The 57,671-nt window shown below is 59.8% G+C and carries 48 protein-coding genes (2 of these 48 only partly in view); 30 read left to right on the top strand and 18 right to left on the bottom strand.

Going from position 1 to position 57,671, the window contains the following annotated elements; all coding sequences use genetic code 11:
- Both argS and ADG881_RS07565 read right to left on the bottom strand, forming a co-directional pair.
- Positions 1-1,074, bottom strand: partial view of an arginine--tRNA ligase gene (gene argS, locus ADG881_RS07570; RefSeq protein WP_007150687.1) — the 5' portion only. It extends 681 nt beyond the left edge of the window; only the first 1,074 of its 1,755 coding nucleotides appear in the window; its start codon is at positions 1,072-1,074; its stop codon lies beyond the left edge, outside the window.
- 128 nt (positions 1,075-1,202) lie between these two features.
- The gene (locus tag ADG881_RS07565) at positions 1,203-3,377 is read right to left on the bottom strand and encodes a primosomal protein N' (protein WP_007150102.1); all 2,175 of its coding nucleotides are present in this window, start codon (positions 3,375-3,377) and stop codon (positions 1,203-1,205) included.
- Positions 3,378-3,514: 137 nt separating this feature from the next.
- On the opposite strand from ADG881_RS07565, the gene rpmE reads away from it, so the two are divergent.
- Both rpmE and ADG881_RS07555 read left to right on the top strand, forming a co-directional pair.
- A complete protein-coding gene (rpmE, locus tag ADG881_RS07560; RefSeq protein ID WP_007149307.1) occupies positions 3,515-3,733 on the top strand; it encodes a 50S ribosomal protein L31 in 219 nt (72 codons plus the stop codon).
- Positions 3,734-3,840: 107 nt separating this feature from the next.
- Positions 3,841-5,115: a malic enzyme-like NAD(P)-binding protein gene (locus ADG881_RS07555; protein ID WP_007149844.1), complete on the top strand. Its 1,275-nt coding sequence runs from the start codon at positions 3,841-3,843 to the stop codon at positions 5,113-5,115.
- A gap of 111 nt (positions 5,116-5,226) precedes the next feature.
- Here the strand turns inward: ADG881_RS07555 and ADG881_RS07550 are convergent, their stop codons facing one another.
- Positions 5,227-7,794: a penicillin-binding protein 1A gene (locus ADG881_RS07550; protein WP_007149215.1), complete on the bottom strand. Its 2,568-nt coding sequence runs from the start codon at positions 7,792-7,794 to the stop codon at positions 5,227-5,229.
- Positions 7,795-7,993: 199 nt separating this feature from the next.
- On the opposite strand from ADG881_RS07550, the gene ADG881_RS07545 reads away from it, so the two are divergent.
- The 12 genes from ADG881_RS07545 (at position 7,994) to ADG881_RS07490 (ending at position 24,448) form a co-directional block, all read left to right on the top strand.
- Positions 7,994-9,061: a pilus assembly protein PilM gene (locus ADG881_RS07545; protein WP_007148723.1), complete on the top strand. Its 1,068-nt coding sequence runs from the start codon at positions 7,994-7,996 to the stop codon at positions 9,059-9,061.
- Positions 9,058-9,627, top strand: coding sequence for a PilN domain-containing protein (locus ADG881_RS07540; RefSeq protein WP_007148595.1), 570 nt, complete (start codon positions 9,058-9,060; stop codon positions 9,625-9,627). The genes ADG881_RS07545 and ADG881_RS07540 overlap by 4 nt, the downstream gene beginning before the upstream one ends.
- Entirely contained in the window at positions 9,624-10,301 is a 678-nt protein-coding gene (locus ADG881_RS07535; protein ID WP_007150479.1) for a type 4a pilus biogenesis protein PilO, read from the top strand. The genes ADG881_RS07540 and ADG881_RS07535 overlap by 4 nt, the downstream gene beginning before the upstream one ends.
- 14 nt (positions 10,302-10,315) lie before the next feature.
- A complete protein-coding gene (locus tag ADG881_RS07530; RefSeq protein WP_039926419.1) occupies positions 10,316-10,843 on the top strand; it encodes a pilus assembly protein PilP in 528 nt (175 codons plus the stop codon).
- A 107-nt stretch (positions 10,844-10,950) separates the two neighbouring features.
- On the top strand, positions 10,951-13,032 hold the full coding sequence (gene pilQ, locus ADG881_RS07525) for a type IV pilus secretin PilQ family protein (RefSeq protein WP_007149872.1): 2,082 nt from the start codon (positions 10,951-10,953) through the stop codon (positions 13,030-13,032).
- Positions 13,029-13,565: a shikimate kinase AroK gene (aroK, locus tag ADG881_RS07520; protein ID WP_007150995.1), complete on the top strand. Its 537-nt coding sequence runs from the start codon at positions 13,029-13,031 to the stop codon at positions 13,563-13,565. The genes pilQ and aroK overlap by 4 nt, the downstream gene beginning before the upstream one ends.
- A 61-nt stretch (positions 13,566-13,626) precedes the next feature.
- On the top strand, positions 13,627-14,706 hold the full coding sequence (aroB, locus tag ADG881_RS07515; RefSeq protein WP_007151270.1) for a 3-dehydroquinate synthase: 1,080 nt from the start codon (positions 13,627-13,629) through the stop codon (positions 14,704-14,706).
- The gene (locus ADG881_RS07510) at positions 14,696-16,249 is read left to right on the top strand and encodes an SPOR domain-containing protein (RefSeq protein ID WP_007149809.1); all 1,554 of its coding nucleotides are present in this window, start codon (positions 14,696-14,698) and stop codon (positions 16,247-16,249) included. The genes aroB and ADG881_RS07510 overlap by 11 nt, the downstream gene beginning before the upstream one ends.
- Positions 16,250-16,392: 143 nt before the next feature.
- On the top strand, positions 16,393-20,856 hold the full coding sequence (gltB, locus tag ADG881_RS07505; protein WP_007148743.1) for a glutamate synthase large subunit: 4,464 nt from the start codon (positions 16,393-16,395) through the stop codon (positions 20,854-20,856).
- 11 nt (positions 20,857-20,867) lie between these two features.
- Positions 20,868-22,289 (top strand): FAD-dependent oxidoreductase, encoded by a 1,422-nt coding sequence (locus ADG881_RS07500; RefSeq protein WP_007149581.1) that lies wholly within the window; start codon positions 20,868-20,870, stop codon positions 22,287-22,289.
- A 161-nt stretch (positions 22,290-22,450) separates the two neighbouring features.
- Entirely contained in the window at positions 22,451-23,512 is a 1,062-nt protein-coding gene (gene hemE, locus ADG881_RS07495; RefSeq protein WP_007148451.1) for a uroporphyrinogen decarboxylase, read from the top strand.
- 156 nt (positions 23,513-23,668) lie between these two features.
- Entirely contained in the window at positions 23,669-24,448 is a 780-nt protein-coding gene (locus tag ADG881_RS07490) for a pilin (protein WP_007150331.1), read from the top strand.
- Positions 24,449-24,794: 346 nt separating this feature from the next.
- Here ADG881_RS07490 and ADG881_RS07485 read toward each other — a convergent pair whose 3' ends face one another.
- The 9 genes from ADG881_RS07485 to ADG881_RS07445 form a co-directional block, all read right to left on the bottom strand.
- The gene (locus ADG881_RS07485; protein WP_007149773.1) at positions 24,795-25,253 is read right to left on the bottom strand and encodes a YiiD C-terminal domain-containing protein; all 459 of its coding nucleotides are present in this window, start codon (positions 25,251-25,253) and stop codon (positions 24,795-24,797) included.
- A gap of 255 nt (positions 25,254-25,508) precedes the next feature.
- Complete coding sequence (locus ADG881_RS07480; protein ID WP_039926417.1) at positions 25,509-25,841, bottom strand: 4a-hydroxytetrahydrobiopterin dehydratase; 333 nt, start codon at positions 25,839-25,841, stop codon at positions 25,509-25,511.
- Positions 25,842-25,918: 77 nt separating this feature from the next.
- Positions 25,919-26,632, bottom strand: coding sequence for a hypothetical protein (locus ADG881_RS07475; RefSeq protein WP_039926415.1), 714 nt, complete (start codon positions 26,630-26,632; stop codon positions 25,919-25,921).
- 71 nt (positions 26,633-26,703) lie between these two features.
- Entirely contained in the window at positions 26,704-27,108 is a 405-nt protein-coding gene (locus ADG881_RS07470; protein ID WP_007151558.1) for a hypothetical protein, read from the bottom strand.
- Positions 27,105-27,926, bottom strand: coding sequence for a fatty acid desaturase (locus ADG881_RS07465; RefSeq protein WP_155132215.1), 822 nt, complete (start codon positions 27,924-27,926; stop codon positions 27,105-27,107). The genes ADG881_RS07470 and ADG881_RS07465 overlap by 4 nt, the downstream gene beginning before the upstream one ends.
- Before the next feature lie 244 nt (positions 27,927-28,170).
- Entirely contained in the window at positions 28,171-29,415 is a 1,245-nt protein-coding gene (locus tag ADG881_RS07460; protein WP_039926413.1) for an acyl-CoA dehydrogenase family protein, read from the bottom strand.
- 94 nt (positions 29,416-29,509) lie between these two features.
- Positions 29,510-30,193, bottom strand: coding sequence for a 2-phosphosulfolactate phosphatase (locus ADG881_RS07455; protein WP_007151499.1), 684 nt, complete (start codon positions 30,191-30,193; stop codon positions 29,510-29,512).
- A gap of 49 nt (positions 30,194-30,242) precedes the next feature.
- Complete coding sequence (locus ADG881_RS07450) at positions 30,243-30,776, bottom strand: hypothetical protein (RefSeq protein ID WP_007150087.1); 534 nt, start codon at positions 30,774-30,776, stop codon at positions 30,243-30,245.
- Between the two features lie 378 nt (positions 30,777-31,154).
- Positions 31,155-31,793 carry a ComF family protein gene (locus ADG881_RS07445; RefSeq protein WP_232211703.1) on the bottom strand — a complete coding sequence of 213 codons (639 nt, stop codon included), beginning with the start codon at positions 31,791-31,793 and terminating at the stop codon, positions 31,155-31,157.
- A 150-nt stretch (positions 31,794-31,943) separates the two neighbouring features.
- On the opposite strand from ADG881_RS07445, the gene bioB reads away from it, so the two are divergent.
- From bioB to ADG881_RS07410, 7 genes are all read left to right on the top strand, one after another.
- A complete protein-coding gene (bioB, locus tag ADG881_RS07440; protein ID WP_007149089.1) occupies positions 31,944-33,095 on the top strand; it encodes a biotin synthase BioB in 1,152 nt (383 codons plus the stop codon).
- A gap of 9 nt (positions 33,096-33,104) precedes the next feature.
- Positions 33,105-34,250 carry an 8-amino-7-oxononanoate synthase gene (gene bioF, locus ADG881_RS07435; protein ID WP_007150234.1) on the top strand — a complete coding sequence of 382 codons (1,146 nt, stop codon included), beginning with the start codon at positions 33,105-33,107 and terminating at the stop codon, positions 34,248-34,250.
- Between the two features lie 63 nt (positions 34,251-34,313).
- On the top strand, positions 34,314-35,126 hold the full coding sequence (gene bioH / locus ADG881_RS07430; RefSeq protein ID WP_007151288.1) for a pimeloyl-ACP methyl ester esterase BioH: 813 nt from the start codon (positions 34,314-34,316) through the stop codon (positions 35,124-35,126).
- Positions 35,092-35,913: a malonyl-ACP O-methyltransferase BioC gene (gene bioC, locus ADG881_RS07425; protein ID WP_050760131.1), complete on the top strand. Its 822-nt coding sequence runs from the start codon at positions 35,092-35,094 to the stop codon at positions 35,911-35,913. Before bioH ends, bioC begins: the two co-directional genes overlap by 35 nt.
- Before the next feature lie 287 nt (positions 35,914-36,200).
- Positions 36,201-36,845: a dethiobiotin synthase gene (gene bioD, locus ADG881_RS07420; protein WP_007149762.1), complete on the top strand. Its 645-nt coding sequence runs from the start codon at positions 36,201-36,203 to the stop codon at positions 36,843-36,845.
- A 186-nt stretch (positions 36,846-37,031) separates the two neighbouring features.
- Positions 37,032-38,759 (top strand): alkaline phosphatase, encoded by a 1,728-nt coding sequence (locus ADG881_RS07415; protein WP_007149814.1) that lies wholly within the window; start codon positions 37,032-37,034, stop codon positions 38,757-38,759.
- Positions 38,756-40,876 carry a metallophosphoesterase gene (locus ADG881_RS07410; protein WP_007150094.1) on the top strand — a complete coding sequence of 707 codons (2,121 nt, stop codon included), beginning with the start codon at positions 38,756-38,758 and terminating at the stop codon, positions 40,874-40,876. The genes ADG881_RS07415 and ADG881_RS07410 overlap by 4 nt, the downstream gene beginning before the upstream one ends.
- 146 nt (positions 40,877-41,022) lie before the next feature.
- Here the strand turns inward: ADG881_RS07410 and ADG881_RS07405 are convergent, their stop codons facing one another.
- The 5 genes from ADG881_RS07405 to rsgA all read right to left on the bottom strand — a co-directional run bounded on the left by ADG881_RS07405 (position 41,023) and on the right by rsgA (position 46,654).
- On the bottom strand, positions 41,023-42,039 hold the full coding sequence (locus ADG881_RS07405; protein ID WP_232211702.1) for a glycosyltransferase family 9 protein: 1,017 nt from the start codon (positions 42,037-42,039) through the stop codon (positions 41,023-41,025).
- Between the two features lie 437 nt (positions 42,040-42,476).
- Positions 42,477-43,622 (bottom strand): alpha/beta fold hydrolase, encoded by a 1,146-nt coding sequence (locus ADG881_RS07400; protein WP_007148887.1) that lies wholly within the window; start codon positions 43,620-43,622, stop codon positions 42,477-42,479.
- A 163-nt stretch (positions 43,623-43,785) separates the two neighbouring features.
- Positions 43,786-44,652, bottom strand: a complete 867-nt coding sequence (gene asd / locus ADG881_RS07395; protein WP_007149205.1) for an archaetidylserine decarboxylase — start codon at positions 44,650-44,652, stop codon at positions 43,786-43,788.
- A gap of 38 nt (positions 44,653-44,690) precedes the next feature.
- A complete protein-coding gene (locus tag ADG881_RS07390; RefSeq protein WP_007151492.1) occupies positions 44,691-45,506 on the bottom strand; it encodes a sulfurtransferase in 816 nt (271 codons plus the stop codon).
- 98 nt (positions 45,507-45,604) lie between these two features.
- Complete coding sequence (gene rsgA / locus ADG881_RS07385; RefSeq protein WP_007149783.1) at positions 45,605-46,654, bottom strand: small ribosomal subunit biogenesis GTPase RsgA; 1,050 nt, start codon at positions 46,652-46,654, stop codon at positions 45,605-45,607.
- A 100-nt stretch (positions 46,655-46,754) separates the two neighbouring features.
- Between rsgA and orn the strand changes: the two genes are divergently transcribed.
- Positions 46,755-47,300 carry an oligoribonuclease gene (gene orn / locus ADG881_RS07380; protein WP_007149150.1) on the top strand — a complete coding sequence of 182 codons (546 nt, stop codon included), beginning with the start codon at positions 46,755-46,757 and terminating at the stop codon, positions 47,298-47,300.
- A 183-nt stretch (positions 47,301-47,483) separates the two neighbouring features.
- Here orn and queG read toward each other — a convergent pair whose 3' ends face one another.
- Entirely contained in the window at positions 47,484-48,539 is a 1,056-nt protein-coding gene (gene queG, locus ADG881_RS07375) for a tRNA epoxyqueuosine(34) reductase QueG (protein ID WP_007150323.1), read from the bottom strand.
- A 99-nt stretch (positions 48,540-48,638) separates the two neighbouring features.
- On the opposite strand from queG, the gene ADG881_RS07370 reads away from it, so the two are divergent.
- The 8 genes from ADG881_RS07370 to hflK all read left to right on the top strand — a co-directional run.
- The gene (locus ADG881_RS07370) at positions 48,639-50,177 is read left to right on the top strand and encodes a bifunctional ADP-dependent NAD(P)H-hydrate dehydratase/NAD(P)H-hydrate epimerase (RefSeq protein ID WP_007151630.1); all 1,539 of its coding nucleotides are present in this window, start codon (positions 48,639-48,641) and stop codon (positions 50,175-50,177) included.
- Positions 50,174-50,602: a tRNA (adenosine(37)-N6)-threonylcarbamoyltransferase complex ATPase subunit type 1 TsaE gene (gene tsaE / locus ADG881_RS07365; protein ID WP_007150034.1), complete on the top strand. Its 429-nt coding sequence runs from the start codon at positions 50,174-50,176 to the stop codon at positions 50,600-50,602. The genes ADG881_RS07370 and tsaE overlap by 4 nt, the downstream gene beginning before the upstream one ends.
- Before the next feature lie 20 nt (positions 50,603-50,622).
- Positions 50,623-51,975, top strand: coding sequence for an N-acetylmuramoyl-L-alanine amidase (locus tag ADG881_RS07360; protein WP_007150228.1), 1,353 nt, complete (start codon positions 50,623-50,625; stop codon positions 51,973-51,975).
- A 101-nt stretch (positions 51,976-52,076) separates the two neighbouring features.
- The gene (mutL, locus tag ADG881_RS07355; RefSeq protein ID WP_007149053.1) at positions 52,077-53,945 is read left to right on the top strand and encodes a DNA mismatch repair endonuclease MutL; all 1,869 of its coding nucleotides are present in this window, start codon (positions 52,077-52,079) and stop codon (positions 53,943-53,945) included.
- A complete protein-coding gene (miaA, locus tag ADG881_RS07350) occupies positions 53,942-54,988 on the top strand; it encodes a tRNA (adenosine(37)-N6)-dimethylallyltransferase MiaA (RefSeq protein WP_007151370.1) in 1,047 nt (348 codons plus the stop codon). Before mutL ends, miaA begins: the two co-directional genes overlap by 4 nt.
- Positions 54,989-55,234: 246 nt before the next feature.
- Entirely contained in the window at positions 55,235-55,516 is a 282-nt protein-coding gene (gene hfq / locus ADG881_RS07345; RefSeq protein WP_007149110.1) for an RNA chaperone Hfq, read from the top strand.
- A 133-nt stretch (positions 55,517-55,649) separates the two neighbouring features.
- Positions 55,650-57,023 (top strand): ribosome rescue GTPase HflX, encoded by a 1,374-nt coding sequence (gene hflX, locus ADG881_RS07340; RefSeq protein WP_007149377.1) that lies wholly within the window; start codon positions 55,650-55,652, stop codon positions 57,021-57,023.
- Between the two features lie 37 nt (positions 57,024-57,060).
- Positions 57,061-57,671, top strand: the 5' portion of a protein-coding gene (gene hflK, locus ADG881_RS07335) for an FtsH protease activity modulator HflK (protein ID WP_007150679.1). 562 nt of this gene lie beyond the right edge of the window; 611 of the gene's 1,173 nt are visible here — the first part of the coding sequence; its start codon is at positions 57,061-57,063; its stop codon lies off the right edge, out of view.

Genomic DNA, 57,671 nt, shown 5'->3' with positions numbered 1-57,671 from the left:
GGTAAACATTTGCTGAAAATGCAGCGCCTGGCGCTGATCGACAAAGTACAGCATGCGATCGGCCTGCAGGGTGCCGGCGCGGTAGCGCAGGGCCGCCAGGTCGCTGGTGGCGTAGAGATAACCGCCGTCGGCTTTGCGCACAATAACGGGCAGAGGTTCGCCTTCCTTGTTCTTGAAGGCGTCCATGAAGACGCATTGGGCGCCCTGGCTTTCACTGAGCAGGCCTTTGCTGTCCAGGTCAGCGACGACCTGGGCCAAATCATCGTTGTAGGCGCTTTCGCCGCGTACGTCTGAAGGGGTCAGGCTGACGCCGAGGCGGTCGTAAATGGCCTGGCAGTGGCTTAGAGACACCTGATTGAATTCTGCCCACAGGCTCAGGCAGTAATCGTCACCGGACTGCAGTTTTACCACCAGGGCGCGGGCGCGGTCGGCGAAGGTGTCGGATTCGTCGAAGCGTTGTTTGGCGGCCCGGTAAAAGGTTTCCAGATTGGCCAGTTCGCGACTCAATTCGCGTTCGCCTTCCTCGGCTTTTTGCTCTTCCAGATAGGCCAGCAGCATGCCGAACTGGGTGCCCCAGTCGCCCACGTGGTTTTGGCGAATCACGGTGTGACCGAGAAACTCCAGGGTGCGCACCACGGCGTCGCCGATGATGGTGGAGCGCAGGTGGCCCACGTGCATTTCTTTGGCCAGGTTGGGCGAGGAGTAGTCCACCACCACAGTCTGGGGCTGCTCTGGCCGGTCAATGCCGAGAAAGTCGTCGGCCAGGGCGGAGTCCAGCAAGCCGGTGAGCCAGTCGTCCGCCTGGAAGAAATTGATAAACCCGGGGCCGGCAATGTCCACCTTGGCCACGGCGCTGTCGCTGGGCAGGGCGGCGATCAGCTTTTCTGCCAGATCGCGGGGCTTCATGCCGGCGGGTTTGGCCAGCATCAGCGCGATGTTGGTGGCAAAGTCGCCGTGGCTCTTGTCCTTGGTGCGGTCGATTTGCACCGGACGCTTGGCGTCAGCGGGCAGGGTGCCGTCGTCGATCAGGGTGTCCAGGGCGCTTTCAATAAGGGGTATCAGGCGTTCTTTCATGACATTCTTTTGTGGAGGGCTCTGGGCCGTTTGACTGGCCGGCGATTGTACGGGAAAAGGCGAAGATACGCAGCAGGCTTCACGCAACACGCATCATGCGGGGCTCCGGCGTGCTGCGTGCGGCGTCGTCACAGCATGTCGATGGGATCCACATCCAGGTGCCAGCGGCACTGGCGGCCCTCGGGGAGTTTGCGGCCCTGCTCCAGGATCAGGTTCAGCGCCTGGTGTAGTGGCGCGCGCTGGGCGCATTGCAGCAGCAGCTGGGTGCGGAAGCGCCCGGCGCGTTTTTCCATGGGGGCAGGGATTGGGCCGAGAATGTGGACGTCGGGCGGCACGGCAATGGTGCTGAGTTGCTGCAGAAAGTTCATGGCGGTGCCCATGGCCATGGCTTCGCAGCGGAACAGGGCCAGGTGACCGTGGGGGGGCAGGCCGGCCATTTGCCGCTCTTCCAACAGGGTGGTGGCCAGTTGCGGATAGTCGCCACTGGCGGCCAGCTGCAGCAGGTGGTGGTCCGGGTGGCGGCTTTGCAGGATGACCCGGCCCTGGCCTTCGCGGCCGCTGCGGCCGGCCACTTGTAGTAATAATTGCGCGGCTTGCTCCGGGCCGCGGAAGTCGGCACTGAGAAAGCCCGCGTCCATATCCAGAATCACTACCAGCGTCAGCTTGGGAAAGTGGTGCCCCTTGGCCAGCATCTGGGTGCCGACCATGACGGCGGGTTCGCCTTTCTGGATCTGCGCCAGATGTGCATCCAGGGCGCCTTTGCGGCGGGTGGCATCCCGGTCGATGCGAATCACCGGCACCGGCAGGGATTGTTCCAGCAGTTCGGTAAGCTTTTCGGTGCCGCTGCCGGCTTCCTGGATGGCGCTGGAGCCGCAGTCCGGGCAGCGGCTGGGGACGCGCTGTTGGTAGCCGCAGTGATGACAGCGCAGGGCGCGGTCGCTGCGATGCCAGGTAAGAAAGCTGTCGCAGCGTTTGCATTCCGCCTGCCAGCCGCAGTCGTGGCAGAGAATCATCGGCGCGTAGCCGCGCCGGTTGATGAACACCAGTCCCTGATTACCGGCCTCCACACATTGTTTCAGTGCCTGCAGCGACAGGGGCAGTAGCGGGTTGCCCGGGGCGGCCAGTCGGGCATCGACGATCTCAATGGGCGGGCGGCTCTGGTCTGTGGCGCGCTGGGATAGCTTGAGCCACTGGAAGCGGCCTTCCCGGGCCAGGTGCAGGGTTTCCAGGGCCGGGGTGGCGCTGCCGAGGATGACCGGGATGTCCAGCTGCTGGGCGCGCCAGGTGGCCAGGTCCCGGGCGTGGTAGCGAAAGCCGTCCTGCTGTTTCAGAGAGCTGTCGTGGGCCTCATCCACAATAATCAGGGCGGGATTGAGCATGGGGGTAAAGATGGCGGAGCGGGTGCCGATGATGATGCGCGCCTGGCCTTCCCGGGCCGCCAGCCAGTTATCCAGCCGTTCCCGGTCGGTGAGCCCGGAGTGCAGGGTGACCACCGGGACGGCGAAGCGCTGCTTGAAGCGTTGTACTGTCTGTGGGGTCAGGCCGATTTCTGGCACCAGCACCATGACTTGCTTGCCGGCGGCCAGCAGTGGCGCCATGGCTTGCAGATAGACTTCCGTTTTGCCACTGCCGGTGATGCCGTCGAGCAGGAAAGGGGTGAAGCCGTCGGCATCCTGAATCGCCTGAATGGCGGCGCGTTGCTCGGCGTTGGCTGCCAGTGGTGCCTGCGCCAGGGTTTCTCGTGCGACCTCCGGGCGGGTGTCCACTTGAATTTGCTCGGCCCAGCCCTTGTCGCGCAGGCTGCTCAGGGCGGACGGGCTTACCTCCAGTGCCGCCAGCATGGCGCTGCTCAGCCCCTGAGGGTGCTCACGCAAAATGCGCAGGGCGTCCCGCTGGCGCGGCGCGCGGCTGACCTGGTCATCGTTGACGTGTTGCCCGCGGTCGGTGATCTGCCAGCGTTTTTCCAGGCTGGCCTGGGCGTCATTGCCCTGGCGCAACAGGGTGGGCAGGGCGTAATTGAGCACTTCGCCCAGCGGATGGTGGTAATAGCGGGCCGCCCGCTCGCAGAGCTGGTAGAGCTCGTCGGGCATTACCGGCTCGTTGTCGAGTACCGCCTGCACGGCCTTGAGTTTCGGGTAGTCGCTGGGGGCATGGCCGTGCACGAGGCCGATCAGGGTGCGTCGCCCGAAGGGGACTTTGACCCGGCTGCCCCGGGGCGGCACCACGGTGCCGTGCAGTGCATAGTCAAAACACCCGGGCAGGGGCACGGGCAGGGCAATTTGCAGGGTGTTTTTCGGTGACACGGAATTTCCTGGAGCCAGCGGCGGCTTTGCGCTTGCGGAATGGGGACAAGCTGTTATGATTCGCCTTCTTTTTCCCAGGCGCAAGCCGTGTGGTGCCTGTCGTAGAGGCCGGTAGCGACACAAAATGGAGCTTAGCAATGAAAGCAGAGATTCATCCCGATTACCAGACAGCGACCTATTCCTGTAGCTGTGGCAACGTTATCGAGTCCCGTTCCACCAAAGGTGGAGCCATGGATTTGGACGTTTGTTCCGCCTGCCATCCTTTCTATACTGGCAAGCAGAAGCAGGCCGACAGCGGTGGTCAGATCGACAAGTTCAAGCAGCGCTTTGGCATGATGCGCAGCAAGAAGGACTGATACGGCGTCTTCACAGCGCCTATTGTAAAAAGCACCCTGCCGGGTGCTTTTTACGTTAAGTACTTGCGTACACACTGTATATCCCAACTAGGGAAGCGGAGACCAGCATGTCCGAGGATTTAAAAGCGGCGGCCCTGGAATACCACGCCAAACCGCGGCCGGGGAAAATCAGCGTCGAGGTGACCAAGCCGGCGGCGACCAGTCGAGACCTGAGCCTGGCGTATAGCCCGGGTGTGGCGGAACCGGTGCGGGAAATCGCCCGGGAGCCGGAGCTGGCCTACCGTTTTACCTCCAAGGGCAATCTGGTGGCAGTGATCAGCGATGGCACCGCGATTCTTGGCCTGGGTAACCTGGGTGCGCTGGCGTCCAAGCCGGTGATGGAGGGCAAGGGGATTCTGTTCAAGCTGTTTGCCGGTATCGATGTGTTCGATATCGAGGTGGATGCGGAAGATTCCCAGGCCTTTATCGATACGGTGATGCGTATCCATCGCACCTTTGGGGGTATCAATCTGGAAGATATCCGCGCGCCGGAATGTTTCGAGATCGAGCGGATCCTCAAAGAGCAGTGTGATGTGCCGGTGTTCCATGATGACCAGCATGGTACCGCCATTGTGGTATGTGCCGGTCTGATCAACGCGCTGGAAATCCAGAGCAAGCGTATCGAAGACATCAAGGTTGTTTGTGTGGGTGCTGGCGCGGCCGGTGTGGCGTCCGTTCGCCTGCTGATCGAAATGGGCGCGCGCAAGGAAAATATCCTGGTGCTGGACCGCAAAGGCGTGATTCACAGCCGTCGCGATGACCTGAACCAGTACAAGGCGGCGCTGGCCAACGATACTGACAAGCGCACCTTGGATGATGCGGTTGAAGACGCAGATGTGTTCATCGGTGTTTCCGGCCCGGACATGCTTACCCCGGAAATGGTCAAGAAAATGGCGCCCAAGCCGATCATTTTCGCGCTGGCCAACCCGGACCCGGAAATTCGCCCGGAAGTGGCCAAGGCAGCGCGTTCGGATGCGATTGTGGCCACCGGTCGTTCGGATTTCCCCAATCAGGTGAATAATGTGCTGTGTTTCCCGTACATGTTCCGCGGGGCCCTGGATGTGCGTTCTACCTCCATCACCGAGGAAATGAAGATCGCCGCAGTGCATGCCATCGCCGAGCTGGTGCGCACCGCGCCCCCGCAGGAGGTGCTGGATGCCTACGGTGGTGAGCCGCTGACCTTTGGTGCGGACTACATTATTCCCAAGCCGAACGATCCGCGCTTGCTGGGCAAGGTGTCTGCGGCTGTGGCCCGGGCGGCGGTGGATTGCGGTGTGGCCCGTAAGGGTTACCCGTCACACTACCCGTTGAACTCGCTGGACGAGATCTTCCCGGAGTTGTAGCAAGAAACGCGAGCCATAAAAAAACCGCCTCTCGGCGGTTTTTTTATGGCTGCAAGCAACATGCAACACGCTTCACGCCTTTCCGTGTTGCATGTTGCGTGATGCGTCTCTTTAAAATATCTGCTCCGGTGCGCTGTGCCCGCCTGGCCCTCTTGCCGGTTCCATGTCGGGGACCTGGCTGCGGATAAAGTACTCGCGAATGGAGTCCGGGTTCTCCGGCCGGGCCTGCAGGCCGCTGTCCGGGTCGATACGCACGGTGGCGATGCCGGAGGGTTGTTCCAGCTGGCGGTTGGGAACGCCTTCCAGTGCCGGACCCATGTAATCCATCCAGATGGGCAGGGCGGCTTTGCCGCCATACTCACCCCAGCCCAGTGAAGCGGGATTGTCGAAGCCGACCCAGACGGTGGCGACCAGGTCTGGCGAGTAGCCGGAAAACCAGGCGTCTACCTGATCGTTGGTGGTCCCGGTCTTGCCGGCCAGGTCCCGGCGGCCCAGGCCGTTAGCCTGGTGGCCGGTGCCGCGGCGCACCACGTCTTGCAGTATGGAGTTCATCAGCCAGGCAATGCGGGCGTCGATTGCGCGCGGGGCCATGACCGGCGGTGGTTGGTGAGGCTGGGGGGGGCTTTCATCGCTATCGGCTGTGTCGACAGGGTCGACTTCGGCCATGTCGGTTTGAGAGTCGTTATCGGTCTGCGGTGGCCGGCAGGGGCTTTCGCAGAAAATCACCTCCGGAGCTTTCCAGAGCACGTCCCCGTTGTCCTTTTCGATCTGCACGATGCTCCAGGGGGCTACCCGGTAGCCGCCGTTGGCAAAGATGCTGTAGGCCGAGGCGATGTCCATGGGGGTCACGCTGGCGCTCCCCAGTGCCAGGGACAGGTCGCGCTGGAATTTGTCCGCCGGCAGGCCGAAGCGCTTCAGGGTGCCCATGGCCTGGCTGATGCCGATCTGGCGCAGGATGCGGATGGAGACCAGGTTCAGCGAGCGGTACAGGGCTTCGCGCATGCGGGTGGGGCCATAAAACTTGCCGCTGGCTCCGGTGGGGCGCCAGGCGGTTTCCAGTTTGTCGTCATCAAAGACCACCGGAGCGTCGTTGATGATGGAGGCCGGAGTGAAACCGTTTTCCATGGCGGAGGTGTAGATGAACGGCTTGAACACGGAGCCGGCCTGGCGCTCGCTCTGTACGGCCCGGTTGAAGTTGGAGGTAGAGAAGCTGTAGCCCCCTTGCAGGGCCACGATGGCGCCGTTGGACGGGTCCAGTGAAATCAGTGCGGACTGGGCCTTGGGCAGTTGGGCCAGGCGCCAGTGGCGCTCGTCGCCACTGCCGGCGGGGCGGACGTAGATGACGTCCCCTTTGCTGAGGACATCGCCGGCCCGGGTGGGCTCCTTGCCTACATATTTGTTGTTGAGTTGGGGGCGGGCCCAGCGAATATCATTCCAGGCAAGCGGGCTGCGCTTGCCGTCCCGGAACAGGATTTCCGCGTCCTTGTCGCCCACGGCGGTAACGATGGCCGGCTGCAGGGGGCCGATGCGGCGCTGGTCCTTGATGCGTTCTGCCCAGGCGGCGACATCCGGGTCAAGACCGGTGATGGTCTTTTCCAGTTCAGCCTCTTCGGCAACGACGGGTTTGTCGGTGCTGTCTTCCGGGGGCTTTTCGCTGTCCGCGTCGGAGGGCGAGGGCAGGGCCGGGGCGTCGCTGATGTCCAGCTGTGCCAGCGGGCCGCGGTAGCCGTGGCGCTCGTCATAACTGTGCAGGCCGTTGCGCAGGGCGTTGACCGCAGCCTGCTGGCGCTTGCTGTCTACCGTGGTGATGATGCGGATGCCGTCGGTGTAGATGTTGGCGTCCACCAATTCCATGGCCTGCAGGCGGGCCATTTCGCCCAGATAGGCGGCGTCCACTTCCGGCGAGGCGGCATGAAAGCGGGCGCTGACCGGGGCGGCCTGGGCCAGCTCGCGCTGCTCGGCGGTGAGGGCGCCGGTCTCTTCCATGCGGTGCAGAATCCAGTTGCGTCGCACCTGGGCACGCTGGGGGTTGGTGATCGGGTTATAGGCGGAAGGGGCTTTCGGTAGCCCGGCAATCATGGCCCATTGGGGCAGGCTGAGTTCGCCCACGGACTTGCCGTAATACACCTGGGAGGCGGCTTCGGCGCCGTAGGCCCGGTGCCCCAGGTAGATCTTGTTTAGGTAAAGCTCAAGGATTTCTTCCTTGCTGAGGACCCGCTCAATCTGGATGGCGAGTACGATTTCGTTGAATTTGCGCAGAAAGCGCTGTTCCCGGTCCAGAAAGAAGTTTCGGGCCACCTGCATGGTGATGGTGGAGCCCCCGGAGCGGATCTCCCGATAACGGGCCAATTCCACAAAGGCGCGCAGCAGGCCTTTCAGGTCCACGCCGTTGTGGCGGAAGAAGCGCTCGTCTTCCGCGGCCAGTACCGCCTGGATCAATGGTTGCGGCAGTTCGTCGTAAGTCACTGGCTGGCGGCGTTTTTCCCCGTATTCTGCGATCAGCTTCATATCGCGACTATAGATGCGCAGGGGGATCTGGTATTCCACCTCGCGAATCTGGCTTGCCGGGGGCAGCTGGGGAGCCAGATAGAGGTAGCAGGCGGCGAGGGCTGTCAGGCCGCCACCGGCGCCGGCAATAAGGAGTAACAGCAGGTATCGGATCCAGGAGGGTAAACGCATGTTTTCGGCAACTACTGGCTGGGATCGGTAGAAAGGCCTAGCCGGCCCGTGAAGTGGGTCATTATATGGCGGAATGCTTGTTGTGATCTAATATCTGTTCTGCTATTACTAACTCCTAAAGTGATTCGACATAAAAAACGTGTAAGTGTATCTTTAGCAAGAAAAAACACTTCAATAATAACCAGACGGGACGACGACAGTGCTGCCTTTCCTCAGAAAAAAGGCCCAGACACTACTGGGGATCGACATCAGCTCCACGGCGGTCAAGCTGCTGGAACTGTCCAAATCAGGGGGCCGCTACAAGGTCGAGAGCTATGGGGTTGAGCCCCTGCCGGCCAATGCGGTTGTCGAGAAAAACATCAGCGACGTGGAGGGTGTGGGCGATGCCATTGCCCGCCTGGTCAGCCGTGCGCGCCCCGGGGTGAAAACCGCGGCGGTAGCGGTGTCCGGTTCCGCGGTGATCACCAAGCTTATCGAAATGGATGCGGATCTGGACGAGGATGCATTGGAAATGCAGCTCAAGTCCGAGGCCGATCAATATATTCCTTACCCTATGGATGAAGTCCGCATGGACTTTCAGGTCGTGGGGCCGGTGGAAAATAACGATGAGCGGGTGGAAGTGCTGGTTGCGGCTTCGCGTACAGAAAACGTGGAGATGCGCACCGATGCACTGGAAATTGGTGGCCTGCAACCGAAAGCCGTGGATGTGGAAGCGTACGCCATGGAGCGGGCTTTCCAGTTGATCCAGGCCGGTTTGCCGAACTCGGATGAGCTGGAAACCGTGGCGGTCTTTGATATCGGCGCCACCATGACCACGCTGAACGTGTTCCATCAAGGGCGCAGTGTGTATACCCGCGAGCAGCTCTTCGGCGGCAAGCAGCTTACCGAGGAAATCCAGCGTCGCTACGGTATCTCCATGGAAGAGGCGGGCCTTGCCAAGAAAACCGGCGAACTGCCCGATGATTACGAAAGCGAAGTGCTTCAGCCTTTCAAGGACGCCATTGTCCAGCAGGTGAACCGCTCCCTGCAGTTTTTCTATGGCTCCACCCAGTTCAATGAAGTGGATTACATCCTGCTGGCAGGGGGCTCTGCCTCGATCGCCGATCTGGGCGATTTGATTCAGGAAAAAGTGGGGGCGGGCTGTTCTGTGGCCAATCCGTTCAGTGACATGGCGCTGGCAAACAAGGTGAGTGCCTCTGCCATTGCCAATGATGCCCCGGCATTGATGATTGCCTGCGGCCTGGCCTTGAGGAGCTTTGACCAATGACAACAACAATTAACCTGTTGCCCTGGCGCGAAGAGCGCCGCAAACAGCGCCAGCAGGAATTCGTCATGATGTTGGTTCTCGCGGCGATTGTGGGGGGGGGCATTTTCTGGATGTGGAAAGGGTATGTGGATCAGCAAATTACCGATCAGCGCGCCCGCAATAGCCATATCCAGACTCGTTCGGCTGAGCTGGATGAAAAGATCAAAGAGATTAAGGACCTGAAATCTCGCCGTGATGAGTTGGTGGCGCGAATGGAGGTTATTCAGAACCTGCAGGGCAACCGGCCGACCATCGTGTATGTGTTTGATGAATTGGTGAAGACGCTGCCGGATGGTGTTTTCTACAACGAAATCAAGCGGGTTGGCGACCTCTATACCATTGATGGCGTGGCCGAAAGCAACAATCGGATTTCCCGTCTGATGCGCAACCTGGGTGACTCATCCTGGTTCCAGAGTGCGAATCTGCAAAATGTGACGGCGCTTGAAGATGGCTCTCAGGCCAACAGCTTCACATTAACCGTCAAGCAGGCCTCTCTGAACAGCAATAAAGAGGGAGAAAAACAATGAAAGCCTCTGAGCTGAAAAATCTGGATCTGGGCGAGTTGATGGATGAACTCAACAGCCTGGATTTTGAGAATGTGGGGGGCTGGCCTACGCCAATAAAAATTGGGGCGGCCATTCTTGTGCTGGTTGTTGTTGTCGTTCTTGGTTATTTCCTGTCGATCAGTGATGCCAATCAGACGCTTGAGCAGCAAAGAAGAGAAGAAGCGACCTTGCTGCAAGGGTATGAAAAGAAAGCGTTTGAGGCCCACAATCTTGATCAGTTTCGTAAGCAGTTGGCAGAAATGGAGCAGACCTTTGGGGCCTTGCTCAAGCAGCTGCCCAAGGATACCGAGGTGCCCGGCTTGCTTGAGGATATTACCCATACGGGTCTGGGGAGTGGGTTGGAGTTTGAAAACATCGAGCTGAGGAATGAAATTGAAAAGGAGTTCTACGCAGAACTTCCAATCAATATTCAGGTGATCGGTGACTACCATGGTTTTGGTTCATTCGTGTCCGGTGTGGCGTCGCTGCCTCGTATTGTGACGCTGCATGATTTTACGGTGACGCGGCCATCGGATAGTAATCAAGAGTTGGCTGCCCTGGGGCTGCTGAGAATGGACATTACGGCCAAGACTTACCGTTATTCCAGTAAGGATGGCGCTGCGGGTGGCGCGAATTCTTCTGGCAAGAATAAATAAGGGGGCGTGAGATAATGAAAAAAATAGTCTTTCTTTCTGTTGCTTGCGTCGCCTTGTTCGGGCTTGCCGGGTGCGGTTCCAGTGCGAATCTGTCAGAACTGGATGCACGTCTCCAGGAAATCAAGGCAAGGCCTCGGGGACGGATTGAGCCGCCACCTGAATTCAAGCCTATTGCTTCTTATTCGTATGCGGCCCACAAGCTTCGCTCTCCATTTAGTCCGCCGCAGGATCAGGAGCTGCTGGTCGTGCCGGATGGTCGAAAGGTAGAGCCGGATATGGGGCGCCCGAAAGAATACCTGGAGCGGTTCTCGCTGGATACGCTGAGAATGGTTGGGACCATTAGCAAGCCTGGTGAGCCGCTCCAGGCGCTTGTTGCTGACCCTTCGGGCGCGGTAACTCGGGTCAAGCCGGGTAGCCATATGGGGAAGAATTTTGGCTTGGTCAAGCAGGTTAATGAAGCCAAGGTGAGTTTGATTGAAATCGTACCGGATGGTCGAGATGGCTGGGTGGAACGCGCCAGTAACGTCTCGATTTCCGAATAATAGTCGCTGGGGACCCAGTTATGAAATGTGCAAAATTGACAATAAAAAAGAGCGCTTCCCGGCGTCTGGCGGGGCTGTTTTCTGTAGGGGTGCTGTCGGTTCTCTCTATGGTCGCAGGCGCAGATACGCTGAAGTCGATCGAAGCAAACTCCCTGTCCGGTGACGGCATGGAAGTGCGCCTGAAGTTTGAAGGGGGGGTGCCGGAAGTAAAGGGATACAGTATTGAGCAGCCTGCTCGAATTGCTCTGGACCTTGTTGGCGCCGATACGGATATCGCTGGCAAGCGGCAAAATCTCGGTTCGGGTAATGCCCGCAGCGTGACTATCGTTGAAGCAAAAGACCGAACACGACTGATTTTTAATCTGGAATCGTTGACCGGGTACTCTACCCGTGCCGAAGGGGATGATCTGGTCGTTCTCCTGGGTAACGATCAGGTGGATAAGCAGAATCAGGCGACCCAAGGAGATGATTACACTGGCGAAGCAGCTGTAACCGGTGTTGATTTTCGGCGTGGTGATAGCGGCGAAGGTCGTGTGATTATCAAGCTGTCAGAGCCTTCTATTCCCGTTGATGTGAAAGAAGAGGGCGGCAAGATTGTGGCCCGATTTGTGGGCGCAGGTGTGCCCAATGAGCTGGTGCGGAAACTGGATGTGACCGATTTTGCGACGCCGGTCAAGATGGTGGAGACCCAGTCAGCCGAGGGTAGCACCATGGTGGTTATTGAGCCGACCGGGGTGTGGGAGTATCTGGCCTACCAGGCGGATAACGAGTTCAGCATTAATGTTAAGCCGGTCAGCAAGGCAGAAGCGGCGAGAAAGAAAAAAGACGCTTTTGAGTACACCGGCGAAAAGTTGTCCCTGAATTTCCAGGATATTGAAGTGCGTTCGGTGCTTCAGCTGATCGCCGATTTTACCGGCTTGAACCTGGTGGCATCTGATACGGTTGATGGCCGTATCACTCTGCGTTTGCAGAATGTGCCCTGGGATCAGGCACTGGAATTGATTCTGAAAACCAAGGGGCTGGATAAGCGCCAGGTGGGTAACGTTCTGTTGGTTGCGCCTGCGGATGAAATTGCGGCCCGTGAGCAGCTGGAGCTGGAAAGCCAGAAGAAAATTGAAGCATTGGCGCCCCTGCGCACCCAGTACATCAATATCAATTATGCCAACGCCTCGGAGCTGAAAGGGTTGATTGCCAATGCTGGCGGTAAAGGTGAGGCGCTGGTTTCCAGTCGTGGCTCTGTGGTTGTCGATCAGCGGACCAATACGCTGATTGTTCAGGATACCCAGGCAAAGCTGGAGGAAATTCGTGAGTTGATTGATCAGCTGGATGTTCCTGTTCAGCAGGTGCTTATCGAAGCCCGCGTTGTTGTAGCAACCAACGACGTAACGGATGAGTTTGGCGTCCGCTGGGGCGGGCTGGGCTTCAATGCGGAGTCCATGCTGCAGGATCAGCGTACCTACGGTGTCTCGGGTCGCCTGCAGTCCTTGCGTAATCTGCATCAGACCAATATTGATGGGGCAGCCTTTGCGGCCAGTCCCGCTATTGACCCCGATGACGTGGATTTCGGTCCTGATGATTATTTATTTGAAGATATCGAGAACGATGACGATTTGATTGTCGATCTGGGGGTGGATTCTGCCAATGCCTCGCGATTTGCAGTCGGCTTCACCTCTCTTGCCTCCGGCCTGATCGAACTTGAACTTTCCGCGCTGGAAGCGGAAGGCCATGGTGAGCTGGTGGCTACTCCGAAGGTGCTGACGGCAGATCAGCAGCCTGCGGTGATCGCATCCGGTCAGCAGGTGCCTTTTGAGGTGGCCACGTCCTCGGGCGCTACGTCCATCGACTTTGTGGAAGCGGAGCTGCGCCTTGAGGTAACACCGCATATCACGCCAGATGGCAATATCATCATGACGCTGAAAGTGAACAATGACTCCTTTAGTTCAGACGGTTCCGCGGCGATCAACACCAACCGGGTGGAAACCTCCGTGCTGGTCAATGATGGCGAGACGGTGGTGCTTGGTGGTATCTTCCAGCAGGAGAAGATCAATTCCGTGACCAAGACGCCTTTCCTGGGTGACTTGCCGTGGATTGGTAACCTGTTCAGGAAGACCGTGAATCGTGATAACAAGCAGGAGCTGCTGATCTTTATTACGCCACGGTTGATGAAGGATGCTTTGGCTAATCGGTGATCAAGACTAATTCTATTGTTCCTTTGATTCTTGTCGGGCCCATGGGTGCAGGTAAAAGCACCCTGGGCCGGCATCTTGCCCAGCTGCTGGATCGCCCGTTTTTCGACTCAGATCGTGTGATTGAGGAGAAGACCGGGGCGGACATTCCCTGGATCTTCGATATGGAAGGTGAAGCGGGATTCCGGCGACGAGAGCAGGATGTTATCGACGAATTGACCCGGGAGTCCGGCATCGTGCTGGCGACCGGGGGCGGGGTTGTGGTGACCCCGGAAAATCGCACCTTTCTCCATGAGCGCGGTTGTGTGGTCTACCTGTGGACGCCGGTAGACATTCAGCTGGCGCGCACCCGCAATGACAAAGGCCGTCCGCTGCTGCAAACGGCAGACCCCAGGGCGCGGCTTGAGACCCTGTTCGCTGAGCGCGACCCGCTCTACCGGCAGGTGGCTCACCATGTCGTCTCGACCGCATCCGGCAACCTGAAAAAGGTCGCCGATGACGTGCTCGCTTGTTTGGACTCTCACCCACAAGGATAATGCAGGCAATTGTCGGGCTGCTGTCGGCCTGTTTTGCTGAATTGTTTTTGTGGGAGCTGTAATGCGCACACTTCAGGTGGCCCTGGCCGAGCGGAGTTACCCTATTCATATCGGGGCCGGCTTGCTGTCGTCTTTCCCTCTGGCCGAGCAGGTGCGCGGCAATCAGGTGATGATCATCACCAATGAAACGATCGCCCCGCTGTATCTGGCGTCGCTGGAAGCGCAATTCTCCGCGACCCAGTGCGATACATTGATTCTCCCCGACGGTGAGAAATACAAAACCCTGGAAACCCTGGAAACGATTTTTGATGCCCTGATGGCCAAGCGTCATTCGCGCACGACCACGTTGATCGCGCTGGGTGGCGGTGTGGTCGGCGACATGGTGGGCTTTGCGGCGGCCTGTTATCAGCGTGGTGTGGATTTTATTCAGGTGCCGACCACGTTGCTGGCACAGGTGGACTCGTCCGTGGGGGGCAAGACGGCGGTAAATCACCCCCGTGGCAAGAACATGATTGGCGCCTTTCATCAGCCGAGACTTGTGCTGATCGATACCGACGTTCTCAGTACTCTGCCGGAGCGGGAGCTGGCTGCCGGTTACGCGGAAGTCGTCAAATATGGCCTGATCCGTGATCCGGATTTCTACCAGTGGCTGGAAACCAATAACAGCAAGCTGTTGTCCAGAGAAGAGTCGGCAATCTCCGAGGCCATCTTCCGTAGCTGCGAGAACAAGGCGCAGGTGGTGGCGGATGATGAAACCGAACAGGGCAATCGTGCCTTGTTGAATCTGGGGCATACCTTCGGGCACGCGATCGAGACGGCGACTGGTTACAGTCAGTGGCTGCATGGCGAAGCGGTAGCCGTGGGTATGCTGATGGCGATCCGGATGTCGGCCGAGCTGGGTTGGGTGCCGGATACGCTGGAGCCGGACGTGGTGGCGCTATTGTCTGCCTGGGGGTTGCCGGTGGCAGTCCCGGCAGAGATGACGCCGGAACAGTTTGTCGATCTGATGGCCATGGACAAGAAGGTTCATAACGGCCAGTTGCGCCTTGTGCTGTTGCGCGCGCTGGGTAAGGCTGTGGTAACAGCCGACTATGATGAAGCGGCATTGCAAAAAACGCTGGAGGCTTTTTGTGGAGCATGATGACGAACGTTTCTATAGCGGGGCCTCGCGAGGGGATTTCCTGGATGCCATGACCGCCCATGCCGGGCTGGGCTCGGTAGTGGCTATAGAGGGCGATACGGGCAGCGGTGTGTCTACTCTGCTCGGGCAGGCAGTGATGGCGCTGCTGGCCGACATGGAAGTGGTTCGCATCGATGGCAGTGAGCCCCATGATGCCAATGTGGTGGTTGATGCGTTGTTGCGTCATTTTGATATCGACCGCGCCGAGCTGCCCCAGGTGCTCCGTGACACCTTGAGCAACGGTCGCCTGGTGGTGGTGGTGGATAACAGCGAAGACGTGCGGGCGGATGCGCTGACCACCATGGCTGCCCTCAAGCAGAAGCTGGGCGCGCGGTTGTGCTACCTGTTCGGGGGGCTGCCGGGCACCGTTGAGGCGCTCAAGTCCGTGGACTTTACCGTGGATGACGTGCTGGATCTGCCGACACTGAATGCCGATGACGTGCAGGACTTTGCCTGGTTTGTTGTCGGTGAGGAGCTGGATGAGGATGAATCAGAGCGGCTGGCGCACCGTAGTGAGGGGTTGCCGGGTGCCCTGCTGGGGCTGTTGCAGGGTACCCGGGACTCCGCTGCAGCGGTGCCGGTGGGGGCTGCCACGCACAGCCAGGGCAGCGCCGCTGAAGCGGGCGAGACCGATGACGAAATGAGTGATATGCCGGGTTTTTCCGCGCGCTCCAGCGATGATGAAGATGACGATGATCAAGTTGATGCCGAAGCGCCTGTGTCGCCGGCTGATACGGCGCCAGCGTCCCGTACCACTGCGCCCTGGCGTCACGGGGCGGCTGTTGTGGGTCTGTTGTTGGTGGTAATCCTCTTGTGGTCAGTGCTTTCTGGCGGTGATGATGAGGATGCGGCGCAGGATTCCCGCGAGTTGGCTTTGCCCGTGCCGGAGTCGGTGCCGTCGAAACAGCAAGAGGTTGCGCCCCAGGAGCCCGGGGTTACACCGCTGAAGCCGACCATGGAGCCGGTGGCGCGTCTCGAGGATATCGGGGCGGAGCCGGAAGACGAAGAAAGCAAGGTTGAGGCTGCGCCGAACAGCAATGTACAGCTGGCGCCAGTGACCGACCCGGTGATGCAGTCGTCACCGGCCCAGGCGCAACAGGAGATTGCGGTAGCGCCGGCCCCCGACAAGCCGGCCGACTCTGCGCCGTCAGAGCCAGAGTCGGAGGAGGGCAAGGCAGCTTCGCCATCCGCGCAGGAAAAGCCGACGACCGAAACCTCGGGGTATAATCAGGCGGCCTGGCTCGCGGCGCTGGATGACAGTCGCTGGTTTCTGCAGATTACCGCCACCAGCCAGGAAGCCAATGCCCGTGCGGTGCTGGACCAGCTGGATCGTAAAGGCGCCTATTATCCGGCCAAACGGAATGGAAAAACCGTGTTTCTGGTGCTCGCCGGGGACTATTCCAGTCGTCAGGCAGCGCTTGATGCAAAGTCGACGTTGCCGGCAAAGTTACGCTCAGCGGGGCCTTTTCCTCGCAAGATGGGCGATGTTCGCGGCGAACTTTAAGCATGAAAAAGCGCCTTGGGTGACTGTTCAATTTGTCGCCCAAGCGCGCAATGTGTAGAATGCATATCCCTTTTTTGCCGTCACCATTTTCTTGACGCCATTTGCCTTCTGTAAGTCTCTGAATTTCAAGAGGAAAGGTTTTCATGCAGCAGAACTCAACGCTGGTGCGGGGGCTCACTGAGCCCGGAGAATTCCGGGACAACTGTGGTTTTGGTCTGATTGCCCATATGGAGGGCCAGGCCAGCCACGAGCTTCTGCAAACTGCTATTGAAGCACTTACGTGCATGACACACCGGGGCGGCATTAATGCCGACGGAAAAACCGGTGATGGCTGCGGTCTGTTGCTTAAGAAACCCGATTCTTTCTTCCGCAAGGTCGCGGAAGAGCAATCCATTACGTTGCCGGATAACTACGGCGTGGGGATGGTATTTACCCACCCGGACGCGGATCAGTCCGAGCAACAGAAAAGCGCTATCAATGCGGCCCTGGAGGCCCAGGGTGTTGCGGTGCTCGGCTGGCGCGAAGTGCCCACCGACCCGTCCTGCCTGGGTGATCTGGCGCGTGCGTCCCTGCCGGGGTTCTGGCAGGTGATGGTGGCGGCAGACGGCAACTCCGAGCAGGAGCTGAACCGTCGGTTGTTCTTTGCCCGTCGCCATGCGGAAAAAGCCATCGAGAACGACGGCTACTTCTACATCTGTTCCCTGTCCGCCTCGGTGATGTCTTACAAAGGCCTGATGATGCCGGTGGATCTGCCGGTGTTCTTCCCGGACCTGGGCGACAGTGCCATGGAAACGGCGATTGTCGTTTTCCACCAGCGCTTTTCTACCAACACGCTGCCCCAGTGGCCGCTGGCCCAGCCGTTCCGTTACCTGGCCCATAACGGTGAAATCAACACCGTGCAGGGCAATCGTAACTGGGCACTGGCGCGGGAAAACAAGTTCCAGAATGAGCTGCTTCCGGGCCTGGAAGAGTTGAGCCCACTGGTTAACCGTACCGGTTCGGATTCCTCCAGCATGGATAACATGTTGGAAATTCTATTGGCTGGCGGCATGGACCTGTTCCGCGCTGTGCGCATGATGATTCCGCCTGCCTGGCAGAACGTGGAAACCATGGATGCCGATCTGCGTGCCTTCTACGAATATAACTCCATGCACATGGAGCCGTGGGATGGGCCGGCCGGTCTGGTAATGACGGACGGCCGTTATGCTGTCTGTATGCTCGACCGCAACGGTCTGCGCCCGGCTCGCTGGGTGGTGACCAAGAACGGCTTTATTACCCTGGCCTCGGAAATCGGTGTGTACAGCTACAAGCCGGAAGACGTAGTGGCCAAGGGCCGTGTCGGGCCGGGCCAGATTCTGGCCATCGACACCGAAACCGGTGAAGTCCTGCACACCAAGGACATCGATAACCGCCTGAAAGTCCGTCACCCCTACCGTGACTGGCTGAAGAGCAATGCCCTGCGCATCGAAGCGGACTACGACCACGAAGTGGGCCGCACCGATGAGGTGGACCCGCAGGATCTGCTCAGCTACCAGAAATTTTTCCAGATCAGCTTTGAAGAGCGCGATCAGGTGCTGCGCCCGTTGGCAGAATCCGGTCAGGAAGCCACCGGTTCCATGGGTGACGATACCCCCATGGCGGTGTTGTCCCGTCGCGAGCGCTCCCTGTTCGACTACTTCCGTCAGCAGTTTGCCCAGGTGACCAATCCGCCCATCGATCCGCTGCGTGAAGCGATCGTGATGAGCCTGGAAACCTGTGTAGGCGCCGAGCGCAATGTGTTCGAAGAGACCGCTGACCATGCCGACCGGGCCATTCTGTCTACCCCGGTATTGTCGCACTCCAAGTTCACCAACCTGATCAACATCGAGCGTCCGGGTTACCAGACGGCCAGGCTTAGCCTGCACTACGACGCCGAAACCGGCCTCAAGCAGGCGGTGCTGGATCTGTGTGAGCAGGCGGCAAAGGCCGTTCGTGATGGCAGCGCAATCCTGGTGCTGACGGACCATGGTATCGCCCAGGATAAACTGACTATCCATGCTGCTATGGCCACCGGCGCGGTACACCACTCCCTGACCGAAAAAGGTCTGCGCTCCGACGCCAACATCATCGTGGAAACCGCCACGGTGCGTGATTCCCATCACTTCGCCGTGTTGTTCGGTTTCGGTGCTACCGCGGTGTACCCGTACCTGGCCTACGATGTGATCGCCGACATGGTGCGTTCCGGCGAGCTGCTAGGCGACGCGGTGGAGCTGCAGAAGAACTTCCGCAAGGGCATCAACAAGGGGTTGATGAAGATTCTCTCCAAGATGGGGATCTCCACTATTACCTCTTACCGGGGCGCCCAGCTGTTTGAAGCCATCGGTATCAACAGTGACGTCGTAGAGGTGTGTTTCCGTGGCGTGCCCAGCCGGATTCAGGGTGCGGGCTTCGAGGATTTCCAGGAAGACCAGCAAAACCTGGCCAAGGACGCCTGGAAGCAGCGCAAGCCCATCGATGCTGGCGGTATCCTCAAGTATATCCACGGCAAGGAATATCACGCCTTCAACCCGGACGTGATCTACGCCCTGCACCGTGCCACCCAGGACAGCGACTACGACGCGTACAAGGAGTACGCCGAACTGGTCAACAAGCGTCCGGTGGCCACGTTGCGCGACCTGTTTGCCCTGCGTGATGACGTGGATGCCATCGATGTGGATCAGGTGGAGCCGCTGGAAAATATCCTGCTGCGCTTTGATTCCGCGGGCATGTCTCTGGGCGCGTTGAGCCCGGAAGCCCATGAAGCCATTGCCACGGCAATGAACCGTCTGGGTGGTCGTTCCAACTCAGGCGAGGGCGGGGAAGACCCGGCCCGCTTTGGCACCGAGCGTGTGTCCAAGATCAAGCAGATTGCCTCTGGCCGTTTCGGTGTGACCCCGCATTACCTGGTCAACGCTGAAGTGCTGCAGATCAAGGTGGCTCAGGGTGCCAAGCCTGGTGAAGGTGGCCAGCTGCCCGGTGGCAAGGTGAATGCGCTGATTGCGCGCCTGCGTCACTCCGTGCCCGGTGTGACCCTGATTTCACCGCCGCCGCACCATGACATCTACTCCATTGAGGATCTGTCCCAGCTGATCTTTGACCTCAAGCAGGTCAATCCGGATGCCCAGGTGTCTGTGAAGCTGGTGTCCGAACCCGGTGTCGGTACGGTGGCGTCCGGTGTGGCCAAAGCCTACGCGGATCTGATCACCATTTCCGGTTACGACGGTGGCACCGCGGCCAGCCCGCTGACCTCCATCCGCTATGCTGGCTCTCCCTGGGAGCTGGGTTTGGCGGAAGCGCATCAGGCGCTGCGGGGTAACGACCTGCGCGACAAGATTCGCCTGCAGACCGATGGTGGTCTGAAGACCGGCCTGGATGTGATCAAGGCGGCGATTCTGGGTGCCGAGTCCTTCGGTTTCGGTACTGTGCCGATGATCGTACTGGGCTGTAAGTACCTGCGTATCTGTCATCTGAACAACTGCGCCACCGGTGTGGCGACCCAGCGTGAAGATCTGCGTAAGGAGCACTTCATTGGTGCGCCGGAACTGCTGATCAACTACTTCACCTTTGTGGCTCAGGAAGTGCGTGAATTGCTGGCGCTGCTGGGTGTGAAAAGCATCCCCGAGCTGATCGGCCGTACCGACCTGCTGAAGGTGCTGGAAGGTGAAACCGCGCGCCAGGGCAAGCTGGACCTGACCCCGATTCTGCGCAATGACCTGGTGCCGGCGGACAAGCCGACCCATTGTCAGGTGACCCGCAACGAGCCGTTCGACAAGGCCGTGCTGAGCCAGAAGATGGTGGACGACATGGGTACCGCCATCGAGAGCAAATCCGGTGGCTCGTTCCATTACGAGATCACCAACTGTGACCGCTCCGTGGGCGCGCGCGTGTCCGGTGAGATTGCCAAGCAGCACGGCAATCTGGGCATGGAGACAGCGCCGATCAAGGTTCGCTTTACCGGTACTGCCGGGCAGAGCTTCGGTGTGTTCAACGCTGGCGGTCTGCACATGTATATTGAAGGCGACGCCAACGATTACGTGGGCAAAGGCATGGCCGGCGGTAAGCTGGTGATTCGCCCGCCCAATGGCAGCCCGTTCAAGAGTCAGGAAACCGCCATCATCGGTAATACCTGCCTCTACGGTGCCACCGGCGGCAAGCTGTACGCCGCCGGCACCGCTGGTGAGCGTTTCGGGGTGCGTAACTCCGGGGCCCATGCCATCGTGGAAGGCGCTGGCGATCATTGCTGTGAGTACATGACCGGTGGTTCCATCACCGTGCTGGGCCGCACCGGGCACAACTTCGGTGCGGGTATGACCGGCGGTTTTGCGTTCGTCCTGGACGAAGACAATGATTTCTTCGACCGCATCAACCCGGAGCTGATCGAGTTGCATCGCATCAGTTCCGAAGCCACCGAGTCTCACCGCAGTCACCTGCGCGGCGTAATCGCAGATTACGTGGAAGAGACCGGCAGCGAATGGGGCCAGTACATTCTGGACAACTTTGATGCCATGAGCCGCAAGTTCTGGTTGGTTAAGCCCAAGGCCGCAAGCCTGGAAAACCTGCTGCAGAGCACGCGCGCCAATCCGGCATAACGGGGGATACCATGGCTGAACGTTTGAGCAATAATTTCCAGTTTCTCGACGTGCCCCGGCACGATCCGAAGAAAAAGGACATTGAAGACCGCAAGCACAAGTACGAGGAAATCTACTACCCGTTTGAAACCCGGGAAGTGGAGCATCAGGCACACCGCTGCCTGCATTGCGGTAACCCGTACTGTGAATGGAAGTGTCCGGTCCATAACTACATCCCCAACTGGTTGAAGCTGATCAGCGAAGGCAACCTGTTGGAAGCGGTGGAGCTGAGTCACCAGACCAACTCCCTGCCGGAGGTCTGTGGCCGGGTATGCCCACAGGATCGTCTGTGTGAAGGGGCCTGTACCCTGAACGACGGTTTTGGTGCGGTGACCATTGGTGCCACCGAGAAGTACATCACCGATACGGCGCTGGCCATGGGCTGGCGTCCGGATATGTCCAAGGTGGTGTGGACCGACAAGAAAGTGGCGGTGATCGGTGCGGGGCCTGCCGGTATTGGCTGTGCCGACGTGCTGGTACGCAGCGGTGTGAAGCCGGTGGTATTCGATCGTTACGAGGAAATCGGTGGTCTGCTGACCTTCGGTATTCCCGAGTTCAAGCTGGAAAAACCGGTCATGGCCAAGCGCCGTGAAGTGTTTGAAGGCATGGGCATAGAATTCCGCCTGGGCGTGGAAGTCGGCAAGGACATCACCATCGATGAGCTGCTCGACGAATACGATGCGGTCTTCATGGGTATGGGCACTTATACCTATATGAAAGGCGGCTTCCCGGGTGAAGAGCTGGAGGGCGTGTTTGAAGCGCTGCCGTTCCTGGTCTCCAACGCCAACCGCAACCTGGGCTTTGAAAAAGACGAAGCCGACTTCATCAACATGCAGGGCAAGCGTGTGGTGGTGCTGGGTGGTGGTGATACCGCCATGGATTGTAACCGCACCTCTATCCGTCAGCAGGCAGAAAGCGTCAGCTGTGCTTACCGTCGCGATGAAGAAAACATGCCGGGTTCACGCAAGGAAGTGACCAACGCCAGAGAAGAGGGCGTGCAGTTCCTGTTCAACCGTCAGCCCATTGAAGTGGTGGGTGAAGATGGCAAGGTTGTTGGCGTCAAGGTAGTGGAAACCAAGCTGGGCGAGGCGGATAACAATGGCCGCCGCCGCCCTGAGCCGATCCCGGGCAGCGAAGAAATTCTGCCAGCGGATGCGGTGATCGTGGCGTTCGGTTTCCGCCCCAGCCCGGCGGACTGGTTTGATGCGAAGAGCATCAACACCGATGATTCCGGCCGTGTTATGGCGATCGAGGAGCAAGCTTTCCCGTTCCAGACCAGCAATGAAAAGATCTTTGCCGGTGGTGACATGGTGCGTGGTTCCGACCTGGTGGTGACCGCCATCTGGGAAGGCCGTGAAGCGGCCAAAGGGATTCTTGATTACCTGGATGTTTAATCACGCCTAAGGCTGGACGCCTGACGCCAGACGCTTTAAAACAGTAGTGCCAGAAATGTTGCGGCTCCGCAGAGACTCTTTGCGGAGCCGCAATGCTATCAGAAGCGGGTTGAGCGTCCGGCCTCAGGCATAGGGCGTCCCGCCAGGATTTAGGACTGACAATGACTTTCGCTCCCCTGCAAAACGATCGCTTCCTCCGTGCCTTGAACCGCGAGTCGGTGGACCGCACGCCCATCTGGATGATGCGCCAGGCAGGTCGCTATCTGCCGGAATACCGGGCTGCCCGTGAACATGCCGGGTCCTTCATGGACCTGTGCAGGAATGCGGATCTGGCCTGCGAAGTCACGTTGCAGCCGCTGGAGCGTTACCCGCTGGATGCGGCAATCCTGTTCTCCGACATCCTGACCATCCCCGATGCCATGGGGCTGGGTTTGTACTTCGAAACCGGAGAAGGACCGAAATTCAGGAAAGTGGTGCGTACTGAGGCGGACGTGGCCGCCTTGCCGATACCTGATGCGGAAACCGATCTGGGTTACGTGATGAAGGCGGTGAGCACCATTCGTGGCGCCCTGAACGGCCGCGTTCCCCTGATCGGCTTTTCCGGGAGCCCCTGGACGCTGGCCACCTACATGGTGGAGGGCGGCTCCAGCAAGGATTTCCGCCACCTCAAGGCCATGGTCTACAGCCAGCCGGAAGTCGCCCATGCCCTGCTGGACAAGTTGGCACAGTCGGTGACGTCCTATTTGAATGCGCAAATACGCCATGGTGCCCAGGTCGTGCAGATTTTTGATACCTGGGGCGGAGCCCTGTCTGCCGAGGCGTACCAGCAGTTCTCCCTGAAATACATGAAGCAGATTGTTGATGGCCTGATCCGCGATCATGAGGGCCGCAAGGTGCCGGTCATTCTCTTCACCAAGAACGGTGGGCTATGGCTGGAATCCATGGCGGAGTCGGGTTGCGATGCGCTGGGCCTGGACTGGACCATCAATATTGGTGAGGCTCGCCGCCGTGTGGGTGGCAAGGTGGCCTTGCAGGGCAACATGGACCCGGCGGTGCTGTACGCATCTCCCCAGGCTATTCGTGCCGAAGTAAAACGTATCCTCAATGATTTTGGTGATCACCCCGGGCATATTTTTAATCTGGGGCATGGCATTACACCGCAGGTGGATCCGGAGCACGCCAGGGTCTTTATTGAGGCGGTGGTGGAATTGAGCCAGAAATAATTGAGCTGCAAACGACAAGCTTCACGCTACAACGCGAACCCTGGGGTTGTCTTGTCTGACGCCGCAGGGGCCGCGCCGGGGGATTTGGGTGCGGCCGCTTGCGTTCACAGATAAAACACTCAATCGCGTGGAAGCGTGAAAGTGAGGGGGGAAGGGATGCGTATTGTTATTACGGCTATGTTGTTGGCGCTGGGGGCGCCGGCTTTGGCCATGTCACTGGCGCTGGCCAAGGTAGAACGGGCCGGGCAGGGTGAAACCGAGCAACAGGTCTGCGGCCGTGCCTTGCAGTTGATGACCGAAGAGCTTCACGTCAGCTTACTCAGTGTGATTGCGGCCACCGATGAGTATCGGCAGCGCCAGCAGGCATACAAGAAACAGGATAGGCCGGAATCGTTGCTCAGGGATGCCTACCTCACGCAGCTGCAAACGGAAACACCGTCCCTGCAGGGGCAGCGCTGGACGGGCAGTCGCTGCTCCCTGCGTGCCCGCTATGAGGGGGATATCGATGCCCTTGCCCGGCGTGTCGCCATTCCTGAAACGCCGGCCTCACCCAGTGAGCCCGAGGATGCACCGCCGCCAGGGATTGACCCGAAAACCTGGGAGTTATTCAGTAGCAGCCGAGACCGTTCCGAGTTGGCCCAGACATTCAGCACGGTAAGCGCCTTGCGCATGCATATGACAGAATACTATCTGTCCGGTGGCACCTGGCCAGACAGCCTGACGGATATGGGGGTGGCCCAGGAGCAGGTGACCGGCAAACGCATAAAGCGGGCGTATCTACTGGATGGTGGCATGTTGAAACTGGAGCTGGCGGGCCGTCTTGATGGTCATCAACTCACCACCTGGCCGGTGGAAGGGGGCATGCAGCGTATTGAGTGGGAGTGCTCTACCACGGTGAACCTGGGGCCGCAGGGATTCTGTACCTACGCTGAGTGAGCTACGAGCTACGAGCTACGAGCTACGAGCTACGAGCTACGAGCTACGAGCTACGAGCTACGAGCTACGAGCTACGAGCTACGAGCTACGAGCTACGAGCTACGAGCTACGAGCTACGAGCTACGAGCTACGAGCTACGAGCTACGAGCTACGAGCTACGAGCTACGAGCTACGAGCTACGAGCTACGAGCTACGAGCTACGAAAATGGATAGGGTAAGGCGGAAAAGTTCCCGGGGTTTGCTCTTTTCAACTTTTCACTTTGAACTTTCAACTAAATTCCGCGGGCAAGGCGGCCACCGTGTGGCGCCCCCAACCAGCGTTGCAGCTTGAGGCTTGTGGTTCCTCTTAGCTGCCGATCTTTCTTAGCTGGTAGACGTTGTGGGTGATGGCAACCACTTCGCCATTGGCATCCTTGATTTCAACGTCCCATTCAAAATCACATTTCCCTACTTCTTCAGTGGTGCTCTCGATGCGCGCGATTTCTTCTTCGCTCAGGGTGACTTCCACGGTGACGTCGGTGGTGGCCGGGCGACGGAAGCGAATCGACATGTCCTTGACGATGGGATAGAAGCGCTTGGTGTCAAAGGAGGTCAGGTAGATGGTGCCGCCGGGCAATTCGGCAATGGTGTAGAGCGCCCCTGCGTACATGATGCCAACATGGTTAAGGTTGGGTTTGAGTGGCATCAGCATCTTGCAGTAACCGCGCTCCACCTCCAGTGTCTGCACTTCGCAGCGTTCCACAAAGGGAAAGGTTTTGTCGCTGGCGGTTTTGATAAGGGTTTTCTGTTCTTCGCTCAGGGCCATGCTGTTATCTCCTCGGTTACAGGTGATGCTAGCAAAGACCGGTATCGTTGACGCAAGCCGTTTTGATCAGGGGGGTGGAGGAAATGGTCAAAGGAAAGAGGGGAGTGGGGAAAGCTACAAGCTACAACGCGGGTTGGGCAGTGCCATACTGTGGCCGCCCTGTCCGCGAAAGATCAGTTGAAAGTGCAAAGTGAAAAGTTGAAAAGGTAATCGGGGGAACCGTTCCCGCTATCTCATTTTGTAGCTTGTAGCTCGTTACAGGGCGTCGGTCTTGGCGGCACAAATGAAGTCATTGCGGTGCAGGCCGTGAATTTTGTGGGTCCACCAGGTGACGGTGACCTTGCCATATTCGGTGAGAATGGCGGGGTGGTGACCTTCCTGTTCCGCCAGATCGCCCACCCGATGGGTGAAATCCAGCGCCTGGACGAAATTCTTGAAGGTGAAGTGCCGTTGCAGTTTCTCGATGCCGTCTTCTTCCACCAGCATCCAGTCGGGTACTTGCGGGTGTAGCTCTTTACGGTCCTGGTCACTGACCAGGGGAGAGTCGGCGCGGCAGGCCTCACATTGTTGTGTTTTCAGGGTGCTCATGGCGATCAATCCAATCTGGCTAATGGATGACAGAATCGGTTACCCCGATTGTCAGTGATCCATTAGCCATTATCAATTCAGCCCTGTGCGGGTTCGCACAAACGCACCGGGTCGCCATCCGTGCCGCCGGGAGCCATCTTTTTCAGGACGCGGCGCAACTTTTCCATGTCGGTGTCATCGCGAACCCGGCCGGGGATTTCCATCCCGGCCGCCAGGTTCAGCAGCACGGACTTCATCTTTTCCGGCATCAGCACGGGCTGGCGGTGCTGCAGTACATAGATCAGGTCGCCCCGCTTGAACAGCATGAAGCCGTAGTAGTAGGTGCCGCTTTCCACCTCGTCATCTTTCACCTTGGCCGCATCCACATTGATACCAATGATGGCGAACAACGCCTTCGGGTCCGCATCGTCCAGGAATTCCCGGTAGGAGGCTTCAGCGCTGGTGATCATGGGGGCCTTGGCAACCACTTCACGCAGGTAACTGTTGAGGCTGAGATTGAGCAGTGTCAGGTCCGAGGCGAAGCGGGGGGCTTCGATCATCGGGTGATTTTCCACGTTCAGGTAATCCACCCGGAACAGGCGGCCACTGCCGTCCCAGAAGGTGGTGGAGCCCCCGTTGCGGTCACAGCGCTCATCCAGCACCACTTCGCCACGGAAAGTGTTGATACCAAGATCAAGGATGTAGGCGCCGGCCGGTGAAAAGTAGTAATCGCCCTGGCGTTCCCCTTGCAGGCCCTGGCAGGCAACAAGGAACAAACTCAAGGACAACGCGGCAGTTTTGATTATTTTCATTATTCGCCCCGGATATAAAAAAGCACACTGATCATAGCATACCCGTTGCATAGTGCAGCGATTAACCGCTTTTAGAGGATTGGCGCGTTTTCCACCGTGATGACCACTTTCTGGGGGCTGACTTTACGGCTTCGGTTGTAGTGCCAGGTGGCCTTGTGGGGTTTGTCGAAGGCGCGGGCGGAAAGCTCGGTGAGTGGGGCTTCACAGGCCTCAATCCTGCTGGCGGCGTCATTGAAGGCAGCCAGCAGTTGGGGGTTGAGCGGGGCTTGCTGACGGCTCACGGCAGCACTGCACTGGCTGCCTTCGTCCACACTCAGGTAATTGACTGCCGGGGAAATCAGTACAAATTGCTTGAGTTGCCGCTGACTGGCGTCGACCACTTCGATGCACTGGTGTACCCAGTAGTAATAGCAGTCCTGGGCACGGGCGGCAGCCGCAGACAGCATGATCAGACAGAGAATCAGGCCACGTATCATGAGGGAAGTCCTTCTCCTTGGCGCTGCTGGCGGGCGGGTTCCCACTGCAACAGCACATTTTCGGTAATCAGGTGATCCGGAATCCGGTCGCGGATTTTTGCGTGCAGGGCCGGCAGTTCGCTCCAGTGCAGGCCGGGCAGCATGTGATGGGCTGTGTGGTAGCCCAGATTCCAGGACGGCAGGTTATAGCGTTTCAGTTCCACATTGCGCGACGCGTGGAAGTGGTCTTCATAGCCGGTGCCGGCGTGTTGTCCGTAGGTGTTGTCCAGCAACATGAACAGCATGCTGATCATGGGAATCAGGAAGACGATAAAGGCGTTGCGCGGGTCCAGCATGAAGGCGGCGACCAGCGGGATATTGGCGAGCAACAGCAGGCGCAGGAAGCGACGGTACAGTGCCGGGTGCTGGCGGCCGATGCGGTGGATTTCCGGGTAGATGCGCAGGGTGTTGATCAGCACATAGCGCCAGCGCGGCATCAGGCTGCCGTCAGCCTGTTGCCAGGGGGACGGGTCGTTGTCCGGATCCAGATAGAGCTGGTGATGGCCAATGTTGTGATGCAGCGTCCAGCTCAAGGGGCTGGTGCCGGTCTGCAGGTACAGGACCATTTCAAACAGCCGGTTGAGCGGGCGCTTGACGAAGGTGTTCACGTGGTGGTGGTTGTGGCAGATGGCGCCGCAGGACACCTGCACCGGCAGCAGGGCCAGCATGCCCAGCCAGGTGGCCAGCCCATGGCTGAAGAAGAACAGGCCAAGCTGGATACCGAATACCGCTAACACCAGAGCAACGGCGAGCCGGTCTGCCCTATAGCGTACTTTCATGAGGTCACCCTGGGCCCGGCGGCGCATCTCGAAAGCGGTACATACGTACTACTCTAAAAAGGCGGTTTGGCGGGCCTTACTACGAATAATGAATGAGTGTAGTCAGGGGAGATTGTGTGATGAAGACCACAAAAACCATCACGCAAGGCGCAATGGTCAATATGCTTACACTGGCGGTAGTCAATTGCTTACATAGGGTGCCAGCTGTGGCTGGCCGGGCACCAGCCACAGGCCCGGTGGCGGGCTACACGCGGCCCAGCAGGTCCCTCGCAATGGCGATAATCTGCATTTCATCGGTGCCAGCATAAATCTGCAGAATTTTGGCATCGCGCATCAACTGTTCCACGCGGGACTCGCGCATGTAGCCGTAGCCGCCGTGGATCTGCACCGCTTCAGTGGCCACTTCCATGGCCACCTGGGCGGCGTAGAGCTTCATGGCGGACGCCTCGGCCAGCGTCATCTGGGCGCCCTCGGCGGTCATCTCGATATAGCGGAATACCATGTTTTGCAGGTTGGTGCGTGCCACTTCCATCTTGGCCAGTTTCAGCTGGATCAGCTGGTTCTGGCCGATAGCACGGCCGAACTGAACCCGGTCGCTGGCGTACTGTGTGCTCAGCTGCAGGGCGCGCTCCACCATGCCCAGAGCCATGGCCGCTACCCCGGCCCGTTCCTGCATGAAGGTGCCTTTGGCGCCGCTGCGGCCGTAGCTGTCTTCGCTGCCGCCCAGCAGGCGTTCCGGGCCCGCTTTCACATCGGACAGGAACAGCTCGCCGGTGGGGGAAGAGCCAATGCCCATTTTCTTGAAGGGTTTGGACTGCTCCAGGCCTTCCATGCCGCTATCGAGAATAAAGGAGACAATTTTGCGCTGATCCGCCGGCACGCCTTCTTCATCCAGTTTACAGATCAGGATGATGGTGTCGGCGTAGGGACCGTTGGTGATCCAGGTCTTGCTACCGTTGATGATGTAGCCGCCGTTGCCGTCGCGCTTTGCCAGGGTTTTCATCTGCCCAAAGGCATCGGAACCCGCATTGGGTTCGGAAATGGCCCAGGCGCCCACTTTTTCCAGGGTCAGCAGGGGCAGAGCCCAGCGTTCTTTCTGCTCGGTGGTGCCCTTGCTCATGATGGCGCCACCGCCCAGGCCCATGGAAACGCCCATGGCGGTGACCAGGCCCTGGGCATGTTTGCACAGTTCAATAATGGGGATCATGCGCATGGCGGCTTCTTCCCCGGCCATGGCGGAGGGGCCTTCCTTCTTCTTTTTCTCTTCGACGGTGTCGCCGGCAGCGATGGCTTTCTCACGGGCAATCTGCTTGTCGAATGATTGCTTGGCCATCACATCCATGCCGAAGGTTTTGATCATCTTGCGCAGGATGTCGTAGGGGGGAACGCCGTTATATTCGATATCGTCCAGCTGCGGCACGACTTCCTTTTCCACAAAGTCGCGTACCATTTTCTGGATCATCTGCTGTTGTTCGGACCACTGGATCATCGGGCTGTCCTGTTGGTAAAAATTCAATCAACAGTAGCAAGCTCGATGGTAGCGGCGCATTGATCAAAAAGAACGGAATCATTGACGCTGGATGTCAGGGGGCTGATTGAGCCGTGATACAGGGTTGCGGGTCGAAGCGCACGTGCATGGTCAGGGCATCCGGGCCTGCGCTGCTGGCGGCGGCTTCGATATCCTGGGGACGTAGCCGGGGGTGAGTGCCGGCGAAAAATTTCTGCGCTGCCCTGGCATTCAGGGTGCGGTCGCGGGCCGCCTCATAGGTGATGCCGTCTCCGCCCAGCAGATGACGGATATACTCGGCGCAGGCCACGTCTTCATCGCCGGTGGGGTGAGAGGCGACCAGCACCACGGTGGGCGGGTTCTGTTTGCGCAAATAGTTGGCGGTGGCCTCCGCATTGACCAGCCCGGCCACCAGCACCTCACGGCTGTCACGGGCACGCAGGGTGGCGGCCACGCCGTTGGTGGTGCGCAGAATCAGTTCTTTGTCCTGCAGCTCGGCCTGATCGATTTCCCAGGGGGAATTACCAAAATCAAAGCCGGGAATTGGCAGTGCCTCTACTTCTCCGGCCAGCAAGGCGTCAGGCAGGTGTTCGTCGCGCAGCGCAAAGGCTTGCTCGGCGCTGGCCACCGGCCAGATACAGCGAAGGCCTTTGCGAAAGGCGTGATGGCTGGTGGTGAACGCGCGAATCACGTCGATCACCACGGTAATGCCATGAATGTTGTGCGGCGGGTTGTGCCCCTGGGCAATGTGTATGTCCATGGTGTTCCTTGCCGGGGCCGGCCTGGTCAGTCGTTAATCCATCAACGGATCAGAATAACAGGCCAATGCCCCAGGTTGCGTTATCGAAAATCTCGTCTTCGTCGTCCAGGTACTGCTCCACGGCGATGGTGAACGTGAGCCGGTCACCCAGAGTCAGGCGGTCCTTGGGGGTGCGCTTGCCGGTGAAGAAATCAATCACCGAACGGTAGTTGAAGTCGGAGCGGTAGCGCAGCAGGTCGCCTTCTGAGCCGTAACCATACTGAACTTGAATAATGCGGCCAAAGCCCACCCCGGCATAGGCATTGTTAACACGTTCGCCGTCCGCAGCGGAGAGGTCATCGTCGCCGGAGTCGCGGCGAATGGGCGAATCGCCAAATTTCTTGGTGCCGACGCCGGCATTCAACGCCACGCTGGTGTAATTGGCATCGACAAAAAAACCGGTGCCGATATTTTCCGTCGGGTCCACCCGGCCCACGGACACCACGGTGCCGCGCATCAGGGTGACGCCGCTATAACGGTCTTCGGCCTGAACACTGGAACAGCCCAGAGCCAGCAGGGCCAGGGTGATTATTATTCTTGTCATGTGATTCCCTCCGTGAACAAGCCGTTATTATGCCTAAAGGTGGCTATGGGGCCTAGGGAGCCTCTGAAAACTCCTTACGTGCTCAGCGTGGTCTGAAGCGTGCAGCTGTTGAGTCTTGTTTCGACAGGCAGGGTGACTCCCTTTCCTAGAGGCAAGGTGCAGCAGATGGGCGCTTCAGACCACGCCCTTCGGGTCTTCCAGGCTGGCCCGCACTCGTTGTTGCATTTTTTCGGCAGGCAACCAGCATGCTTTCAAAAGTGCGCCTAGATTGCGAACCAGCCTGAAAGACTGAGCATGCAAGGAGTTTTCAGAGGCTCCCTGGCAGCCCGCTGAAAAACGCAGCGCGTTCCCTGGCAAGGAGGGGTTGGACGGTGCCTGTCAGGCCAACGGCGGGGGCAGTGTGCGCGCCAGGGTCCATACCCGCACGTCCTTTGCGCCGTGATCAAGCAGGCACTGTGCCGCTGCGCGGGCAGAGCTGCCGGTGGTCATGACATCATCCACCAGGATCAGTCGCAGTCCGGTGACAGGGTGCTGACAGTGAAATGCCTGGCGCAGATTGCGTTGCCGCTGTCGGCGGCTCAGCCCTTGCTGGCTGGCAGTGGCCCGTTGACGTACCAGTGCTGGCAGCACGGGGCGTTGCCAGTATTGCCCCATCAGTCTGGCAAGGTGATCCCCCTGATCGAAGCCGCGGCGCCATCGTCGTCGCCAATGGACCGGCAGCGGGCACACGGCATCGGTATCCGCCCATGGCAGGGGCGTCTCTGCCAATAGTGGGGCGAGGGCCCGCTCTACCGTCAGGTCAGCCCGGTGTTTGTAGCGCGTGATGAGGGCGTCTATTGGGAAGGTGTATTGCAGGGGCGCCTGGCTGGCGGAAAACGGCGGTGGCTGGCGAATACAGCGCCCACACAGTGGCGGCACAGAATCCGCCTCGACGGGTTGTTCGTTGCCGTGGGGGAGCCCGCAACGGCAAACCGGTACAGTCAGCCGGGCCAGCAGGTGCAGGCAATCAACGCACAAGGCCCCACTTTCTGATTGGCCGCAGAGAGTACAGGGTGAGGGGTTGATGTGGTTAAAAAGTAGGCTACAGTAAACTTTTGTTGCGGCTTTCAGGTTGACAGGTGCCATGGGGCTCCTTAGCCTGCTGACGTTACCCGAGGAGAATGAAGCATGCCCGCCATCGCCAGCACCGCCCAATCGCCATCCACGGACATGGCTGTACGCCATGACTGGAAACGCAGTGAGATCGACGCCCTGTTTGCCCTGCCGTTCAACGACTTGATCTTCCAGGCGGCGGCGCTGCACCGGGCCCACTTCGATCCCAATGCGGTGCAGGTGAGCACCTTGCTGTCGATCAAGACCGGCGCCTGCCCGGAAGACTGCAAATACTGCTCCCAGTCCGGTCACTACAACACCGAGCTGGAAAAAGAGAAATTGCTGGAAGTGTCCCGGGTGGTGGAAGAAGCCAAGGCTGCCCGGCAGAACGGGGCATCCCGGTTTTGCATGGGCGCCGCCTGGCGCAGCCCCCGCGACAAGGACATGCCCTATGTGCTGGACATGATCCGTCAGGTCAAAGACCTGGGCATGGAAACCTGCATGACCCTGGGCATGCTCGATGAAGGTCAGGCGGGGGCGCTGGCCGAGGCGGGCCTGGATTACTACAACCACAATCTGGACACTTCGCCGGAATACTACGGGCAGGTGATTACCACCCGGACCTACAATGATCGTTTGTCCACCCTGGCCAATGTGCGCGACGCGGGCATGAAGGTGTGCTGCGGCGGTATCGTCGGCATGGGCGAGGAGCGCAATGACCGGGTGGGCCTGCTTCAGCAGTTGGCTAACCTGCCGCACCATCCGGAATCTGTCCCCATCAACATGCTGGTAAAGATTGAAGGCACGCCGCTGGCGGATGTGGACGATCTGGACCCCTTCGAATTTGTGCGCACCGTGGCGGTGGCCCGGATCCTGATGCCGCAATCTTATGTGCGATTGTCTGCGGGTCGTCAGGAAATGAACGACGAAGCCCAGGCCCTGTGCTTTATGGCCGGTGCCAACTCCATTTTCTATGGCGAACGTTTGCTGACCACCGATAACCCGGAAGCCAACCACGACCAACGCCTGTTCAAACGGCTGGGGATTCACCCGCTGGATCCGCGTCACGAAGCGTCCGACGAAGCCCATGAAGAAGCCATCCAGGCGCAGGTATCCGAGCAGCAAGCGGAGGAAGCCGGGCTTTTCTATAACGCCCTGGACTCTAAACGGGCCGCCAAGCATGTGCTGGACAAGGACACCGGTCGGCCCACCGCTACCGAGCACTGAGGCTCGCCTGTGGGCTTTGATCTGGCCGCCGACCTGGCGGCCCGCCGGGAGCAGCACCGCTATCGCCAGCCGCAAATCATGGACGGCCCCTGTGGCCGGCATGCGGTTGTGGGCGGTCAGCAGTACCTGAATTTCTGCAGTAACGATTACCTTGGCCTGGCCAACGATGCGGATGTTATCGAGGCGTTCCGGCAGGGGGCACGGGACTGGGGCGTAGGTAGCGGTGCGTCGCATCTGGTTTGTGGTCATCAGCGTCCGCATCAGAATCTGGAAGAGGCGCTGGCCGAGTACACAGGCCGTGAGCGCGCGCTGCTGTTTTCCACCGGTTACATGGCCAATCTGGGCGTTATGTCCGCCTTGCTGGGCAAGCGCGACGCCGTATTCGAAGATCGCCTCAATCATGCTTCGCTACTGGACGGCGGCCTGCTCAGCGGGGCCCGCTTCCGGCGCTTTGCCCACAATGATGCCGATGCCCTGAGCCGTCAGCTGCAGCGTAGCGATGCCCGTCGCAAACTGGTGGTGGCCGATGGCATCTTCAGCATGGATGGTGATGAAGCGCCGCTGGCGGCCTACGCCGATGCCTGTGACGCTCACGATGCCTGGCTGATGGTGGACGATGCCCACGGCCTTGGTGTGCTCGACCCGCAAGGGCGTGGGTCCTTGTTTGCCCAGGGGGTTAACCCGCGTACCCAGATCCTCATGGGAACGCTTGGCAAGGGGCTGGGTACTGGCGGCGCCTTTGTGGCGGGCAGCCATGATTTGATCGAAACCCTGATACAGTTCGCCCGCACGTTTATCTACACCACGGCCATGCCGGCAGCGGTGGCGGCGGCCACACGGGTCAGTCTCCACAAGTCCCGTGAGGAAAACTGGCGCAGGGAGAAGCTGGCAGAACTGATTGCCCGTTTTCGACACGGTGCCAGTGAGCAGGGCTACACCCTGATGCCGTCGCGCACACCGATTCAGCCATTGCTGATCGGCAGTGATGCCGACGCCATGGCACTCAGTGGTGCGCTCCGGGAAAAGGGCTTGCTGATCACGGCCATTCGCCCGCCCACGGTGCCGGAAGGCGAGGCTCGCTTACGGGTGACACTGTCAGCGGCCCATGAGCTTGAGGATGTGGATGCGTTGCTGCTGGCGCTGGCGAACGCCTGACCCGTTATTGGATTTTATTGTGCCGGGCGCACTGCGCCAGGCATCAAGTTGACCAGGATTGCTATGCCCAAACTGATTCCCTTTCACAATACCTACAAAGCCACGGGTGTGAATGATGACGAGGCGCAGGACATCGTTCTGATTCATGGCTGGGGGCTGCATGCCATTGTCTTTGACGACATTGTGCCGGCCTTGCTGGAACGGTTCCGGGTCACCGTGGTGGACCTGCCCGGCATGGGCCAGAGCCCCATGCCCAACGGGGACTACACCCTGGATTTTCTCGCGGACGAAGTGCTGGCGATCATGCCGGAGCGGGCCCACGTGCTGGGCTGGTCGCTGGGCGGGCTGGTGGCGTTGGCCATGGCTGGGAAAGCGGCGCAAAGGGTGCAGTCGGTAGTCACGGTGGCCACCTCACCGCGGTTTACGACCGGTGAGGGCTGGGATACGGCCATGAAGCCGGACATTCTCGGCAAGTTTGCCGAAATGTTCGACGAGGATCATGAAGGCACCCTAGTGCGTTTCCTCGCATTAAACTGCAAGGGCAGTGCAGCCATGCGCGAGGATACGGCGCGGCTCAAGGAAATCCTTTATTTCTGTGGGCTGCCCGCGCCGAAAGCCTTGCGCAGTGGTCTCGACATTCTGCGCGAGGCAGACATGCGAACGGTCTTGCCGGCGCTGGACATGCCGGTGTTGATGGTCTTTGGTGAGAACGATCATATTGTCCCGGCGGCGGCCATGGCGGCCAGCGAACCGCTGATTCATCACGGCCGCACTGCCCTGATTGAGCAGGTGGCTCATGTGGCTTTCCTGTCGGCACCGGAGACGTTTACGAGAGCGGTTTATGACTTCTATCGCGAATATCGACTGGTCGCTTGAGATGGCTGCGTCCGCTCTGGATAAACATGCGGTCAGCGACCACTTCAGCCGGGCGGCGCACAGCTATGACGAGCATGCCATTTTGCAGCTGGCGGTGGGCCGTTCGCTGGTGCAGCGGTTGCCGCAGCGGTTGCCAGTGAATGCGGCGCTGGACCTGGGATGTGCCACGGCACCTTTTGCCCGGGCCCAGCAGCAAGTGTTGCCTGAGGCTCATTGGCAGGCGGTGGACCTGTCGCGGGCCATGCTGCACGAAGCTGCAGAGCGTGGGCGGTTTAATGAGCGCTATCAGCCTCTCTGTGCGGATGCGGAACAGTTGCCGGTGAGCGATGCCTCCCAGGGATTGGTCTTCAGTTGCTTTGCCCTGCAATGGTGTGATCCCCGCGCGGTCCTGAAAGAGGTTGGCCGGGTGTTGTCTCCCGGGGGGCGCTTGTTGCTGGCGGTGCCGTTGGCAGGTTCCCTGCACGAGTTGCAGCAGAGCTGGCAGGCGGTTAATCGCCGCCCCCATGTGAACGCCTTGCCGGGTTTTGACGACTGGCAGAGCGCCGCCCTGCAGGCGGGCTTTGTTGATGCTGAGATGCAGCAACAGGTGATGGTGGAATACTACGATTCGGTCAAGGCCATCGCCCGTCGGCTCAAGGCCACCGGCGCGGATCATGTCAGCGGCGCCTCCGGTCTTACCGGCAAGAATGCCTGGCAGGCCATGGTGAAAGAATATGAAACCAAGCGAACGCAACAGGGCCTGCCGTTGACCTGGAATGTATTGTTTCTGGAAGCGGAGAAATACTGAGCTATGAGCTTGCTTGGCTTTTCTGCGAAGCCGCTGTAGGAGTTCCCTTCCAGGGGACGAACCGTGCGAAGCGCGGAATCGACCGTAGGGCGATCAGGGATTTCCTGGCTCGACAGGTCTCCAAAGAATGACCTCCCTTTGGTCGCCTCGCTGCGCTCGGTTCGCACCTCAAGTGGTGCTCCTACAAAGACGGAAGCTTCGGCGGTTTGTGGGAGGCTCTGGAACTGTGCGCAGCAGGTCATCGACCGCAGGATGATAAAGGCTAGAAGCTGAACCTAAGGAACCCCATGGAAAACATTAAACCCCCTCTCCCCGCCCTCAAGGGCGTCTTCTTTGTCACCGGCACCGACACTGAAGTCGGCAAGACCTGGGTGAGCTGTCGCCTGTTGGAGCGGGCTCGGGAAACAGGGTTAAGTTGCTATGGGCTCAAGCCGGTTGCTGCAGGCTGTGATGAGACGCCGGATGGGTGGCGTAATGAAGATGCCCTGCAGTTGATGGCGGCCAGTTCAGTGAAGCTGCCCTACGAGATGGTCAACCCAGTGGCATTCAAGGCGCCGATAGCGCCACATATCGCTGCCCAGCAAGAGGGAAAAGATGTCAGCCTGTCCCGGCTGGTGGGGTATGTGCGGGGTGCCTTGAGTGCCCACCCGGCGGACTTGATTCTGATTGAGGGCGCCGGCGGATGGCGCGTGCCGCTCAACAGTCGAGAAATGTTGTCCGGGCTGGCCAAGGAGCTGGATGTGCCGGTGATCCAGGTTGTCGGCATGAAGCTGGGGTGTATCAATCACGCCTTGCTGACCGCAGAGGCCATTGAAAAGGATGGCCTGCGGTACGCCGGCACCATGGCCAATTGTTTTGGTGAGATGGCGGTGCAGGAAGAAAATCTGCTCACCCTGCGTCAGCATTTACCCGGTGCCTTTGCGCTGGTCTGATCGGCACAATCACTGAAATTTCCTGCTGCTTTCCTCGTTTTGTCACCTTTAACTGGGCGGTTACAGGGAGCTACATAGCACTACAGTGCGACTACCCAAGGTCCACTGTTTCCGTGCAATTTCCTGCCTAATCTTGACGTGCTGTTGCCGTAGGGCGATGGCCTTTTATGGTTAGGGGGAATTCTCATGGATCGCAAACGACGTACCCTGGTGCAGGCACTGGGCGCGGGGGGCGCGCTATCACTGGCGGGTTGTGGTGGTGGCAGCAGCTCTTCAGCCGCGCCGCCGGCCAATACGCCTACACCCAGTCTGCCGGACGAACCGGATGCCCCGGACGCTCTGCCCGGCGTGTTTTTCCTGCATGGGGTGGCCTCCGGTGATCCACTGTCTGACCGGGTGATTCTCTGGACCCGCGTCACTCCGGATCTGGATAGCGGTGAGGATGTGGCTGTCACCGTGACTGTGGCCAGTGATCTGGCCATGCAGCAAACGGTGGCGAGCTATACCGCCACCGCCAGTGCGTCCAGCGACTACTGCGTGAAGCAGGATGCCACGGGGCTGCAGCCTGACCGTTGGTATTACTATCAGTTTTCAGTGGGGGATCAAGTCTCCCCTGTGGGGCGGACCCGGACCTTCCCCGCATCGGAAACGTTTATCGACCGGGCCCGTTTTGCGGTGGTTTCCTGCTCCAACTATCCCTACGGATTTTTCTCCGTATACCGGGCCGTGGCCAATCATGCGGATCTGGATTTTGTCTTGCACCTTGGCGATTACCTGTACGAGTACGGGGCCGGAGAGTACGGTGATTTCCCTGAGCGCGATCCGCAGCCTCCCCACGAAATGATCACCCTGGCGGATTATCGTCAACGCCATGCGCAGTATAAAACCGACGAAGATCTGCAGGCGGTGCATCAGCAATTCCCGATGATTGCTGTCTGGGATGACCACGAATCCACCGACAACAGCTACCGCGACGGGGCGGGCAATCATGATCCGCTGACCGAAGGGGATTGGGCTGCCCGCAAACAGATTTCCCAGCAGGCCTACTTCGAATGGTTGCCGATCCGGCCCCGTGAGCCAGGCAATCACAGCGTGATCTACCGCAACTTTGCCTTCGGTGACCTGATTGATCTGACCATGCTGGATACCCGGCTGGAAGGCCGCGATGAGCAGTTGACCATACCCGCCGATCCGGGCCGTAACGACGAAGATCGACACCTGATCAGTGAGCAGCAGATGGATTTTCTGCTCAACAGCTTGAGTGAATCGAACAGCCAGTGGCGCTTCATTGGTCAGCAGGTGATGTTTGCGCAGCTCAATATTGCCGAGATTCCTTCGCTGAGCGAACGCCATGCGCAACTGCGCGGCAATCTGTCTGCCATCAACATGGATCAGTGGGATGGCTACGCGGCGGATCGGTTGAAAATCCTGAACCACATCGACGATAACGATATCGACAACGTGGTGATTCTCACCGGCGATATCCACACCTCCTGGGCCAGCGAAATTTACCGCAATCCGGGCACCCTGTTGGGCGATCTGTTCGACAAGGCGTTGGCGGCAGAATTTGTCACCCCCGCGGTGACCAGTCCCGGTTTTCCGGAAGGCGTGGCAGAGCTTGCCGGCGTGGTGATTCCCGTGGCCAATCCGCATATCCGCTATGTGGAAGCCAAATCCCGAGGTTTCATTCTGGTGGATGTCACCCGCCAGCGTGCCCAGGGTGAGTTCTACTACGCGCAAAGCATTGAGTCCTACGATTTGCGTGGACAGATCAATACCGCAAAAACCAAGGTGGTGACGGTAAAAAGTGGCGACAGTCGCATTATCGAAGATCAGCCATTATCCCGACCGCGCACGTTGCGCACCGCATTTTCCCATCCCCCCGTGCTGAATACTGAAGAGGTGATCTCATGAGCGCTTACTGGAAACTGTTACCCCTGGTGGCGGCGATTACCCTGACGGCCTGTGGTGGTGGAGGCTCCTCCGGTGGCGGCGTGAATGCCGATGCCGGAGGCGGCAATGTGGAAACCCCCAATGGCCCCGGTGATGGTGGTGAAGGGGACGGTGACCCGGATGACGGCGGCGGTGATGAAACCGTCGGCAACCCGCCAGCGGCGGTACGCTTTATTGTGATTGGCGATTCCGGCAGCGGCTCTGCGGGTCAGTATGCCGTGGGGCAGGCGATAGCCGATGTCTGTGACGGCAAGGATGAATTTGTCGGTGATATGGCCTTTGCAGGGTGCGATCTGGTGGTCGGGCTTGGCGACAACATTTATGAATCCGGTGTCACCAGCGTGGATGACCCCCAGTTCGCGGAAAAATTCGAAAAACCGTTTGAGCCGGTACAGCTGCCGTTCTACATGGTGCTGGGTAACCACGACAATACCGGTTACGTGGGCGGCGACGGGGCGGGCAATGCCCGTGGCGAATTCCAGGTGGATTACTCCTATTTCGATGGCCGCCTGTCCGACCGCTGGAATATGCCGGATCGTTATTTTAAACACAGTGCGGGCAATACCTCTCAGGGGGAGCGCCCTCTGGTGGATTTCTTTGCCCTGGATTCCAACCCCATTGCCGGCGGCTTTGCCGACCCGGATATTGCCTACGCGTATCACACCTATGGCGTTGACCAGCGCAACTGGGCAGTGAATGCCATTGCGGGTTCCAATGCGGTATTCCGTATCGGCATGGCGCACCATCCGTACTTGTCCAATGGCAGCCACGGCAACGCGGGCAATTACGATGGTGTTCCCAGTGAATTGTTACCGGTGTTGGCCGGAGAACGCTGGAAGGCGTTCATGGAAGAAGCGGTCTGTGACCAGACTGATTTTTTTCTTGCCGGCCATGACCACGATTTGCAGGTGCTAAACGCCGTGCCTTCCTGCGGGCGCACGGAGTTTGTTGTCAGTGGCGCAGCAGGCAAAACGCGCTCCATTGATGATCCGGAACGAAACGCCGCCCGTTTCCAGCAGGGCGATACCTATGGCTTTTTCTGGATGAAAGCGATAGAGGCGAATACCGAAAGCATGGCGCCGGCTCAGCTCTGCATCGAAGCCTATACGGTGGACCCGGAAGCAGAAGGCCTGGGGGTAATCAGTGGCGGTGAACTAACGCCGGCCTATACCCACTGTTATGAGAAGCAGCCGATGGCGCTACTCAGCGGCAACAATGATTTCTCCGGCCAGCCGCTGGGCGATGGTGCATTGCCGCTGCCGCTGCCAGATGATTTCGATGTGGACTTCACCGGCCCGTTGAAAGAGCTGCGCGAGACACTGGTGTCCGGCTTTACCGAAGTGGGCGCCAACCTGCCGGAAGAACAGCGCGAAGTGTTCGACCAGATCATCGCGGGTACGGACATCCTGTTCAATGCCATGGATGCGGCAACCGCAGCGATCCTGGAAGGCGATAGCAGTGAGATGACACAAGCCGTGCAGGCGGTGTTGGCGGCGTCCGAGCAGTTGCAAGCCATCGATACCAGTGGCTTGCCTGCCCCCTTTGATCAACTGGGCAGCGCCTTTGATGCTTTGGCCGCCGGCGTCGGTACCGGTAGCGGCGATGTGGGTCTGGGCGGTGACGGCAGCACAGTAGACGATATCGCCTTTATTGCTGCGCCGCTGGTGTCTCTGTCGCGCAACCTGAACAATATTCTGGATGGCGTTGAGGAGCAGGTGCCTGGCGAAGTACCCGTGTTCGCCGGGCTTACCTCCGTGTTGTCCACGGTGTCGCTGGGGCTTGCCAATACGTTGGAGCAGTTGGTGATGCTGGATAGCAGCGCCACCGGTGAGCAGTTGGTGGGTACGGTGCAGGCAACGTTGGAACACCTGGTGAATGATGTGCTGTGGCTTAACCAGATTCCCGGCGCAGAGGAATACACCACCTTGCCTGGCGATGCCTTGTCATCGGTGTTGCTCACGGTGGTCCGTGAAGTCACGGAGCAGCTGGATGAGCGGTTGTTGAGCCCGCTGGCTCCCTTGCTGGATTTGTTGTCGCCGATCACTGGCTTGTTGGCGGGTTTGTTCGACGGCCTGTAACCGGAAGCAGAAAACGCATTCCCACAACAACAAAGGCAGATCCATTTTTTGACAATGACGCAGTCCGGAGACGGTCTGCGTTTTCTTTTTTTCGGCTCCAGGCAAATGCCATTATTGAAGGGTTAATTAAAAGAGTGCGCTTGGCGTCACACTGCGCGGCGGGGTGTGGTGGCCTGTGTGCCGACAGGGACGCCCAGGGCCGATAGCGTGTCTATCACCTGATTCACAGTAATGCGCTGCAGGCAGGGGTAGCTGTCCTGCACGCAGCTGCTGCGCTCGCATTCCGCAGCGCAGGCTTGCCAGCGCAATACGCGGGCGAGGGGTGAGAGTGGGTGCCAGAGGTTGTCGTTGGTGGGGCCGAACAGACCGACGGTGGGAATGCCGCAGGCGGCCGCCAAATGCATGGGGCCACTGTCGTTACCCACATAGGCGCGGCTGTGTTGCAGCAATGCGATGAGTTCCGACAGGTTGAGTTGATCACACAGGTCCAGCACCGGTTCGCAGAGAAAGGATTGCACGCGGGCGATTTGCACACGGTCCTTGTGCCCGGCCCCGACCAGGATGGGAGTGAGCCCGGCCCGGCGCGCCTGTTGGCACAGGGAGGCGAATTGTTCCGCGTGCCACATCTTGTAAGTCTTGGTTGCACCCACATGCAGGATCAGGCGGATGTCACCGGCGTGCATGGGCAACAAGGCACGGATGCGTGCGTTGCTGTCCGGGCATTCGGTGAGCGGCAGGTAATGCGCTGGCGCGGTTGCTGCGGGTTGGCTCAGGCTGGCGTAGCCGTACCAGCGGTGGCCTTGCCAGTCCGGTTCCAGCGGCTTGTTATAGAACCAGTGGCCATGGCGCCGCGGTGGGCCAATGCGTGTTGTCGCACCGGACAGTCGGCTCAGCGTGGCGGATTTCTGTTCGCCTTCAATGTCCACGCAGTGCTCTGCGCGAAAGCGTCGCATGGCATGAACAAACATCAGGTAGTGTTTTATCCGTTGCCATAAAGGCCGGGATGAAGAGAGCGCCTGTTCCGGATAAAAGAGAAGCCGTGTTTCGCCGGGTAAGCTTTGCGCCACCAATGCTTGGTAACGCGCATCAACCACCAACAAGGCATCCGGATGTGTCGATAGCATGGCGCGTAAATGCGGCAGGGCAATCAGCAGATTGCCCATGTGACTGCAAGGGAAAAGAATCAACAGGCGAGGCATGAAAGCGAACACAGTTGTCAGCGGAAACTGCTTTCAGACTAGGCGGTAAGGATGACGGTTATATGACGAGTTGCGAGTTGCGAGTTGCGAGTTGCGAGTTGCGAGTTGCGAGTTGCGAGTTGCGAGTTGCGAAAAACAGATAGGTAAAGCCAGAAAAGTTCCTTGGGCTCGACAGGTTTCAGGAAACATTGCGGGTAGACCTGGATTCCTGTCGCCTCGCTCCGCTCGGTTCGCCCCTCAAGTTGGGCTCCTACAGTAGGGCCAACGGAGAGGCTGGTGTCGCTCCGGTTTTTAAACTTTGAACTTTGAACTTGCAACTGGATCCTGCGGGCAGGGCAGCCACCGTGAGGCACCGCGCCTAACCCGCGTTGTCGCTAGTCACTAGTAGCTCGTCGCTGCTTTTAATCCCGCTCGATCAACCAGTCCGCAATGCGTCCCCAGCTCTGTTTCTGCGCGGCGGCACTGCCCAGGATGCCCATGTGGCCACCCTCAATGGTGACAAAGGTTTTATCCTTGCTGCGAATCAATGGCTTCATGGCCTGGCTGCATTCCGGGGTGACGATGGGATCGTTGGCGCCGGTAATGTTGAGCACGTTGGCGGTCACCCGGTTCAGGTGCCCGTCAGTTCCCTCCATGGGGAGCTGGCCATGGGCGACCACGTTGTCCGTCCACAGGTAGCGGATGATGTCCTGAATCACGCCGCCGGGGTAGGCCACCATGTCGTCCAGAAAGGCGCCGTTGGTGGCGTGGGAGGCGACGAAGTCCCGGTCGTGCAGGTTCTTCATCAGGCTCCAGTAGCCTTGCAGGCTGCCAATGGGGTTGGTCAGCTTGAAGGCTAGGCTGTTTACCCAACCCGGTGAGCGCAACAGATCCGCAGGCACATCATGGATACGCAGGCCGGTGCGTTTGCGAATCCACTTGGCCCGGCGGCTCAGGGCACGGTATTGGCCGCCCAGGGCGCCGTTGCGGTGATAATCCGTAGGCGCACCGACCAGCACCAGGTTCTTGATGTCCGGGTCATTGCCCAGGGCGGTGTAGCACAGGCTGAACAGCCCGCCGAAGCTCCAGCCGTGCAGACTCAGTTTTTGCTGGCCACTGTGCTGGCGGACCTGCACCAGCAGTTTGGGTAAATAGTCCGCAAAGTAGCTGCTCAGGCTCAGGTGGTTGTGATGGCGACCGGGCCGGCCCCAGTCGACCATGTACAGCTCGAACCCGCGGGCGCGCAGGTAGCGCACCAGGCTGCGCTGGGGGAACAGATCGTAGATCAGCATGTTCACTGCCAGCGGTGCTACCAGTACCAGCGGGGTGCGCTGGGAGGTCTGGCTGACCGGGGTCACCGTGCCGTCGGACAGGGGAATGGCGTTTTCCGTCAACGGTGGGTAGTAGCGCAGTTTCACCAGGCCATCGTCGAACAGGGTGTCGTAGGGCGTCTGTTCGGCCTGGCTTAATTGCCGGGCATCGAACAGGCGGGCGCGGCCATTGTCCAGGCGCTGTCGCCAGGGGCGGGTCCGGGTTTGAACGGCCTGTTGCAGTGTGTCAGTGAGCATGAAGTCTACCGGCTATGGATCAACGGCCGGTTATTGTAGGGAAGATGCGGGCGGGCGCAGTTGCCGTGCGGACCGTGATGCCTGTCAGGGGGGATACCCGCCCCGATTTGCCGCAATTCTGGTCATTGCGGCGGAGCGGAGGATGTGCTGGCCTGTGTGCTGCTTAGTGAGCGTAAGCACCCAGTTTGCCGAGTACCTGTACCTGGCTGCCGGCTTTCAGATTGTCGGCAAACCCAGCTTTTCCTTCCGGGAACAGCATAACCACGGTGGAACCCAGCAGGAAGCGCCCTAATTCATCCCCTTTTTGCAGGGTGATGGGGGCGGTGCGCAGGTAGTCGGTGGTGACCACCTGCTTGGGTAGCGGCGTCACCTGACCGCTGAAGACGGTTTCAATGCCGGCGACGATCATGGCACCCACCAGAATCACCGCCATGGGGCCCTGTTCGGTATCAAAGATGCACACCAGCCGTTCGTTGCGGGCAAACAGGTTGGGCACGCCGTTGGCCGTGGCTTCGTTTACCGAGAACAGGTCGCCGGGCACGTAGCGGGTTTCGCGCAGGGTGCCGGTAAAGGGCATGTGCACCCGGTGGTAGTCACGGGGCGACAGGTAAATGGTGGCGAACTGACCGTTGGTAAATTCGCTGGCCAGCGCGCTGTCACCGCCGAGCAGGTCATACAGGGAGTAATCGTGACCCTTGGCCTGGAAGATCTGGTTGGCACGAATGGCGCCAAGCTGGCTTACGGCACCGTCTGCCGGGCAGGCAATCTCGTTATCGCCGCTGGCTTCCAGTGGGCGGGCGTCGGCTTTCAGCGCCCGGGTAAAAAAGGCATTGAAAGAGGGAAACTGATCCGCGTCTTCAATTTGTGCTTCGGACAGGTCAATACCGAACCGTTTCATGAACAGGTTGATAAAGGTGGTCTTGATCCACGGCACTTCGCTGCGGGCCAGCATGCCCACCAGTCGGGACAGGCCGTGCTGGGGGACCAGGTACTGCAGGGTAACGAACAGTTTGTCGCGCCAGTTATTCAAGGGGAATCCTTACTCTTTCAGGGAGCCATTGGCCCGGATTATTCGGTTTTCTGCGCGGGAGTATCGGGGTGATTGCCCCACTCGGCCCAGGAGCCGGCGTAGCCGCGTATGCGTTCAAAGCCCAGCAGTTTGCCCACCAGCCAGGAAAAGCTGGAGCGGTGGTGGGTCTGGCAGTGGGTAATCACTTCCTTGTCGCCGGTGATGCCCAGAGCGGCCAATTCTGCGCGGATGTCTTCCAGTGGACGCAGGCGCAGGTTGTTCTGCTTGTCCATGGGTTCGGTCCATTCGTGGTGGCGGGCGCCGGGGATGTGCCCCGCCTTCTGGGCGAAGGCGCGCACGCCGTCGAACTCATCCAGGGAGCGGGAATCCCAGATCACCACATCGTCATCCTGATAGTGGGCCAGCAGGTAATCCAGATCCACCTCGGTGAGGGGGGCATGGGGGCCGACTTCATAATCGCTGGGGGTGGGCTCGTGGGCTTCGCTGCTGGTGGGGAGGCCTTCTGCCAGCCAGGCGTGGATGCCCCCGTTCAGGTAGCTGTAGTGCTTGTGGCCGATGGCGTCCAGGGTCCACAGCAGGCGCCCGGCCCAGCCGCCGCCTTCGTCGTCATAGGCGATGACATGGGTGTCCGGAGTCAGGCCCAGTTCGGAGAACAGGCCGCTCAGGGCGTCATCGGAAGGGATCATGCCTGGCGCAGGCTGGGCGCCGGTCTGCAGTCGCTTGAAGTCCAGATGGATGGCGCCGGGAACATGGGCCTGGACGTAAACGGCCGGTTTGCTCAGGTCGAGGATGAGCAGGTTGTCATCCTCAAGACGGTTGGCGAGTTCGGTGGGTTCGAGCAACAGTGGCAACATAAGAGGCAATGAATAGTTAATAATGAATAATTAATAGCGAAACAACTTCGCGCAGCGAAGTCCAATTATTAACTATTCATTATTCATTATTAACGGGTTCACTGATACCTCTCCCGTCCTTCCTCGTCCAGGGTGTCGGCGATCTGGTAGAAATTACTCAGCCGTTCTTCATCGATATCGCCGTTTTCGGCGGCAGTGATCAGCGCGCAGCCGGGTTCGTTGCGGTGTGAACAATTGCGGAATTTGCAGTAACCCGCCAGCTCGGAGAGCTCCCGGTAGCCGTGCAGCAGGTCGTCTTCGCCGATATGCCACAGGCCGAATTCGCGGATGCCGGGGGAATCAATCAACTGGCCGCCGGTGGGCAGATGAACCAGCCGGGCGGTGACGGTGGTGTGCTGGCCCAGGCCGGAGTTGCTGGACAGCTCGCCCACCTGCAGGTCCGCTTCCGGCATCACCCCATTGACCAGTGAGGATTTGCCCACCCCGGACTGCCCGACAAACACGCTGGTCTTGCCTGCCAGGGCTTCATGCAGTGGCGCCAGTCCTTCGCTCTGGTGAGCGCAGACTTCCAGAACCGGATAGCCGAGGCGGCGATACATGTCGGACAGTTCATCCACAAAGGGGCGCAGGGTTTCGTCGATCAGGTCGGCCTTGTTGAGCACCAGGGTGGCGGGGATATTGGACAGCTCGGCGGCCACCAGATAACGGTCCAGCAGGGCGCTTGAGGGTGTGGGAAGCGGCGCGAACACCACCAGCATCTGTTCCACGTTGGCCGCAACCGGCTTCAGGTTGCCGTACAGGTCCGGGCGCTTGAGTACCGTGTCGCGGGGCTCGATGGCGACTACCACACCCAGGCCTTCGCTTTTGGGCGGCTGCCAGATCACCTTGTCGCCAACAACCAGCTGCTCCAGGGTGGCGCGAAAGTGACACCGCCGTGTCTTTCTGTTTTCCCCATTCGGGCCGTCCGCATTTTCCACTTCCACCTGCTGGCCGAAATGGGCAGTGATAAACCCGTGTTGCTCATCGCCAAGATCATCGGCCACCAGGTTCTCCTGCTGGTCGTTACGGCGGTTGGCGCGGTCGCGTTTTTCCGCCTGGATCTTTTCGATGCGCCATTGTTGGCGGCGATTGAGCTTGCGTTTGGCCACGGGTTATTACGGTCCTGTCTTCAGGTAGGCAATCTGGTATGTGAGTAGCGCCATGCTACCATGGAGGCCTAATTCCGCGTAGCAAAGAGATGCCGAGCCCATGACCGACAAGCGCAATAACCTGATCTGGATCGATCTGGAAATGACCGGCCTGAGCCCGGAAAACGATCGCATCATCGAAATCGCCACCATTGTTACCGATGCCGAGTTGAATGTGCTGGCAGAAGGGCCGGTGCTGGCGGTGCATCAGAGCGATGCGCTACTGGATGGCATGGACGAATGGAATACCACCCACCATAACAACTCCGGGCTGGTGGCCAGGGTGAAAGCCAGCATGGTGAATGACGCGGCAGCAGAGTCCCAGACCATCGCGTTTCTGGAGCAGTACGTGGAAGCGGGCATGTCGCCCATGTGCGGCAACAGCATCTGCCAGGATCGACGTTTCCTGGCCAATTACATGCCGCAACTGGAAGCCTTTTTCCATTACCGCAACCTGGATGTGTCCACCCTGAAAGAGCTGGCCCGCCGCTGGAAGCCGGAAATCCTGCCGGGCTTCAGCAAGGAGAACAAACACCTGGCACTGGATGACATCCGCGAATCCATCGCCGAGCTGGTGTATTACCGCGAGCATTTTATTAGCGCCTGACCGGCGCCGCTGGCACGCTTCACGCAGCACGCTGACCACGCTGACATGCAAAACAGGAAAGAAGCGCAGGGTGAATAGGCGTGAGCCTGTCTTCGCCCTGCGGAACCCCGGATCCGGAGCGCCTGTAGGAGTACCTCTCGAGGTGCGAACCGCGCGTCAGCGCGAAAGTTGGCCGAAGCGTTGTCAGGGATTGGCAGCGCCGTGCTGCTCCAGTGCCCACAACACATGCTCGCGCACGGTTTCATCCGGGTAATCCATCCTGGTGTTCAACGCCTGCACGATGTCCTCGGTGGTGGGCGCATTTCCCAGTGCCACGGCAATATTGCGCAGCCATTTCAGATACCCGGCGCGACGAATCGCCGATCCCGCCGTGCGCTCCAGAAATTCTTCTTCGCTCCATGAAAACAGTGAGACCAGGTCACTGTCGCCCAGCCCGTGGCGGGGGTGGAAATCGGTTTCGCCGGTGTGCTGGGAGAAGCGATTCCAGGGGCACATAAGCTGGCAGTCGTCGCAGCCGAAAATGCGGTTGCCGATGCCTTTGCGCAGGTCTTCGGGAATGCTGCCTTCGTGTTCGATGGTCAGGTAGGAAATGCAGCGCCGGGCATCCAGTTCATAGGGCGCCACAATGGCGTCGGTGGGGCAGACGGTGATGCAGGCTTTGCACTTGCCGCAATGGTCTTCGCCGGGGGTGTCCACCGGCAAGGCAATGTCGGTGTAGATCTCGCCCAGAAAGAACCAGCTGCCCGCTTCCCGGTTCAACACCAGGGTGTGCTTGCCCTGCCAGCCCAGCCCGGCTTTCGCCGCCAGCGGTTTTTCCATTACCGGGGCGCTGTCCACAAAAGCCCGGGCCAGCTCGCTGTCCGCCACGGCCTCACGAATGCGCCCGGCCAGAATCGCCAGGCGCTTGCGGATCAGCTTGTGATAGTCACGGCCCAGGGCATAGCGGGATACATAGGCCTTGTCTTTCTGTTGCAGCAACTTCACCGGTTGGGTGTCCGGGGGCAGGTAATCCATGCGCGCGGAAATCACCCTCAGGGTGCCCGGTTCCAGCTCCCCGGGGCGAAAGCGTTTGTTACCGTGGGCCGACATCCAGTTCATTTGCCCCTGATAACCTTTTGCCAGCCACGCTTTCAACTGCGCTTCTTCGGCGTGCAGATCCGTATCGGCAATACCGATTTGCTGGAAGCCGAGTTCGCGGCCCCATTGCTGGATTTGGGCTTTCAGTTGATTCAGATCCATGACGTTTCGGGGCAACCGGCTCTCGTGCGTATAATGGCGGGAAATGTGTTGTGGCGCCCCGGTAAACGGGGGCGCACGAAATAACGCGAAGGATAACAGGTGACCGAGCTACCTGCTGCTTTATACACCGCGGCGCAAACCCGCGAGCTGGACCGACTGGCCATTGCCGCCGGCACTCCGGGCGCCGAGCTGATGGAGCGGGCCGGGCAGGCGGCCTTTGATGCCCTCTGCGAGCGCTGGCCCCAGGCCAGCAAGCTGGCGGTGTTGTGTGGTGGCGGTAATAACGGTGGTGATGGCTATGTGGTGGCGCGGCTGGCGGCGGAGGCCGGCCTGCAGCCGCAGATCTGGTTTACCCGCGCGCCGGATCAGCTCAAGGGCGATGCCCTGACCATGGCCCGACGTTGCCAGGCAGCCGGCATTCCCATGCAGCCGCTCACCCACTCGGACCTGCCGCGCTCTGCGGACCTGTTGGTTGATGGCCTGCTGGGTACTGGTCTTAAAGGTCCGTTGCGTGATGACGTGGCCGCCTTGTTGCGCGCCCTGAATGGGTTGTCGCTTCCGGTGCTGGCGCTGGATATTCCTTCGGGGCTCAGCGCCGACAGCGGCATGCCGCTGGGGGCAGTGTTGCAGGCGGAGATGGCCTGTACCTTTATTGGTCTCAAGCGCGGTCTGCTCACCGGCGAAGGGCCGTTGCATTGCGGCGCGCTGCGTTTTTTCGATTTGCAGGTGGGGCGGGATGTTTACGCCCAGGTGCAGCCGGACTGCCTTAGCCCCGGCGCCGAGACGCTCCAGCGCCGTTTGCCCGCCCGCCGGGTGGATGGCCACAAGGGCCATTATGGCCATGTGCTGGTGATTGGTGGCGATCATGGTTTTGCCGGCGCGCCGGTCATGAGTGCCCAGGCCGCCGCCCGTTGCGGGGCGGGCAAAGTGACGTTGATTACGCGTCCGGCCCATGTGGCGGTGGCGTTGATCCGCCAGCCGGAAATCATGGTGCGCGGTGTGGATCGCCCGGAAGACGCTGTCGCGCTGATGGAGGCGGCCACGGTGATTGCCATTGGCCCTGGGTTGGGGCTGGATGCGTGGGGCCGAGGCTTGCTGGATGCGGCACTGGCAACGGGCAAGCCGATGGTGGTGGACGCCGATGCGCTGACCCTGATCGCCGGGCAGGCCGATATCGGCACGGCGGATTGGGTGCTCACTCCGCACCCGGGTGAGGCGGGCCGGCTGTTGGGTGTGTCCGCTGGCGACATTCAGCAGGACCGGTTTGCCGCACTGGACAGTTTGTCTGCCCGTTATGGCGGTACCGTGCTGCTCAAGGGGCTGGGTACTCTGGTGCAGGGCGAGCCTGTGGATGCCGGTCCGGTCCGGTCCCTGATTCGCGATGGCAACCCGGGCATGGCGTCCGGGGGCATGGGCGACGTGCTGACCGGGGTGATTGCTGCGTTGCGGGCCCAGGGGCTGAACGGGTTTGATGCGGCCCGGCTGGGTGCCATGGTGCACGCCCGGGCGGCAGACCATTGTGCGGCGGCGCAGGGTGAGCGGGGTTTGCTGGCTACCGATTTGCTCGGGGCCCTGCGTCAGCAATTGAACCACAGGCTGCAGGGCCATGAATTGCCGCAAGGGGCAGACAAGAAATGAGTCAGGAGTTTTACGATTTACCGGATGAGGCGGCGACCCTGTCGCTGGGCGCGGAGCTGGGCCACCGCCTGGCGGCGGGCGGCTGCGTTTATCTCGAAGGTGACCTGGGCGCGGGGAAAACCACCCTGGTTCGCGGTATGCTCCGTGGCTTGGGGCATGAAGGGGCCGTAAAGAGCCCGACGTACACCATTGTGGAACCCTACGAGATTGCTGGCGTCCATATCTATCACTTTGACCTGTATCGTCTGGCGGATCCGGAAGAGCTGGAGCTGATCGGCGTACGGGATTATTTCGATGCCAGCTCCCTGTGTTTGCTGGAGTGGCCGGAGCGGGGCGCCGGAGTGGTGCCAACGCCGGATTTGACCATTACACTGGCCGTGAATGGCCACGGAAGAAAAGCGACCCTGAAATGGGGTGGTGACTAAACGCCTATGACTAAACGCTTATGACAACACGCATTCACAACAAGAAAACCGTTTCGACCGTTTTGTTCACTCTGGCAGCGTTGTGCTGGAGTTCGCTGGCGTTTGCCCAGACCACCATCGATTCCGTGCGCCTGCACCGGGCGCCGGACCACACCCGGATCGTGTTTGATTTGCCGGCGCCGGTGGATCACAAGCTCGACAAGCTGGCCAACCCGGATCGCATTGTGCTCGATCTACAGGATGCGGCGCTGGATTTCGACGTGAAAACGCTGGATTACGCCAGCAGCCCCATTGCCAATATCCGGGTGGGCAAACACACGGATAAAACCCGGGTGGTGCTGGACATGAACGAGTCCGTGCGCACTCGTACCAATCTGCTCAAACCCATCGACCCCCACGGCTGGCGGCTGGTGGTCGACCTGTTCGACAAGGAACTGCAAACCGCCAAGGCCGACAAGCCCAAGCCGCAAAAGCCGGCGGAGCCCAAGGCGCAGCGGCTGATGGTTGTGGCCATTGATGCGGGGCACGGCGGAGAAGACCCGGGCGCCCGTGGTCCCAGTGGCACCTATGAAAAGACCATCGTTCTGCAGATTGCCAAAAAACTGGAGGCGCTTGTTAATGGCAAGGCCGGCATGCGCGCGGTGATGGTGCGCGATGGCGATTACTACGTGCCCCTGGTCGAGCGCCGCAAGATCGCCAGGGAAAAGCACGGTGCGGATGTGTTTGTCTCTATTCACGCGGATGCCTTCACCGACGCCCGCGCCCATGGCGCCTCTGTGTTTGCCCTGTCCAACCGGGGGGCCACCAGTGCCCGGGCCCGCTATCTTGCCAAGATCGCCAACGAGTCCGACCGCGTGGCCGGGGTGTATGAAGAAGAGGAAGACGACAGTTCGTTATACAGCGTGCTGGCGGATCTGCAGATGAACGGCTCCATGGCCGGCAGTCTCTATCTGGGGCGTCAGGTGCTGATGGAAATGGGCAAGGTGACCAAGTTGCACGGTGGCCGCGACAAGGTGGAGCAGGCCGGTTTTGCGGTGCTTAAAGAGCCGGAAATGGTCTCCATCCTGGTGGAGACCGGCTTTATCTCGAACCCCACCGAAGAGCGGAATTTGCGCTCCTCGGCGCACCAGGCCAAGCTGGCTCGCTCGGTGCTCAATGGCATCGACGCCTATTTCCGTAGCCACCCGTCGCCCAATAGCTGGTACGCGGCCCAGCGCCGTGAGCAGGGTGATGAGTATCGTATTCAGCCCGGTGATACACTGTCGGAAATTGCCCGGCAGTACAGTGTTTCCGAGCAGTCGATCCGTTCGGCCAACGGCATGGATGGCGACCGCATCATGGTCGGCCAGGTACTGAAAATCCCTCGTTCGTGACCTTCCGCTTGCACGCAACAAGCAGCATGCCGGCACGCTGAATTCCAGGCGTGCCGGGTGCCCGGTGTGGCGGGGTCAGATAACTTCCTAAAGGATTTGTTTTGTCCAAGATTCAGCTGCTTGATTCCCGCCTTGCTAACCAGATTGCCGCCGGTGAAGTGGTTGAGCGTCCTGCGTCTGTGCTCAAGGAATTGCTGGAAAATGCGCTGGATGCCGGCTCGGAATCCATCAGCGTGGATGTGGAGCAGGGGGGGGTGAAGCTGGTGCGGGTGCGCGATAACGGTAACGGCATCGAACGCGATGACCTGCCGCTGGCCCTGTCCCGGCACGCCACCAGCAAAATTCGTGGGCTGGATGATCTGGAGGCCATCGGTACTCTGGGCTTTCGTGGTGAAGCCCTGGCGGCGATCAGCTCCGTCTCACGATTGAGCCTGGCCAGTAACGTGGAAGGCGAAGCGGAAGGCTGGCAAGTGACCGTGGAAGGGCGCGATATGGCGCCCACCGTGGCTCCGGCCGGTCATCCCCGTGGCACCACCGTGACCATGCGCGACCTGTTTTTTAATACCCCGGCCCGACGCCGGTTCCTGCGCACCGAAAAAACCGAATTTAATCATCTCGAAGAAGTGTTTCGGCGCATCGCCCTGAGTGAATTCAATACCGCGTTTCGTCTTACCCATAACCAGAAAGTGATTCATCAGCTGCCCGCCGGGCTGGATGACACTCTGCGGGCGGCTCGGGTGGCCAAGCTGTGTGGCAAGGGCTTTATGGAGCAGGCGGTAGCCGTGGACGTGGAGCGCGATGGCTTGCGTCTGCACGGCTGGATGGGCCTGCCCACGTTTTCCCGTTCCCAGGCGGACCTGCAATATTTTTATGTGAATGGCCGGGTGATTCGCGACAAGGTGGTCAGCCATGCGGTGCGCCAGGCGTATGCGGATGTGCTCTACCACGGCCGCCACCCGGCCTATGTACTGTTTCTGGAGCTGGACCCGGCCATGGTGGATGTGAACGTTCACCCCACCAAGCACGAAGTGCGTTTCCGCGAACAGCGCATGGTGCATGGTTTTCTGTATAGCTCATTGCATCGCGCCATTGCCGGGGTACGCCCGGGGCAGGAGCTGGCCGGTTCCGTGGTCGATGAAGGTGCGACAGCCGCCGGCATGGATACGGCCATGGCGCCCAGTCAGGGCAATATGTCGCTGACTTCGCCGGCGGGAGCGGGTATGTCTTCCCTGTCTCGCCCGGCCGGGCAGGCCTATCCGCCCACGGGTGGCAGCGCGTTTTATGGCCAGGGCGCCCGTCAGGCGGATGCCTACGGAGCCCTGGTGGGGCAGCAGGTCAGCGAGTCGGCGCCGTCGATGATGCCGCCGGCCAGCGAAGACGAAACCGTACCGCCGCTGGGCTACGCGGTGGCGCAACTGCACGGCATCTTTATTCTGGCGGAAAACCAGCAAGGCATGGTGGTGGTGGATATGCATGCCGCCCACGAACGGATTACCTATGAGCGGCTCAAGCAGAGCTGGGCGGACGACAAGGTGCGCAGCCAGCCGTTGTTGGTGCCAGTGTCGCTGGCCGTGTCCTCCCGGGAAGCGGATTTCGCCGAGCAGCAGCCGGAGGTGTTTTCCCGGCTGGGGTTCGGTGTCGAGCGAGCCGGGCCGGAAACCCTGGTGGTGCGCGAAGTGCCCGCCTTGCTGCGTAACGGTGACAGCGAATCCATGGTCCGCGATGTGTTGTCGGATTTGCTGGCGCAAGGCAGCAGTGAGCGCATTGCCCAGAAACTGGATGAGCTGTTGTCCACCATGGCCTGCCACGGCAGTGTGCGTGCCAATCGGCGCCTGACGATCCCGGAAATGAATGCCCTGTTGCGCGATATGGAAGCCACCGAGCGTTCCGGCCAGTGCAACCACGGCCGCCCCACCTGGACCCAGATGAGCATCAAGGATCTGGATCGACTGTTTATGCGGGGGCAATGATGAACGCCGGACGCCAGACGCCGGACGCCCAACGTGAAACCGGCTCAGTCCGGCGTCCGGCATCCGGCATCAAGCCTGTTTTTCTTCTTATGGGCCCTACCTGTTCCGGCAAGACGGCGCTGGCTATCGAGGCGGTGCAGTCCCTGCCCATCGAAATCATCAATGTGGACTCGGCGCTGGTCTATCAGGGCTTGAATATTGGTGCTGCCCGCCCCACTGAAGAAGAGCTGGCATTGGCGCCACACCGGTTGCTGGGCTTTCGTGATCTGACCGAGCCCTATTCCGCTGCGGATTTTCGCGCCGATGCGCTCAGTCATATCGAAGAGATCCACGCCAACGGCAAGTTGCCGTTGCTGGTGGGCGGCACGGTGCTGTATTTCAAGGCCCTGGTGGAGGGGCTGGCGCCGTTGCCGGAAGCGGACCCGCAGGTGCGGGCGGAGATTGCGGCCCTGGCCGATGCGCAAGGCTGGCCGGCGGTGCATCAGGCGCTGGCCGAGGTGGACCCGGTGACAGCGGCGCGGCTCAAGCCCACGGACCGGCAGCGGTTACAGCGAGCGCTGGAAGTGTTTCGCCTCACCGGTCGGCCGTTGTCCGCATTCCACGCGGAGCATCATACAACTGTCATAAAGAACCGGGATGGTTTGAGTCAGTTCAGTGGGTTGCCGTATCCCGTGCTTAGCCTGGCGCTGGCGCCCCGGGACCGGGGCTGGCTGCACGAGCAGATTGCCCTGCGTTTTCGGGCCATGCTCGACGCCGGTTTGCTGGCCGAAGTGGAAGGGCTGCGGCAGCAAACACAGCTGCATCCGGCGTTACCGGGCATCAGGGCGGTGGGCTACCGCCAGGTGTGGGAATATCTGGACGGCCAGTATGACTACGACACCATGGTGGAGCGGGGCATTATCGCCACCCGCCAGCTGGCCAAACGCCAGTTCACCTGGTTGCGAAAATGGCCGGATCTGCAGTGGTTCGACAGTAATGATCTGTCACAGCGAAAGGCGCTGTTTGAGCTGCTTGCGAAGAACTGTAAATCTGTGTTTAGTTAGCCCAGAAAGCATGCGTTTTGGTTTATAATGCAATGACTGCATAGGTCGGCGACGTTGCTTGGGAATGGTGTCGCGGCCATGGATGGGTCGGGACCCGGAACCTTTTGCCTGGGTTGTTGACAAAAATTTGCCCGGTGGCGCACCGGGCGAAGGTGGTGGCCGTTTGGGACGGTTTCGCTGCTTTAACGCGCTGATTGCCCGAAGTGTTGGGCGCTACTTTTTACTGTTATTTCAAGGAGATCTGCCATGTCAAAGGGGCACTCGCTACAAGACCCTTTCCTGAACGCGCTGCGTAAGGAGCGTATTCCGGTATCTATTTTTCTGGTGAACGGAATAAAGCTGCAGGGGCAAATTGAGTCTTTTGACCAATATGTCGTGCTGCTGAAAAATGCAGTCAGCCAGATGGTGTACAAGCACGCGATTTCTACCGTGGTGCCGGCCCGTAACCCGCGCGCAACCGGTAACCCGGCCATGGCCGCAGGGGCAACGGCTGCTCCGGCTGCCGACGAAGGATATGGCAATCAGTAACGCTGTTTGCCGTGCCTGAGTTACACAGAGCCACCTTCGGGTGGCTCTGTGCGTTGTGACCTGTGCGTATTTCCTGCCTTTCCACCGTCATCCTGGTTTAAACTAGGGCCACCTGTCCCCATATCCGGATCCTATGGAATTATTTGATCGTACAGAGCAAACACGTACCGAAGCTGGTGAGCGGGCGATTCTGGTTCATCTGGAGCTGCCCGATGCCATGGGGCGTGAAGATCTGGACGAATTTCATCACCTGGTCACCTCCAGCGGTGTGCAGCCGGTGGTCGAGTTAACCGGCAAGCGCGACCGCCCGGACCCGGCCCTGTTCATCGGCACCGGCAAAACCGATGAGTTGGCCGCCATGGTGAGTGAGTACAAGGCTGACGTGGTGCTGTTCAATCATGCACTCAGCCCGGGCCAGGAACGTAACCTGGAACGTGTGGTGAAATGCCGGGTGCTGGATCGCACCGGGTTGATTCTCGATATTTTCGCCCAGCGGGCGCGTACCCACGAGGGGCGCTTGCAGGTTGAGCTGGCGCAGTTGCGCCACCTGTCCTCCCGCCTGGTGCGGGGCTGGACTCACCTGGAGCGACAAAAAGGCGGCATCGGCCTGCGTGGCCCGGGTGAGACCCAGCTGGAAACGGACCGCCGTTTATTGCGTGACCGTATTCGCGGTATTGAATCGCGCCTGGACAAGGTCCGTAAGCAGCGTGCTCAAGGGCGTCGTGCACGACAGCGCTCGGAGACCCCGCTGATTTCCCTGGTGGGCTATACCAATGCGGGGAAATCCACCCTGTTCAATGCCATCACCACCGGGGATGTCTATGTGGCGGACCAGTTGTTCGCCACGCTGGACCCGACCCTGCGCAAGGTGAAGGTGCCGGGCGTCGGCCCCGCCATTCTGGCGGACACCGTGGGCTTTATTCGCCACCTGCCGCACCGGTTGGTGCAGGCATTTCGGGCGACCCTGGAAGAAACCGTCAACGCCACCCTGCTGCTGCATGTGACCGATTGCAGCGCGGAAGAGCGGGACAGCAATGTGGCCGCGGTTGACGAAGTGCTGGAAGAGATTGGCGGCGACAAGCTGCCGGTGCTGCATGTCTACAACAAGGTCGATAACCTGGACCAGCCTCCACGGATTGAGCGCGACGAGCACGGGCAGCCCTGGCGGGTATGGATTTCCGCACAGACCGGTGACGGTTTCGACCTGCTGTTTGAGGCCATCGCAGAGCGGCTGGCGGCGGGCTGGGTGGATTGCTGGGTACGGTTGCCGGCTTCAGCAGGGCGCCTGCGCGCGCGCTTGCACGAGGCCGGTGAGGTGCTGGAAGAGCAGACCGCTACCGACGGCAGCATGTTACTGCGTATCAATGTGAATCGGGTGCACTTCGAACGACTGCTCCGTGAACAGGGATTAAAAGAGGAAGAGCTGGTAATTCCGGCCCCTGCGGTTGCAGGTGACGACACCCCTTCCTACAATTCAGAACGCTCGTCAAACGCGAGTCATCATTAGGCCGGAGCCCATTGGCTTTGGCGGACTGGAGATCTACATGGCGTGGAATGAACCCGGCGGCAACAAGCCGAAGGACCCTTGGGGTGGTGGTGGCGACCAGGGGCCGCCGGACCTGGATGAAGCCCTGAAAAACCTGAAAGACAAGATCAACAATGTTTTCGGCAGCAAAGGCGGCAAGTCCGGCGGTGGCGGAAGCAGCAGTGGCGGCGGGTCTCCCTGGCCGGTGCTGGTCATCGCGCTGGTGATTGTGGCTATCGGCTATGGCCTGATGGGTTTTTTCCAGGTGGATCAGCGCGAACGCGCCGTGGTGCTGCGGTTCGGTAAGTTCGATCGCATCGTGGAGCCGGGCCTGAACTGGCGGGCACCCATTCTGGAGCAATACGAGAAGGTGGACGTGGGGCAGAACCGCCGCTACGAAATCACCGAGGAAATGCTCACCAAGGACACCAACATCGTCAGCGTGACCTTGCAGGTGCAATACCAGGTGCTCGATCCGCGCCCGTTCCTGTTGAAAGTTGCGCAACCGGAAGAAATTCTGGAACACGCCACCAGCTCGGCCTTGCGCCATGTGGTGGGGTCATCTTCCATGGATGATGTGCTCAAGGATAACCGTGAGGCGATCCGGGTTCAGGTGCGTGAACGCCTGGA

It is taken from the genome of Alcanivorax sp. DG881 (genome assembly GCF_000155615.1).
Taxonomy (GTDB): Bacteria; Pseudomonadota; Gammaproteobacteria; order Pseudomonadales; family Alcanivoracaceae; genus Alcanivorax.
The sequence above is the reverse complement of the archived record's forward strand: the minus strand, read 5'-3'. Positions and strand labels throughout refer to the sequence as shown.

Coding starts and splice junctions, on each gene's coding strand:
- orn (WP_007149150.1), top strand. CDS start 46,755: ATGACCGACAAGCGCAATAACCTGATCTGGATCGATCTGGAAATGACC.
- ADG881_RS07415 (WP_007149814.1), top strand. CDS start 37,032: ATGGATCGCAAACGACGTACCCTGGTGCAGGCACTGGGCGCGGGGGGC.
- ADG881_RS07405 (WP_232211702.1), bottom strand. CDS start 42,039: ATGGGCAATCTGCTGATTGCCCTGCCGCATTTACGCGCCATGCTATCG.
- ADG881_RS07480 (WP_039926417.1), bottom strand. CDS start 25,841: ATGAGCACCCTGAAAACACAACAATGTGAGGCCTGCCGCGCCGACTCT.
- rpmE (WP_007149307.1), top strand. CDS start 3,515: ATGAAAGCAGAGATTCATCCCGATTACCAGACAGCGACCTATTCCTGT.
- bioC (WP_050760131.1), top strand. CDS start 35,092: ATGACTTCTATCGCGAATATCGACTGGTCGCTTGAGATGGCTGCGTCC.
- ADG881_RS07390 (WP_007151492.1), bottom strand. CDS start 45,506: ATGTTGCCACTGTTGCTCGAACCCACCGAACTCGCCAACCGTCTTGAG.
- ADG881_RS07485 (WP_007149773.1), bottom strand. CDS start 25,253: ATGGCCCTGAGCGAAGAACAGAAAACCCTTATCAAAACCGCCAGCGAC.
- ADG881_RS07535 (WP_007150479.1), top strand. CDS start 9,624: ATGAAAGCCTCTGAGCTGAAAAATCTGGATCTGGGCGAGTTGATGGAT.
- bioB (WP_007149089.1), top strand. CDS start 31,944: ATGCCCGCCATCGCCAGCACCGCCCAATCGCCATCCACGGACATGGCT.
- miaA (WP_007151370.1), top strand. CDS start 53,942: ATGATGAACGCCGGACGCCAGACGCCGGACGCCCAACGTGAAACCGGC.
- bioD (WP_007149762.1), top strand. CDS start 36,201: ATGGAAAACATTAAACCCCCTCTCCCCGCCCTCAAGGGCGTCTTCTTT.
- ADG881_RS07555 (WP_007149844.1), top strand. CDS start 3,841: ATGTCCGAGGATTTAAAAGCGGCGGCCCTGGAATACCACGCCAAACCG.
- ADG881_RS07540 (WP_007148595.1), top strand. CDS start 9,058: ATGACAACAACAATTAACCTGTTGCCCTGGCGCGAAGAGCGCCGCAAA.
- ADG881_RS07455 (WP_007151499.1), bottom strand. CDS start 30,193: ATGGACATACACATTGCCCAGGGGCACAACCCGCCGCACAACATTCAT.
- gltB (WP_007148743.1), top strand. CDS start 16,393: ATGCAGCAGAACTCAACGCTGGTGCGGGGGCTCACTGAGCCCGGAGAA.
- ADG881_RS07500 (WP_007149581.1), top strand. CDS start 20,868: ATGGCTGAACGTTTGAGCAATAATTTCCAGTTTCTCGACGTGCCCCGG.
- queG (WP_007150323.1), bottom strand. CDS start 48,539: ATGGATCTGAATCAACTGAAAGCCCAAATCCAGCAATGGGGCCGCGAA.
- ADG881_RS07470 (WP_007151558.1), bottom strand. CDS start 27,108: ATGATACGTGGCCTGATTCTCTGTCTGATCATGCTGTCTGCGGCTGCC.
- pilQ (WP_007149872.1), top strand. CDS start 10,951: ATGGTCGCAGGCGCAGATACGCTGAAGTCGATCGAAGCAAACTCCCTG.
- ADG881_RS07400 (WP_007148887.1), bottom strand. CDS start 43,622: ATGCTCACTGACACACTGCAACAGGCCGTTCAAACCCGGACCCGCCCC.
- ADG881_RS07475 (WP_039926415.1), bottom strand. CDS start 26,632: ATGAAAATAATCAAAACTGCCGCGTTGTCCTTGAGTTTGTTCCTTGTT.
- hemE (WP_007148451.1), top strand. CDS start 22,451: ATGACTTTCGCTCCCCTGCAAAACGATCGCTTCCTCCGTGCCTTGAAC.
- ADG881_RS07490 (WP_007150331.1), top strand. CDS start 23,669: ATGCGTATTGTTATTACGGCTATGTTGTTGGCGCTGGGGGCGCCGGCT.
- ADG881_RS07360 (WP_007150228.1), top strand. CDS start 50,623: ATGACAACACGCATTCACAACAAGAAAACCGTTTCGACCGTTTTGTTC.
- hfq (WP_007149110.1), top strand. CDS start 55,235: ATGTCAAAGGGGCACTCGCTACAAGACCCTTTCCTGAACGCGCTGCGT.
- ADG881_RS07550 (WP_007149215.1), bottom strand. CDS start 7,794: ATGCGTTTACCCTCCTGGATCCGATACCTGCTGTTACTCCTTATTGCC.
- bioH (WP_007151288.1), top strand. CDS start 34,314: ATGCCCAAACTGATTCCCTTTCACAATACCTACAAAGCCACGGGTGTG.
- hflX (WP_007149377.1), top strand. CDS start 55,650: ATGGAATTATTTGATCGTACAGAGCAAACACGTACCGAAGCTGGTGAG.
- ADG881_RS07410 (WP_007150094.1), top strand. CDS start 38,756: ATGAGCGCTTACTGGAAACTGTTACCCCTGGTGGCGGCGATTACCCTG.
- ADG881_RS07460 (WP_039926413.1), bottom strand. CDS start 29,415: ATGATCCAGTGGTCCGAACAACAGCAGATGATCCAGAAAATGGTACGC.
- ADG881_RS07530 (WP_039926419.1), top strand. CDS start 10,316: ATGAAAAAAATAGTCTTTCTTTCTGTTGCTTGCGTCGCCTTGTTCGGG.
- tsaE (WP_007150034.1), top strand. CDS start 50,174: ATGAGTCAGGAGTTTTACGATTTACCGGATGAGGCGGCGACCCTGTCG.
- ADG881_RS07450 (WP_007150087.1), bottom strand. CDS start 30,776: ATGACAAGAATAATAATCACCCTGGCCCTGCTGGCTCTGGGCTGTTCC.
- aroB (WP_007151270.1), top strand. CDS start 13,627: ATGCGCACACTTCAGGTGGCCCTGGCCGAGCGGAGTTACCCTATTCAT.
- ADG881_RS07465 (WP_155132215.1), bottom strand. CDS start 27,926: ATGAAAGTACGCTATAGGGCAGACCGGCTCGCCGTTGCTCTGGTGTTA.